The sequence below is a fragment of the Pseudomonas sp. SJZ079 genome (assembly GCF_007993865.1).
In the GTDB taxonomy this organism is placed as follows: Bacteria; Pseudomonadota; Gammaproteobacteria; order Pseudomonadales; family Pseudomonadaceae; genus Aquipseudomonas.
This window is the reverse complement of sequence record NZ_VIUH01000021.1, coordinates 1-57,671: the sequence shown is the minus strand read 5'-3', so window position 1 is coordinate 57,671 and position 57,671 is coordinate 1. Positions and strand designations below refer to the sequence as shown.

Below are 57,671 nucleotides of genomic sequence, written 5' to 3'. Positions count from 1 at the left end.
AACTCCAGCGAACCGTCGTCCAGATAGGGGCGGATGCCTTCTTCCGAGCTGGGCATCCAGGTGTCGAGGAAGACGTCGACGTTGCTGTCGCGCAGGGCCTGATAGGTCTCGGGCACCGACAGTTGCATGGTCTTGGTGCGGTAGCCCAGGTCGCTGAGGACCACGCGGGTGACGGCGTTGGTGACGACCAGGTCGGTCCAGCCGACGTCGGCCAAGCGCACGACATCGCAGCTGGCGGGGTCAGCGGCTTGGCTCAGCAGCGGGGTGCTCAAGGCTGCCGCCAGCAGCCAGTTCTTATTCTTATGCAGCTTCATGGGAGGCGCTTCCAGCAAAGGGGAAGGTTTCCCGGCCGCACTGGGCCGGGGCGTTGGCCGCGAGGCGAGGCAAGGCGAAACAGCTGTTGGCCAGCGCGCGGGCGTCTGGATCATGGCGCCAGAGCCGGGGTGCTGCCACTCGTCGGGTCGCTGACAGAACGCTGGTGTCGCATTTGGTGTCGGCAGTTGGCGAAAACTGCGAGGCCGAGCGCGGGCTGCGCGCGCGGCCCAGGCCTGCGCTGCACCCGCTGTGCACAGCCAGATGCCGCGCCGCCCGGCGTCAATCCAGGTCTGGGGCATGGCCGGCTGGCAGCTGCCTGGCGTCGACTGATGACGGATTTGGATACGAACGAGTCGGAGTGGGACGTAGCTGCTTCGGGGAAAACCCGATGATGGCGACATAACAATTACTCACCTGCGGAGGCCGGCATGGCTATCAGTGTGTTCGACCTGTTCAAGATCGGTATCGGGCCTTCCAGCTCGCACACCGTGGGCCCCATGCGTGCCGCCGCGCTGTTCACCGGCGCCCTGCGCGAGCGTCGTTTGCTCGAGCGCGTGCAGCGGGTGGAAGTGCGCCTGTACGGTTCGTTGTCGGCCACCGGCATCGGTCACGGCAGTGACACCGCGGTGATCATGGGCCTGATGGGCGACTGGCCGGATCAGATCGACCCGGCGAGCATCGCGCCGCGCATCGAAACATTGCGCAGCACTGGCACCCTGCAGCTGGATGGCCGTTTGCCGATTGCCTTCGACTGGCAGCGCGACATGTTGCTGCTCGAGGAAAATCTGCCCTATCACCCGAATGCCATGACCCTGACGGCCTACGCGGCCGACGGCGCCGAGTTGCATGCCGACACCTATTACTCGGTGGGCGGCGGTTTCGTGGTCGACGCCGAGCAGGCGGCGACCGGCCAGCTGGATCAGGATCACACCCAGCTGCCTTACGATTTTTCCAGCGCCGAGGAATTGCTGCGCCTATGCAAGGAGCATGGACTGCGCGTTTCCGAACTGATGATGGCCAACGAAAAGGCCTGGCGCAGCGAGGCGGAAATCCGCAGTGGTCTGATGCGCCTGTGGCAGGCCATGCGCGACTGTGTCGAGCAGGGCCTCAAGCATGAAGGCATCCTCCCCGGCGGGCTCAACGTCAAGCGTCGCGCCGCCAAGCTGCATCGCAGCCTGCAGGAAATGAGCAAGCCCAACGTGATCGGTTCGACCCTCAGCGGTATGGAATGGGTCAACCTGTTCGCCCTGGCGGTCAACGAAGAAAACGCCGCCGGTGGGCGCATGGTCACCGCACCGACCAACGGCGCGGCCGGCATCATTCCTGCGGTGCTGCACTACTACGTGCGTTTCAGCCCGGCGGTGACCGAGGCGAATGTGGTCGATTACCTGCTGGCGGCGGCGGCCGTCGGCATCCTCTGCAAGAAAAACGCCTCTATCTCCGGCGCCGAAGTGGGCTGTCAGGGCGAGGTCGGTTCGGCCTGCGCCATGGCTGCCGCCGGGCTGGCGGAGATTCTCGGGGCCACCCCCGAGCAGCTGGAGAACGCCGCCGAGATCGGCCTGGAGCACAATCTCGGGCTGACCTGCGATCCGGTGGGTGGCCTGGTGCAGGTGCCGTGCATCGAGCGCAATGCGATCGCCGCGGTGAAGGCGATCAACGCCGCGCAGTTGGCCTTGCGTGGCGACGGCGAGCATTTCATCTCGCTGGACCGGGTAATCCGCACCATGCGCGATACCGGTGCCGATATGCACGACAAGTACAAGGAAACCTCGCGCGGTGGCCTGGCGGTCAGCGCCATCGAGTGCTGATTCATCTTCGCCCCTGATGCGCGGCTTTGGTGCGTATTCAGGTGCGAGTGGCCAGTTTTGTGACTTGCTGGTCATTCTGGCCGCCGTTCGTCTGTTACCGCTGGCATTCAACTTGTGGCGCGGTGACAGTCAGGCTGATAGCCAGTGCTACCGAAATGCTCAAGGCCCAGGCATAACAGGGCCTTGATGGCGCAAACAGAACACTTCTGTCGCGCTCGCGAAGCCTTGTGGTGCATGGCTTGGATGACGGCCTATATTTTTAATTGAACGCTCAAGTAATTTAGGCATGACCTTTGCCTTGTGATCAGTGTTCATCTGGGTCAGTCGCGTACCAGAACCGTAAGACCAGAGCCTCACCAAGAAGGCTCACACCGTGCTTAGCGTGAGGGTTTCACTGATGTCGCAGTCCACCCAAGGGGCACAGCCCCCGATTCCTGCTCCCCGGTCCATTGGCTTTCTGCTGCTGGACAACTTCACCCTGATTTCCCTCGCGGCGGCGGTCGAGCCCCTGCGCATGGCCAATCAGCTCTCCGGCAAGGAACTGTATCGCTGGCACACCCTGACCCAGACTGGCCAGCCGGTGAAAGCCAGCGACGGTCTGCAGATCACCCCGGACGCCGGTCTGCACAATGCGCCGGTACTCGACGCGGTGATCGTCTGCGGTGGCGTCGACATCCAGCACAGCGTCACCCGTGAGCACCTGCACTGGTTGCAGGTTCAGGGCCGCCAAGGTCGTCAGCTCGGTGCGGTGTGCACCGGCAGCTGGGCGCTGGCCAAGGCTGGACTGCTCGATGGCTACGACTGCAGCGTGCACTGGGAGTGTCTGGCCTCGATGCAGGAAGCCTTCCCGCGTGCGGCCATCACCCCGCGCCTGTTCTCCATCGACCGTAACCGCAGCACCGCCTCGGGCGGCACCGCACCGCTGGACATGATGCTGCACCTGATCGGCCGCGAGCATGGCCGCGAACTGGCAGCGGCGATCTCGGAGATGTTCATCTACGAGCGCATCCGTAACGAGCAGGATCACCAGCGCGTGCCGCTCAAGCACATGCTCGGCACCAACCAGCCGAAGTTGCAGGAAATCGTCGCGCTGATGGAGGCCAACCTGGAGGAGCCGATCGACCTCGACGAGCTGGCCTGCTATGTCGACGTGTCGCGGCGTCAGCTCGAGCGCCTGTTCCAGAAGTACCTGCACTGTTCGCCGTCGCGCTATTACCTCAAGCTGCGCTTGATCCGTGCGCGCCAGTTGCTCAAGCAGACCTCGATGTCGATCATCGAATTGGCTTCGGTCTGTGGCTTCGTCTCCACACCGCACTTCTCCAAGTGCTACCGCGAATACTTCGGCATCCCGCCGCGCGATGAGCGTGCAGGGCAAAGCCTGAGCAACGTAGTGGCGCTGGTGCCGATGCCGGACGAGCTGCTGCAGCCAGCCTCGTCAACGGCCAAGGATGCCTTGAACCGCGCCCAGGGCGAGTCGACCTTCGCCAGCGTGCGGCTCTAGGCCTGGTTCAGCAGGCGCTAGAGCCAGTAGCGCCGCGCGAACTTTGATCAAGCTACACAGCAAAAAGGGCGCTTCGAGCGCCCTTTTTGCTGTGTGCGGTTTCGTCGGCGGGGTTAGGCGCCTACGCGGTGCTCGGAACAGTGCGCCGTCTGCGGCCCGACGATATGCGCCGCTAACCCAGCCTGCGCGGCTGTCGCAGCCTGGTCTCAGTGAGGGATCAGGGCCGGTAGCAGGGTGCGCGAAATCGCTTCGCGCACGGCCGGCAGCAGGGTGGCGTTGCCGCCCAGCAGTTCTTCCACCAGCTGCTTCAAGGCCGCCGCCCGTTCCGGGCTGAGGCCGCTGACCGCGTAGCTGCAGGCTTGCTCGGCACTGACCCCCGAAGGGATGCTCAGGCCTAGGGCCACCAGCCGCTCGCGTAAGTCTTCCTGGTCGATCAGGTCGGCATGCATCATGGTTATTTTCCCCTGTCAGGGCTGCGCTCAGCGCAGCACACCTTCATCCGTCAGCAGCTTGAGAATAGCCTCGGCACCGGCTTCTGGCGAGAGGTCCTTGAGCACCTGTCCGCCGCCGCCAGAGGCTTTCGCGGTGGCCGCTTTCATCCGCTCGGCGCCGGTCTTGGCCTTGATCACCTTGAGGCGTTTCGGTCGCGGTCGGGCAGGTTGCAACTGCGCTTCGCTGAACAGGGCGTCTGCCACCACGTCCACGGCTTGCACCTGCAACTGCCCGCGTCGGGCCGGGCCGAAGGCGCTCTGGCGAGCGGTCGGTGCGGCATTGTCGACGCTGGCGAGGAACGGCAGGCGCACCTGCAGGCGACGTCGTTGGCCACGGGGCAGCGCTTGCAGGACCTGGGCGACGCCGTCGGTCACGCTTTCCACTTCGGCCAGTCCAACCACCAGCGGCCAGCCCAGTTGCTCGGCCAGCAGGTAGGGCAGCATGCCCGAGCCTTCGCCGGTTTCTGCCTGGCTGCCGGTCAGCACCAGCTGGGCACCGGCTGCGCGCAGGTAGTCGCTGAGCGCGGGCAGGGCGTCGGCCTGTGGCGGTTGTTGGAGTACGGTCATTTCCGCCAGGCCCATGCCCAGGTAGGTGCGCAGGGCTTCTTCCTTGGGATCGCCGGCGTGCAGCACGCGCAGGCGCTCGCCAGCCAGGCGCAGGCCCAGTTCGACGGCGCGGGCATCCTGCTCGGCGCGACGGGCGCGGCCCGAGGTCGGGTGAGCGCCGACGGAAACCAGGGTGATGATGTTCAGCGTGTTATGCGGCATCGCGCGCACCTCCCTGACGGAATTCGGTGACCCGTTCGATCAGCGCCTGGAGGATCGCCGCCGAATCGCCGATCACCGAGAGATCGGCGCGTTTGATCATGTCGCAGCCGGGGTCCATGTTGATCGCCACCACCTTGTCGCAGGCGCCGATGCCTTGCAGGTGCTGAATGGCGCCGGAAATACCCACCGCCATATAGACCCGCGCGGTGACCCAGGTGCCGGTGGCGCCGACCTGACGGTCACGCGGCATGAAGCCATCGTCGACCGCGACCCGTGAGGCGCCTTCGGTGGCGCCGAGGGCTTCGGCGGCCTGGTGGAACTGGGTCCAATCCTGGACGCCGTTACCACCGGAGAGAATGAACTCGGCTTCCGCCATGGGGATCAGTGCCGGGTTGACGGCCACCGCGCCGAGGTTGTCGAGGCGCGGCAGGCTCTGCACGATGTTTTCCTGCAGCTCGAGCGCGCGCACTTCGTGGCGGGTATCGCCAACCGGATCGGCGCATTCGGCCGCGGCCAGAATCAGTCGCGGTGCGCGGCGGGCCAGGTCTTCGCGGCCGGCGCCGGCGCGGCCGATGCACTGGCCGTCGGCGACTTGCCAGATGCGCGTGGCCGGGCGTTCGCCGAGTTTGGCCGCCAGACGCCGGCCGAGTTCGCCGCCGCCGGTGCGGCTGTCCGGGATCAGCCAGTGGCGCGGAGCCAGCTGGCGTTCCACCGCGCTGAGGGCCAGGACGCGCTGTTCCGGGGCGTAGCCTTCGAAATCTTCGCCCTGGAGATGCAGCAGGCGGTCGACGCCGGCGGTGTCGAAGGCGTTCTCCTTGTGCTCACCGAAGACCACCGCGACCACCGCGCCCTCGCTGCCGGCCAACTTGTTGGCCAGACCGAGCAGGTCCTTGTCGTGGCTGCTGAGGCGGCCGCCGACCATGTCCGGTACCACCACGATGTGGAAGGCCGGCTGTTCGATGATATGCAGCGGCAGTTGCACCACGGCCGCGGCGGTCGTGCGTTTGCCGCTGCCGCCTTGCTGGGCGCCGCTGCGGTCGATGCGTTTGAGGCCGTTGGGGCCGATGAAACCGACCGCGTGCGGGTTCTTGCGGATCAGGCCGTTGGGCCCCATCCAGCTGGTCTGTGCCGTTTGCAGCGAGGCGTGCAGCGGGTGCAAGCGGTTACGGGCGATCCACTCGGCTCGCGGGTCGCGGCGGATAATATCGCTCATCAGTTAACCTCCAGGGCAGCAGCCGGCTGCTTGGGCGCGGCGGGCGCCTCGATCAGAACGTCGGCGACCAGCTCGGCGATGTCTTTGATCTGTGGCCGCGGTTCGACCACGCCTTCGAGCATCGCGGTGCACTGCGGGCAGCCTACGGCCACCAGTTCGGCACCGGTCTCCTTGATGTCGACCATGCGCATGTCGGGGATCCGCTGCTTGCCGGGAATGTCGGTGATCGGCGCGCCGCCGCCACCACCGCAGCAGCGCGAGCGGAAGCCGGAACGTTCCATCTCCTTGACCTCGATGCCGATAGCCTTGAGCACGTTGCGCGGGGCCTCGTACTCGCCGTTGTAGCGGCCGAGGTAGCAGGGGTCGTGGTAGGTGACGCTGCCGCCCTTGTGCTGACCCAGGTTGAGTTGCTGGCCGGCGATCAACTCTTCCATGTAGGTGCTGTGGTGCAGCACCTGATAGTTACCGCCGAGGGCGCCGTATTCGTTTTTCAGCACGTGGAAGCTGTGCGGATCGCAGCTGACGATCTTGTTGAAGCGGTACTGCGCCAGGCTGGCGATGTTGCGCTTGGCCAGGCTCTGGAAGGTCGCTTCGTCGCCCAGGCGGCGCGCCACGTCGCCGCTGTCGCGCTCTTCCAGGCCGAGTACGGCGAAGTCGACGTTGGCCGCCTTCAGCACTTTGACGAAGGCGCGCAGGGTGCGTTGGTTGCGCATGTCGAAGGCACCGTCGCCGACCCAGAACAACACGTCGGTCTGCTTCTTCTCGCTCATCAACGGCAGATTGAGGTCGGCGGCCCAGTTCAGGCGGCCGCCGGGGGCGAAGCCGCCGGGGTTGTCGGTGGCGATCAGGTTGTCGAGGACTTCGGCGCCCTTGTTCGGCGTGGCGCCTTTTTCCAGGGTCAGGTGACGGCGCATGTCGACGATGGCATCGACGTGCTCGATCATCATCGGGCACTCCTCGACGCAGGCGCGGCAGGTGGTGCAGGACCACAGCGTGTCGGCCTCGACCAGGGCCTTGCCCTGCAGGTTGACGATCGGCTGGTGCGGGCCGCCGCCGTGCTCACCCAGGGGGATGCCTGGGTAGGGACTGCCGGCGAAGTTGGCGTCGGTGCCACCGGCCAGGCCGATGACCATGTCCTGGATCAGCTTCTTCGGGTTCAGCGGCTGGCCGGCGGCGAAGGCCGGGCACACCGCCTCGCACTTGCCGCACTGCACGCAGGCGTCGAAGCCGAGCAATTGGTTCCAAGTGAAGTCGGTGGGTTTTTCCACGCCCAGCGAGGCGTTCGGGTCATCCAGGTTCAGCGCCTTGAGGCCGGTCGAGCGACCGCCACCGAAGCGTTCGCTGCGGCGGTGCCAAGCCAGGTGCAGGGCACCGGCGAAGGCGTGCTTCATCGGGCCGCCCCAGGTCATGCCGAAGAACAGCTCGGACACGCCCCAGGCCACGCCGACACTGAGAATCAGGGCGAGGAACCAGCCGCCGAAATCGTGCGGCAGAATCCCGGCCACCGGCAGGGTGGCGATGAAGAAGCTCACCGAGAACATCAGCAGGCTTTTCGGCAGGCGATTCCACGGGCCTTTCGACAGCCGTGCCGGCGGATTGCGCCGCCGCTTGGCGACGAACAGCGCGCCGACGAACATCAGCACGGTGGCGCCCAGCAGGGCGAAGCCGAGGATGCGGTTGTGCAGGCCGAAACCGTGCACGATGACCGCCAGAACGGCGGCCAGGACGAAGCCGCCGGCGGTGGCCACGTGGGTCCTGGACATGTACTTGTCGCGCTCGACCACGTGGTGCAGGTCGACCAGATAGCGGCGTGGCATGGCCAGCAGACCGCCGAGCCAGTCAACCTTGGCCGGCTTGCCGCGCCGCCACATCAGGAAGCGCTTGCCGGCACCGAGCACGGCGAGCGCCAGTGCGGCGAACAGCAGAATAGGAAGAATGGTGTTCAACATTGTGGAGCTCCCAAAGACACTCGGGTCTTGCAGGCGGAAATACCTGGATGCCTTGCCGATTGCCGTGGGAGCGGGCGTGCCCGCGAAGCAGGCGACTCGGTTACTCAGTCGCTCCGTCTCGCCCCTTTCGCGGGCAAGCCCGCTCCCACAGTGTTAGCCACAAGCCGTTAGAAATCCTTGCACAGACGCAGCGCGTCATAGATCGCCGCATGGGTGTTGCGCTGAGCCACGCAGTCGCCGATGCGGAACAGCAGATAGCCGTCGCCGGGCTCGGACAGGCAAGGCTGCGGCTTGATCGCGAACAGCGCTTCGACGTCGATCTGGCCCTTGTTGCGCGAACCTTCCTTGAGTGCGTAGTACAGCGTTTCGTCCGGACGTACGCCGTTCTCCACCACCACCTGGTCGACCACGCGCTCTTCCTGGGCGCCGGTGTATTCGTTCTCCAGCACCGCCACCAGCTTGTCGCCCTCGCGGTAGACCTTTTCCAGCATCATGTCGCTGGTCATGATCACGCCCTTCGGGTACATGCTGCGGTAGGCCGTCGGGAACGAGGTGCCGCCCATGCCTACACCCGGCTTGATGTCGTCGGTGACGATCTCGACCTGACTGCCCTTGTCGGCGATGAAGTCTGCGACCGACATGCCGGTGAATTCACAGATGGTGTCGTATACCAGCACGTTCTTGCCCGGTGCGACCTTGCCGTCGAGGACGTCCCAGCTGCTCACCACCAGGCCTTCGGCCGCGCCCCAGTGCTCGTTCTGCTCGAGGAACGGATGACCGCCGTTGGCCAGCACCACCACATCCGGACGCAGGTCCATGATGCTCGCGTGATCGGCACCGGTGCCCAGGCGCAGGTCGATTTTCAGGCGCGCCAGTTCCAGCTGGTACCAGCGGGTGATGCCGGCGATCTGGTCACGTTGCGGCGCCTTGGAGGCGGTGGTGATCTGCCCGCCAAGCTGATCCTTCTTCTCGAACAGGGTGACGTCGTGGCCACGTTCGGCCGCGACGCGCGCCGCTTCCATGCCGGCTGGACCACCACCGACCACTACCACCTTGCGCTTGACGCCGGTGGTCTTCTCGATGATGTGCGGCAACCCCATGTATTCACGCGAGGTCGCGGCGTTCTGGATGCACAGTACGTCCAGGCCCTGGTACTGGCGGTCGATGCAGTAGTTGGCACCGACGCACTGCTTGATCTGGTCGACCTGGCCCATCTTGACCTTGGCGATCAGGTGCGGGTCGGCGATGAACGCGCGGGTCATGCCGACCATGTCGACGTAACCGCCCTCGAGGATGCGGGTGGCCTGGTTCGGGTCCTTGATGTTCTGCGCGTGCAGCACCGGTACCTTGACCACTTCCTTGATGCCGGCCGCCAGGTGCAGGAACGGCTCGGGCGGGAAGCTCATGTTGGGGATGACGTTGGCCAGGGTGTTGTGGGTATCGGCGCCGGAGCCGACCACGCCGATAAAATCGAGCAAGCCGGTGTCGTCGTAATACTTGGCGATCTGCTTCATGTCCTCGTGGGACAAGCCGTCCGGGTGGAACTCGTCGCCGGAGATACGCAGGCCCACGCAGAAGTCGTCGCCGACTTCCTTGCGCACGGCCTTGAGCACTTCCAGGCCGAACTTCATGCGGCCCTCGAAGGTGCCGCCCCATTCGTCGGTGCGCTTGTTGACCCGCGGGCTCCAGAACTGGTCGATCATGTGCTGGTGCACGGCCGACAGTTCGACGCCGTCCAGGCCGCCGGCCTTGGCCCGGGCCGCCGCCTTGGCGAAGTCACCGATGATGCGCCACATCTCTTCCGGTTCGATGGTCTTGCAGGTCGCGCGGTGTACCGGTTCACGGATGCCGGACGGCGACATCAGGGTCGGCCAGTCGAAACCATCCCAGCGCGAGCGACGGCCCATGTGGGTAATCTGGATCATGATCTTGGCGCCATGCTTGTGCATGGCGTCGGCGAGGTTCTGGAAGTGCGGGATGATGCGGTCGGTGGACAGGTTCACCGAGCTCCACCAGCCATGTGGGCTGTCGATGGAGACCACCGAGGAGCCGCCGCAGATGGCCAGGCCGACGCCGCCCTTGGCCTTCTCTTCGTAGTACTTGACGTAACGCTCGGTGGTCATGCCGCCATCGGTGGCCATGACCTCGGCGTGGGCGGTGGACACGATACGGTTACGGATGGTCAGTTTGCCGATCTGGATCGGCTGGAACATTGCTTCGAAGGCCATGATGCGTTCCTCGACTTAGAGCGGCTTGACGACGAAAAGACCGTGGTCGTGGCCTTCTTGCGAAGCGCCGTAGACCTGTTCGGCACGGGTGCGGATGCTGCTGCCCTGGGCCTGCAGAATCTGGTCCATGGCGCCGGCGAACCAGCCGGTGAACATGTAGTCGACCATGCGCCCGCACTGGCCGTAGACGTAGACGAAGGCGGAGTGATCCAGGCGCACCTCGCAGGTGCCTTTGTCGAGGTCGATCGACTGGATCTTGAACAGGCCCCAGCCGCGCTGCGACAGGCGCTTCATGTAGTGCTCGAACACCGCTACGCCGCTAAGGCCGTGGCACTCGGCTTCTTTCTCGCACCAGTGCCAGGCGGACTTGTAGCCGGCCTTGTAGAGGATTTCGGCATAGGCGTCGGCGCCCAGCACTTCCTCGATGCCGATATGGTTGTTGACGAAGAAATGCCGCGGTACGTAGAGCATCGGCAGGGCGTCGGTGGTCCAGACGCCGGTTTCGCTGTCGACTTCGATGGGCATTTCAGGGGCGTGGGTGGCCATATATTCAGACTCCAGAATCTTGTTTGATTCGTGGGAGGGGCTTTAGCCGCGCTGCTCTCAAGAGCGCTGCCCCTTCGGGGCAAGTCGCGGCTAAAGCCCCTCCCACATTCGTTCGTGCCATGTGTAGGGGTTTATTCGCCCCAGACGTCTTTCAATACGCGTACCCAGTTCTCGCCCATGACCTTGCGCACTGTGCGCTCGGGCATGCCGCGCTTGAGCAGGGTCTCGGTCAGGTTGGGGAACTCGCCGACGGTGCGGATACCCAGCGGGTTGACGATCTTGCCGAAGCTGGTCAGGCGGCGGGCGTAGCCCTTGTCGTGGGTCAGGTACTCGAAGAAGTCCTGGCCGTGGCCCTGGGTGAAGTCGGTGCCGATGCCGATGGCGTCTTCACCGACCAGGTTCATCACGTACTCGATGGCTTCGGCGTAGTCGTCGATGGTCGAGTCGATGCCCTTGGCGAGGAAGGGCGCGAACATGGTCACACCGACGAAACCGCCGTGGTCGGCGATGAACTTCAGTTCCGCGTCGGACTTGTTGCGCGGGTGTTCTTTCAGGCCGGAGGGCAGGCAGTGCGAGTAGCACACCGGCTTCTGAGATTCGAGGATGACTTCCTCGCTGGTCTTGCTGCCGACGTGGGACAGGTCGCACATGATGCCGACGCGGTTCATCTCGGCGACGATCTCGCGGCCGAAGCCAGACAGGCCGCCGTCACGCTCGTAACAGCCGGTGCCGACCAGGTTCTGGGTGTTGTAGCACATCTGCACGATACCGACGCCGAGCTGCTTGAACACCTCGACGTAGCCGATCTGGTCCTCGAACGCGTGGGCGTTCTGGAAACCGTAGAGGATGCCGGTCTTGCCCTGGGCCTTGGCCGCATGGATGTCGGCGGTGGTGCGCACCGGCATCACCAGATCGCTGTTGTCGCGAATCAGTTTGTTGCTGGCGGTGATGCTGTTGACCGTCGCCTGGAAACCTTCCCACACCGAGACCGTGCAGTTGGCCGCGGTCAGGCCGCCTTTGCGCATGTCTTCGAACAGTTCACGGTTCCACTTGGCGATAATCAGACCATCGATGACGATGCTGTCGGCGTGCAATTCGGCTGGGCTCATCAGGCTGTCCCCTTTGTATACGACTACGAGTCGGAAGCTATACGCGCCGAACCCGCTGCCGGCGCTATTGGGGGCAGCATATCCCCGAGGGGGTTGCCGCTATCGTGCAAAAGCGACTGGGGTATTGCCGAAAGCGTCAAGCCGAGGTCGCGAATGGGTAAGCCACCGGAAACCCGCCAGGCGGGCTGCCGGGTTGCAGGTCGCTTTGCTGCGATTCGAGCCCGCCAGCCCTGCCGAGTGCGCGGGTGCAGGGTGAGGTTGGTGAAGGGCATGTCCATCGCGAGGGCGTCCAGGCGCTGGCGTGGACCCGATAACCGGTGGCTGTCCTCCCGTAGCTCGGATGCAAGCCGGGAAGCGCCTGCAGCTGCACATCCGTTCCCCGGATTGCATCCGGGCTACAAGGCCGCTGGGTTACCCCGCGGGCCAATGGTCCAGCTTGCCAGCGCTGTGGTTCGGCTTAACCCTTGGTCGACAGGCAAAAAAATGCCCCTTGCCAGGGCCGTTGACCTGGAAAGAGGCGAGTGTGCCCAGAGGGCATAGTGTGATGAGGTTGGCCTGTGCCTGATTAAGCGGGCACAGGTCATAAACGGTCAGCGGGGCGAGGCGCGGGAAGGCCTCGCCTGGCCGCCTGGATTAATCCACCGCGACTTCGCGCAGGTAGGGCGCCGGCGCCGCGCCGAGGTGCTTCAGCATGCTGGCGCTGTACCAGTCGATAAAGTTGACCACGCCGAACTCGTAGGTCTTCGAGTAGGGGCCCGGCTGATAGGCGGTGGAGTTGATGCCGCGCTGGTTCTCTTCGCCCAGGCGACGGTCCTGGTCGTTGGTCGCATCCCACACCTGGCGCAGGCGCTCAACGTCGTAGTCGACGCCTTCGACCGCATCCTTGTGCACCAGCCACTTGGTAACGACGATGGTTTCCTGGGCGCTGATCGGCCACACGGTGAAGTTGATCAGGTGATCGCCCATGCAGTGGTTCCATGAATGCGGCAGGTGCAGGATGCGCATCGAGCCGAGTTCCGGGTTCTTGATCCGGCCCATGAGTTTCTTGCTGCCCGGCTTGCCGTCCATGGTCATGGATTCGGTGCCCTTGAGCAGTGGCATGCGCACGATGCGGTTACGCAGGCCGAAGCTGGCGTGGGCGTAGGGGATCTTCTCGGCTTCCCACTTGGCAGCGGATTCGGCGACGTGGTCCTTGAACGCCTGGTCGGCGCGCGGGTCGGTGACGTCGTCCCACTCCAGCAGGCTCTTCAGCAGTTCCGGGTGGGCACCGTTGCAGTGGTAGCACTCGCGGTTGTTCTCCAGCACCAGCTTCCAGTTGGCCTGCTCGCGCATGGTGCTCTGCACCGCCACCTTGGTGTTCTCCATGTCGTAGGGCTCCATGTAGTGAGCCAGGGTGGCGAGGAACTCGTCGATCGCCGGCGGGTTCTCCGCCAGGCTGATGAAGACGAAGCCGCCGGCGGTCTTGCAGTGCACCGGCTTGAGGCCGTATTCCTTCATGTCGAAGTCGGCGCCCATCTCGGTGCCGGCGAACAGCAGGCGGCCGTCCAGTTCATAGGTCCACTGGTGGTAGTGGCAGACCAGCTTGGCCACTTTACCCTTGTCGCTGGTGCACAGGCGCGAACCGCGGTGGCGGCAGACGTTGTGGAAGGCATGCACCACGCCCTCGGCGCCGCGGATGATGATGATCGGGTTGTCGCCGATCTGCAGGGTCAAATAGTTGCCCTTGGTCGGGATCTCGCAGGTCATGCCGGCGATCAACCATTCCTTGTGGAAGATTTCCTGCATGTCGATCTGGAACAGGCGTTCGTCGTTATAGAACGGCTGTGGCAGCGAGAAAGTGCGCTCGCGGGTCTGCAGCATCTCGGCGGTGGCCTTGCGTGCGGGCTCTAGTGGATCGCCCAGGCTCAGGGTGGAAGTGACGTCCATCGGTAACTCCTCAATGGCGGCTCGCGGTGCGAACGCCGCAAAAAGTGGCTGTTTCGGTTGCTACGCAAGGCGGTTTGACTGACCGCTCGTATGTCGCCTGCCGACTGGCGATTGCTACATTGAAGCGATGGTCGGGCGCGTTGGTAATTCTGTTTCGGCTGATGGAGAGTGTGGCGGCGAGCGCGCTGCTAATCTTATCTATGGGCGACATGCCTGAATCCGTTCCCGACGCGGTAAGTCGCGGGGTCTGTGGCAGGTCGCGATAAGTATGTGGATGTCGCTGGCAGGTAAGTGGTTGTATTTGCCGTTGCGCAAAATTCGCAGCACTAGGCCGGCACTTGGCCGCCGCGCATGAGAGCCCCGACCATGTCGAACGAATTCCTCAATCCCATCACCACGCAGACCTGGAGCAATGGCCGCCACTTGGTGCGCTGCGTCAAGGTCATCCAGGAAACCTGGGATGTGCGTACCTTCTGTTTCATGGCCGAGCAACCGGTGCTGTACTTCTTCAAACCGGGGCAGTTCGTCACCCTGGAATTGGAGATCGACGGCCAGCCGGTCATGCGCTCCTACACCATCTCTAGCTCGCCCGCGGTGCCCTACAGCTTCTCGGTGACGATCAAGCGGGTGCCGGGCGGCAAGGTCTCCAACTGGTTGCACGAAAATCTCAAGGAAGGCGACGAGGTGCCGGTGCACGGCCCGGTCGGGCTGTTCAACGCCATCGACTTTCCGGCGGACAAGGTGCTCTACCTCAGCGGCGGCGTGGGCATTACCCCGGTGATGTCCATGGCCCGTTGGTTCTACGACACCAATGCCAACGTCGACATGATCTTCGTGCACAGCGCACGTTCGCCGAAGGACGTGATCTACCACCGCGAGCTGGAAAACATGGCGGCGCGGATCAACAACTTCAGCCTGCACATCATCTGCGAGAAGCACGGCTTGGGCGAGGCCTGGGCCGGTTACCGGGGTTATCTCAACCAGGCCATGATGCACATGATGGCGCCGGACTTTATGGAGCGGGAGATCTTCTGCTGCGGGCCCACGCCCTACATGAATGCGGTCAAGCGCCTGCTCGAAGCCAATGGCTTCGACATGTCGCGTTATCACGAGGAGTCCTTCGGCGCGACGCCGGCGGATATCCGCGAGGAGGCCAAGGAATTGGCCGCCGAAGCCGCTGACGCCGATCCGGTGCCGCTGGCCGACCAGCATCAGGTGGAGTTCATCGCCACCGGCAAGAGCATTCGCATCGATCCGGGCGAGACCGTGCATGCGGCCGCCGCCAAGCTCGGTCTGCACATTCCCAAGGCCTGCGGCATGGGCATCTGCGGCACCTGCAAGGTGATGAAAACCTCCGGTGAGGTGGACATGGACCACAACGGCGGGATCACCGACGAGGACGTCGCCGAAGGCTTTATCCTCTCCTGCTGCAGTGTGCCCAAGGGCGACGTGGTCATCGACTACTGATCGCCAGTTTTCCGCGTAGGCGGGGGCGCTGCTCGCTCCTGCCGCGCTCACCCGCCTGCATTTCGTCAGTCGCCGGCCTACCGCTGCTCCAGCGGCCCGGTGCACCGCGTAAAGCGCTCTATGCTTGTCTGTAGTAGGTCGTCGAGCGCTCGCCGCTCTTAGTCGTGTCTTCCTGTGAGCGAGTTGCCTGCGACCGGGCCGGTATCAGGGGCGCACGCTGCTGTCGCCTCCCCTGAGTCGGCCGCAGCAGGCGCAGGCCTTCGCGATCCTCATGCCGACCGCCCCCGCGCCCATCAGCCCATGATGCGGAGCCCTCACCATGAAACTCTATTACGCCCCAGGAGCCTGCTCGCTCGCCGTGCATATCGTGCTGCACGAGACGGGATTGCCGTTCACCCTCGAACGCGTCGACCTCAGCAAGCATGAGACCGAGCAGACCATCGACTTCTATCGAATCAATCCCAAGGGCGCGGTGCCCGTGCTGGAACTGGACGACGGCACGCGGCTGACCGAGGGCCCCGTCATCTGCCAATACCTCTGCGACCTGGCGGGTCGCGCGGATCTCATGCCAGAGGCCGGCGACATGACGCGTTACCGGGTGATGGAGTGGCAGAACTACATCACCTCTGAACTGCACAAGACCGCCGGCGCCTTGTTCAACCCGGCGCTGGAGGCCGAGGCCAAGGCGCAGTTTTCCACTGCCGTGCAGAAGAAGTTCACCTGGGTCTCGCAGCAGCTGCGCGGCAAGTCGTACCTGACCGGCGAGGTCTTCACCGCCGCGGACGCCTATTTGTTCGTGATCGCCAGTTGGGCGCCGTATCTGAAGCTCGACTTGAGCGGCTGTAGCGAGCTGCAAGCGTTCATGCAACGGGTCGGCGAGCGTCCGGCGGTGCAGGCCGCGCTGAATGCCGAGGGCCTGCTGGGCTAGTGGCCCGCTGGTGTGATGTAGCAGAAATATCCATCAGGTGCCCCGGCTGGGTGAGACGCGTGCGCGGTGGTCCGCCGAAGCTGCCGGATGGGGCGCGAGGTAATCCCGCGGTGCGGGCACGAGTGGCGACGCCGCGCTGGGTTACGCGTCGCTTGGCAACGTGTGTCGCCGGCACCTCGACGACCTGCGCCGCAAACCCAGGCTACCAGGCGGCTGCGCTTGCCTGCTAACCACGACCTTGTTTCACGCCAATCCGCGAAGAGTCTTTATTTTGCGACAGCGCACTGGCTGTATCGACGCCAGTCGGGGCGGGCGTTCGACCAGTTGCAACGCAGGACTCTGCCTCGCGTGGTCAGGAAAGTGTCACGGTGTTTGCCGCGCTTGCGGGTCACGGGCTCTTGTTGTGGTGCGGCGGCGCGTCAACCCCGGCGCGTCTCGGGCACCAGGCGCCCGACTGCTTGGCGTGCAGCTGCAAGGCCTGGAACACCGCTGGCAGCGGCTGGCGATAGTGAGTGGGGTCGCCCGCCGTCGGCAGCTGTTCGTCCAGTGTCTGCGCTTGACGCAGCAGGTCGGTGAGTTCGGGATGGTTCGTGGGCATGGCTGACCCTCGCAGCAATCGGCTAGTCAGGGTTAGACCCTGTGATGGGCGACGCCTGAGTACCGCTTGTCTGGAAGTTTCAGTGTATCGGTGGCAGGCGCCGCCACAGTGCCTGGAAGGCCTGGTGCAGGGCAGCACAAAGCAGAACGGGCACCCCTGGGGGTGCCCGTTCATAGCGGGTCTAGACGAGGCCCGCGCATCCGCACCCGGACATCAGCTGGTGCTGCTCGGCGCCGCCGTTCTGAGGGTTGGCGCGTGGGTGGCTACGGCTGCGGCGTCTTCGTCAACCACCGGTATTTCGTTGCCTTCCACATCGAAGAGCTTGCCATCGACGAAGTGATCGCCATCACTCAAGGCGGCAATATCCTGATGGCGCAGGGTGCGCTCGGTGCCGGCGACGAACACCGACTGTTGATCCGAATTGCCCAGGGTGAAGTGGTTGAAAATCAGGTTCAGCAGGATCGCCATGATCGCCGCCGAGCTGATGCCGGAGTGGAAGATCGTGGCGAACCAGCTAGGGAAGTGATCGTAGAACGCCGGCGCGGCAATCGGCAGCATACCGAAGCCGATGGAGGTGGCGACGATGATCAGGTTCATGTTGTTGCGGTAATCGACCTTGGCCAGGCTGCGAATGCCACTGGCCGCGACCGTGCCGAACAGCACGATGCCGGCGCCACCGAGTACCGAGGTCGGTACGGCGGCGATGACGCGGCCCATCACCGGCAGCAGTCCCAGGGTGACCAGAATCAGTCCGCCGGTCGCCACCACGTAGCGGCTCTTCACCCCGGTTACCGCGACCAGGCCGACGTTCTGGGCGAAGGCGCTCTGGGTGAAGGAGCCGAAGATTGGCGCGAGCATGCTGGAGAGCATGTCGGCGCGCAGGCCATTGCCGAGGCGGCGTGAGTCCACCTTGGTACCAATGATGTCGCCAACCGCGAGGATGTCCGCGGAGGTTTCCACCAGGGTCACCATGATCACGATCAGCATCGAGATGATCGCGGCGATTTCGAAGGTCGGCATGCCGAAGTGCAAGGGGGTGGGGAAGGCCATCAGCGGGCCATCGCCGACCTTGGAGAAGTCGGCCATGCCGAGGCTGAAGGCGACCAGGGTGCCGATCACCATCGCCAGCAGAATGGACAGCCGGGAAATCGCCGCGCTGCCCAGTTTGCTCAGCAGCAAGACCACCGCCAGGGTGAACGCCGCCAGACCGATATTGGCCATGCTGCCGAAATCCTCGGCGCGGCTGTTGCCGCCCATCGCCCAGCGTGCGGCGACCGGCATCAGGGTCAGGCCGATGGTGGTGATCACGATCCCGGTCACCAGCGGCGGGAAGAATTTGATGATCTTGGAGAATATCGGCGTAATCAGAAAGCCGATAAACGCCGCGCTGATCACGGCGCCGAGCACCGCCGGCATCCCGCCGCCGCCGGCGCTACTGACGATGGCGACCATGGTGGAAACGCCCGCGAAGGAAACCCCCTGCACCAGCGGTAACTGACAACCGAAGAATGGCAGGCCGAGGGTCTGCAGCAATGTCGCCAGGCCGCCGACGAACAACGAGGCGGCGATCAGCAGGCCGATATCGGCCGGGGAGAGGCCGGCCGCCTGGCCGACGATCAGCGGCACGGCGATGATGCCGCCGTACATGGTCAGTACGTGTTGCAAGCCGTAGGCGATATTGGCGGTTACGCCGAGATTCTCATCTTCGGGCCGTGCTCGCGAAGAGGATTTAGCAGAGTTGATGGTCATCGTGGTTCTCGCTGTTGTTTTTGTACACCGTGCGTCCAGCCATAAAATAATTCGTCGCTCGTGCTTTTGTATACATGTTTGTTGTTTATTGTGATCTTTATGCTTGCCGGTCTGCCGCAAAATGTGCCTTTAGGCGCGCGGGGATGGGCTGACCACTAGTCAGCCGATCAGCCCGTGATCGGCGCAAGATCAGCCAAGGTCACTTAGGAAGGTGGCTGGCGCACAGCCTTATCCATCCGCCTACCGTCCTCGCATAGACAGGCAGACAAACCGCCGAACTCGTCGCCAGGGCTAGCCCGTCGTTTCACGCGACGGCGGGACAGCGCCGCTCTCTGCTCCTGCCCTGGAGCGGGCCTTGGATGCCCGGGCGGCTCGTTGATGCCCATAACAGGCCGGAGACTGCTGCGGCTGAGGCGCCTGTATCGCATCTGCTGTGCTCTTGCTGCCGGTTATCGAGAGCAGCAGGGCGATCCGCGTGGGACGCGTCATATTGCAGAGTAGTGCGTCCAGAGCGCCGTCTGTCTGGCCGTGGTTAGCACGTCGTGCTTGCGCTCGCTGTCCTGGCCTTTGGCCTGCTCGCAGTCACTTATTGGCTGCCGCTATTTGCCATCGGGGTGCTTAACGCCAATCGGTCTTTTGCTTGCCGGAGGCTGATCTACCCTTGAGCTCAGTGAAGGAACACACCCCGCGACACCTCAAGGAGGAACGCACCATGCACTCGCTCGCCCAAGCAATCCGCACTAACAGCACGTCCCTTGCCCTGGCCCAAACCAGCTACAAGCAGAATGTGGTTGAGGTCAACACGCTGATGACCAGTGTGTTGACCTCCAACCTGCCCACCCTCAACCAGACCCCACCCGATTGGCAGGCCTTCATCGCGGCCTACGAGCAGGCCAACGGCGATGCCCTGAACTGGGTCAATAACGTCATGGCGCGCCTGCTCAACGTGCCGCAGGAGGTGCTCAGTTACAACGCCGTAATCAGCCAGGTGCTGCAGGACGCCAAGACCCAGGCGCAGACCCTGATCAGCCAACCGTCCAACCAGGTGGCGCTGAAGGTTCTTAACCAGGATCTGAATACGCTGACCGGTCAGCTGGCGCTGGTCACCAGCTTCATCAGCGGCGCTATCAGCAGCCTGCAGACCAGTAGCGACACCCTGCCCGACATGGCCAAGCAGTTGCAGACCATCGCCACCAAGTCGACCCAGGATGCCAACGCCGACCAGCAGCAGATCGATGACCTCAACGCCCAGATCAGCCAGCTCAAGGCCGATATCAAGAGCCTCACCGCGGCCATCATCGGCCTTGGCATCGCCGACGGGGTGGCCATCACGCTCGGCGTTACCGCGACCATCGCCCTGTGGCCGGTGGGGGCGGTGGTGTGGTTCGTGCTCGGCCCGGCGGTGGCGGTGGCCAGTACCTACATCGCCCTCGACGCGGAGAAGATCAAGGCCGACCAGGCCAGCATCCAGGCCAAGCTGGGACAGATCACCGGCATCACCGCCGATGTCGCGACCCTGCACATACTGGCGAACAACTTCGCCGACCTGGCCAACCAGAGCGAAACGATCCAGACCAGCCTGCAGGCTATCCTCGCCGAATGGCAGACCCTGGAAAGCGAGGTGAACGCCGCGGTCACCGACATTCGCACGGCGCTCTCGGATGCCGGCGGGGCCAACTTCACGGCGGTACTCAATGACCTCGACGAGGCCATCGACGAGTGGAACAGCGCCTACGCCCAGGCCGGCTCGCTGCAGCTCGACCTGCAGGTGAATACCGCTGAGCTGGAGTACGGCATGTCTTCTTCCCAGGTGCAGGCCAGTCTGGCCAGTGGGCAGAACATTAGCCTTATCCAGTACTACAACAACCCCTCGGCCCAGGTCCGCAAAGTCGCCTGAGGCATCAACCAAGCCCCGTCCTCGGACGGGGCTTTTTCATGTCCGGGGTTTAGCTACCGCTGGCTACAGCCGGCATCGCGCTGACCCTTGCCTGATTGGCCTTCCAGCAACGCCCGAGCGGTTCTGCCCTGGCTGCCAAGGAACCTTGATGCACTGGCCGGTGGGTCGCTCAGCCCAGCTCAGAACAGGCCGAGCTGCCCGCCGATCAGGGTGCCGAAGTCGTCGTCCACGAACGGCAGGATGGCGTCCGCCACCGGCTGCAGTTGGCGGCTGATGTAGTGGTCGTAGTCGATCGGCGCATGCCGGGTTTCCAGCGGCTCAGGCCCGGCGACGGTGATCACGTAGCTGATCCAGCCGCCGTTCTGGTACTGCCGCGGACGGCCCAGTGAGTCGTTGTAGGCGTCGGCCGCACGCGCCGCGCGCACATGTGGCGGCACATTGCGCTGATAGTCATCCAGCTGCCGGCGCAGACGCTTGCGGTAGATCAGCAGCTCGTCGAACTCGCCCGCCAGAGTGCGGCGCACGTAGTCGCGGACAAAGTCCTGGTAGGGCTGCTGGTTGAAGATACGCAGGTAGAGCGCCTGCTGAAACTGCTGGGCCAACGGCGACCAGTCGCTGCGTACCGTTTCCAGCCCCTTGTAGACCATCGCCTCGCTGCCGTCCGCCTGCCTGACCAGCCCGGCGTAGCGCTTCTTGCTGCCTTCTTCGGCGCCGCGGATGGTCGGCATCAGGAAGCGTCGGTAGTGGGTCTCGAATTGCAGCTCCAGCGCGCTGTCCAGGCCAAACTCCTCGCGCAGGTGCTCGCGCCACCATTGGTTGATCCGCTGCACCAACGCCCGGCCGATGCGCGCGGCGTCTGCCTCGGCGTGCTCGCGGCCGAGCCAGACGAAGGTCGAGTCGGTGTCGCCGTAGATCACCGCATAGCCCTCGGCTTCGATCAGCTCGCGGGTACGGCGCATGATCTGGTGACCGCGCAGGGTGATGGACGAGGCCAGGCGCGGGTCGAAGAAGCGGCAGCCGCTGGAGCCGAGCACGCCGTAGAAGGCGTTCATGATGATCTTCAGCGCCTGCGACAGCGGCTGGTTGTGCTCGCGCTTGGCCGCTTCCCGGCCTTGCCAGACAGTGGCGACGATAGCCGGCAGGCAGTGCCGGGTGCGCGAGAAGCGGGCCCCGCGAAAACCCGCGACCGATGTGCTGTCGTCGGGCTGGCGCAGGCCCTCGACCAGCCCCACAGGATCGATCAGAAAGCTGCGGATAATCGACGGATACAGGCTCTTGTAGTCCAGCACCAGCACCGACTCGTACAGGCCAGGCCGCGATTGCATGACGAAGCCGCCGGGGCTGGCCTCGGGCGGCCGCTCGCCGAGATTCGGTGCGACAAAGCCCTGGCGATGCATCAGCGGAATATACAGGTGGCAGAAAGCCGCGACCGAGCCGCCGCTGCGGTCGGCGGGCTGGCCGGTGACGCTGGCGCGTTCCAGCAGGAAGGTCAGCAGCTCGGTCTTGGCGAAGATCCGCGTCACCAGCTCGCAGTCCTTGAGGTTGTAGCGCGCCAGCGCCGGCTTGTCCTCGGCGAACATGCGGTCGATTTCGTCCATGCGCTGGTAGGGTGTGGCGATCGACTTGCCTTCGCCGAGCAGGGTCTGCGCGACGTTCTCCAGGCTGAACGAGGGGAAGCTCCAGGTCGCCGAACGCAGCGCCTCGATGCCGTCGATGATCAGCCGCCCGGCGGCCTCGGCGAAGTAGTGGTTGTTACGGCTGCCGTGCTCGCGCCAGCCCATCTCGTCACCGCCACGACCCAGGCGCAAGGGCACCTGCAGGCGCTGGGCGTGCTCGCGCAACACGCGCAGGTCGAACTGCACCAGGTTCCAGCCGATGATCGCGTCAGGGTCATGCCGGGCCAGCCATTGGTTCAGCGCCTCCAGCAGCTGCGCGCGGCTCTCGCAGTAGTCGAGCTGGAAGTCGCGCGCCGCGTCCACGCCGTTGGCCGGGCCGAGCATGTAGACCTGACGCTGGCCACAGCCTTCCAGGGCGATGGAATACAGGTCGCCCTGGGCGTTGGTTTCGATGTCCAGGGAGGCCAGCTTCAGTTGCGGGCGATAGCCTGCCAGCGGTTTCATCTGCGCGTTGTGCAACATGCCGCCGTGGGGCGTGCCATCGAAGTGCACCGGCGCGGTGATGAAGCGCTCCATCAGGTAGCGTTCCGGCGGGCGGATATCGGCCTCGAACACCTCCACCCCGGCCTGGCGCAAGCGTTTTTCCAGGTTGATCAACTGGCGGTGCTGGCGGCAATACAGCCCGAGCACCGGCCGGTGCTGGAAGTCGCAGAGGTCAAGGTGACGCAGCTCGACGTCGCGCTCGCCGCGCAGCAGCGCTTCGGCCTGCACGCGCTGCACCGCCGGAATAAAGGCCACCGAAGGCTGATACGGCAGGCGGATATGCCGGGGACCGGCATCGGTTGCCAGCCAGAACTCGACCTCCGTGCCGGCGGGGCTATCGCGCCAATGCCGGGTCAGGACAAAACCCTGCTGTAAATCCACCGCTGCACCCTCAAGAAGCCGTTTCACCGGGTAATTCTACTGCCCGGCGGCGGGGCGGGTGAGGATGGCTGTCGAACTGGCCGTGTCTATTGGTTCGAGCCGGGTTTCGCAGTCGGTTGAAGTCTCCCCGCCCGGCGACATTCGCTTGGGCAGGTTTGGGGTGCGGGTAGCGGGTCGTGACTGGCTCGGATCGGCCATTAGTAGTCATTCCAGAAGTCGCCATATCTGGAGTAACAACCTGATGCGCCATGACTTATGATCATAAAATCTTCTTCTGCTCGTGAAAAAGGATAGGTCATGACGCTAACTGATGATGTTTCAAATGTGCTGAATGCGTGGGCTCCAAATCTAGGGGAAAGCTTTACTACGCTTGCCTACCTTGGATCAGCGTCCTCAACCAAATGGCTCGTCAAATCTCCTTTTTCGTCGCAGTTACGCCTACTCATTAATTCTGACAGCCATACGACGGCCGCAGAGATGTGGCACAAAGTACTCCGTGAGCAAAAAGAACTTCCAGCGCCGGTACTATTGCTAATACTTGAGCAGATGCGCCGAAACCCTGTAGGTATGAGGGCTTCGTTAAAAGCGGCCAACCTAGGATTTTCTAAGACATTGGCGAATGTTGCGTATCGTGCGGCTGGTGCGTTGTACGAAGACGCTAAATATAGCTTTGCAGGCCACGAGATTGATGTAGCCATTGCGAGATTCCGAGCAGCCCTTTCCGAATTTCGATTCTCCATCGAAAGCCAGTTACTTTCAGAGTCGACTAGGCGGATTGCTACCGGCAAGTACGCCACTGCAGTTGCGATGATTGGACGCTGGGTCAATGTATCGCCTGAGACGGTTTCAAGAGCTTTATCGTATTCCGAAGAGTCGATGACTCTCGGAAACCGGAAGCCCGAAACACTGACCTATCGACTTGAGCTCCTAGTTCAGCTATTCGATCTAACAGGAAAAGCTCAACTACTGCAGGACGCGCTCGAACTCCTAACGAATAATCCAAAAATCGCAGCGAGTTCTGAGCTCGCCGAGGTCGAGGCAAGATACCGTCTTGCACTGCTTGCAGAGCCGGGATCCATAAATGTCAAAAAGCATCTGGAAATCGCGACGGGTAAGCTTCAGCGTTCTAGACCCAAGGGTACTGTTGATGAGGCTCGCTGCAGTGTTCTCTCGACCCTAGTTGCTGAGGCCGAACAGGCATCACTAGCTATGCCCGCTAGATCAACGTCCATCCCGAGGGGACTACTCGCCTTAATGGCTACAAAGCCATCCGCCGAACTTTGGGGAACCATAAGGTGCGTGATCGACGGACTGGAACATCTCCGCAATGACCGAGAATCGGTACCTTCAGCAGTGCTGAGTACTCAACTCCTGCGCCAAATGGCCGACGGCCCAGATGACCTCCTCAACGCGAATGACCTCTCTCAGTACGTAGAGATCACAGGTTGGTTGTCTGAAAAAGCCTCATATAACAGGCACCTTCAATGGGAGGCAGGAGCAGCGGCGCTGTCGGCTGCAAAACGAACTGGGAATCTGGGGCTGGCGCATAAGGCGTTAGAGGTATTTAACGCGCTTACTGCTACCCATCCTACTTGGCCGCTTCCACTCATAGGCATTGCACGAGTTCGAGAATACCTTGCGGGGCTCTCTGTCGAAGAGGATCTTTCTGCTACTGAAAGCTGGCGTGATGCGGCAACACTAGCGTTAAATTCTCCCATTTACGCACGCTCTAACCTAGGTGGACGTAACGAAGTCTTTGCTGTTGCAGATGCAAGGGGATTTCTTTCTGAGACGTTTGTCTTTAAACGGACGACGAAAGAGAAAGCCGTACACGAGGCATCGATGCTAAGCGCGCTGCGTCTTGAAATCACACAGCAGGGTGATGCGAACCTGTTCGAAGTGCCCCGTTCGCTCGCGATAGTCGAGGTTTTTTCTGACGATGATCGGCGATGGGTCCATGTCTCTCAACGAGCAGCTGGGCGATTGGTAAGTGAGTTATCTGCGGAAGAGGCTTCCAACGTCCTAGAACCGATCACTGATCTCCTTGCGGTTTTTCATCGCGTAGGGGGTAGCGCTCCGGCAGGGAAGTCGGCATGGCGCTCCCTGAAACAGTATCTAAAAATGTGGTCGAGAACTCTCTTTCCTCCCCAACAGGCTGAACGCTTTGTGGATTCCTTGCACTCTATCTTTCCTGGGAAGCTCCCTTTGGTAAGGAAAAGAGACGGTCATGCATCCAACTGGCTTGTGGACCCAGCAGGGCGCATCGTAGCGATTGACCTTGAGTCTACCGACTTCGTTCCGATTGGATACGACGTCTCTCAACTCATCGAGGACAATGCTCTGATACCAGCAAGCCCCGACGGTTGGCGCAGCCGGATAGCAATCATGGAGCGATATCTAAGTCGCATGGAGACGCCGCTTAGCAAGTCTGCGTTGGTTGCGGCATACGGATGGTTCGCTATCACCCGCGCCTTGCGCTTAGGGACTGAAAGAGACGCTGGAAAGCATTTGCGGCGTCACGCGCGCGAACTCTGCGTACTGCTGACGGAGTTCGGTGATGATGCGACCCAGAGTTTGGCACGAGAGCTACTCCAAGCACTCTCGCGCATCGAACAAGCGAACACAGAAGATTCTGTACCTAGCCATGACCATCGACGGCTAAGCAAGGCAATGGCATACCAGCTCCGCCACGACGGGCCGAACAATGGGGTTGCTATCGATAAAACAGGATTTGCGTCGATGGATGACTTGGCGCGCGCTCTCAAAGTGGATTCGAGTCACTTGCTGGCTGTGGCGGAGCATCCCGGCGAGCCAAGATTCGAGGTACGAGATGATCGCATCAGAGCTCTTTACGGGCACACCCTAAACGTTGTCATCGAAGCTGGCATCAAAGTTGGAACTCCGACTGCTCTGTATCATGGTTCTAGCTGGTCTGTGCTAGACGCGATCATCAAAGACGGTGTGAACCCTATGCAGCGCCGGATGGTTCATTTGACTAATATCGCTGGGGAGGCTGTGGCTGTGGGGGCACGTAAAGGGGCTCCAATAGTCCTCGCCATTGATCAGCTCCACGATGCGGAACCTGTTGCTGAAGGCATATGGGTTGCACCTTGTATTCTTCCTAATCGCCTATCAATCGTGAACCCTTTCATTGAGGAAGGAGGCGCAGTTCGGTGAGTGGGGCAACCGGGGGCAGACCACTATATTGATGCTATCGAGCGTCAGCTCGGGGTCGACTCTGCCTGTCGTGACAGACTGCTTTTGGCCGACTGCTGCCTGTCGCCACCGGCAGCAACGGATCGGAACTGCCCTTTAAGAGCCCAAGGCGCTGTCCTCGAGTATCTGATTCGATATCTCGATCAAGGCATACATCTCGGTCACCTGGTAACGGCGCCTTCGCAGCGTGCGTGCCACCTACTCCTCAAAGCGTCCCGTGGCGTCACGATCATGCTGGTATCGTCGCGTGAGCGGAAACGGCGGCAACCAGGACTCGCGCCGGACGGTCCAGCTTTCGTAGGTTGGCATCAGTTGGTCGGGGGCATCCAGGGAACCCAGGTTCACTTCGATTTCGTCGGTGCTGCGGGCGAAAACCGACGAGCCGCAGCGGGGACAGAAAAACCGCCCGGCGTAGTCGCGTGTTTCGCCATCGACCGTCACGGCATCCTGAGGGAACACCGCGGACGCGTGAAAAAGGGCCCCATGATGCTTGCGGCAGTCGAGGCAGTGACAAAGACCGACCCGGTAGGGGCGTCCCGACGCCACAATTCGGACGTTGCCGCAAAGGCAACCGCCTGTGAATCGGTCCATGCTGCGTCTCCTCTACAATCAAGCAAGGTCGCCCGGCTAAGAGTTGCTGGAAAACGCGCCGCGGTTTTCCACCCTGCGCGAATTTGGGCGCTGTGCAGGGTAGACAATCTTTACTTGTCCACCCGCTTCTGCGACCGCCAGTTTGGGTCGGCAGTGCCCTTTAATCCGCAACAAGGGAGCTGCAAGGCAAGAGTAGCCGCGACCCGCTAGCGGGGTATCCCGAACCGGGTCGCGGCAGGACGGTAATAGGGCCGTTAGGCCCTATCCTCTGCGATCACGCCAGGTCGAAGCGATCGAGGTTCATCACTTTGTCCCAGGCCTTGACAAAGTCATGCACGAACCTCTGCTGGGCGTCGCTGCACGCATAGACTTCGGCGAGCGCGCGGAGCTGGGAGTTCGAACCGAAGACCAGATCGACCACCGTGCCCGTCCACTTAGGCGCATCCGTTGCCCGCTCACGCCCCTCCAATACCCCTTCGGAGGTCGCTGACTTCCGCCACTGCGTGCGCATGTCGAGAAGGTTGACGAAGAAATCGTTGCTCAGGGTTTCTGGACGCTTGGTCATAACACCGTGCTTGGATTGCCCGACGTTGGCATTCAGGGCGCGCATGCCGCCGATCAGCACGGTCATCTCGGGTGCGGTCAGGGTCAGCAGGTTCGCCCGATCCACCAGCAGCTCGGCTGCCGATCCCTCGTAACCCTTGCGCACGTAGTTGCGGAAGCCGTCTGCGAGCGGTTCCAGTGCGGCGACCGAATCCACGTCGGTCTGCGCCTGCGACGCGTCCATGCGCCCCGGCGAGAAGGGCACCTTCACCTCAACGCCGGCCTTCTTCGCCGCTGCCTCGACGGCGGCGCAGCCACCCAGCACGATCAGGTCAGCCAGCGAGACCTTCTTGCCGCCGGATTGAGAGCGGTTGAAGTCCTGCTGAATGGTTTCCAGTTTCGGTAAAACCGTCGACAGCATGGCCGGCTGGTTCACCTCCCAATCCTTCTGCGGCGCCAGACGAATGCGCGCACCGTTGGCTCCGCCGCGCTTGTCGCTGCCACGGAAGCTGGCTGCCGAGGCCCAGGCCGTGGTGACCAGCTGGGAGATGGACAGACCGCAGGCAAGCAGCTTGGTCTTCAGCGCTTCGATGTCCTGCGCATCGACCAGCGGATGGTCAACGGCGGGAATCGGGTCCTGCCAGATCAGCTCCTCGTTCGGCACCAGTGGGCCAAGGTAGCGGGCGAGCGGGCCCATGTCGCGGTGGGTCAGCTTGAACCAGGCGCGGGCGAAGGCGTCCGCGAACTCCGCTGGGTTCGCCATGAAGCGGCGCGAGATCTTCTCGTAAGCCGGGTCCATGCGCATGCCCATGTCGGCGGTGGACATCATCGGCGCGTGGCGCTTGCCCGGATCATGCGCATCCGGCACGGTGCCGGCGCCCGTCTCGCCCTTGGGCTTCCATTGGTGGGCGCCGGCGGGGCTCTTGGTCAGCTCCCAGTCGTAGCCGAACAGCGTCTCGAAGTAGCTGTTGTCCCACTGGATGGGCGTCGGCGTCCAGGCGCCTTCCAGGCCGCTGGTGATGGTATCGCCACCCTTGCCGCTGCCGAGGCTGTTCTTCCAGCCAAGGCCCTGTTCCTGGATGTCAGCACCCTCGGGCTCCGCACCGACGTGCGCCGGGTCGCCGGCGCCGTGGGTCTTGCCGAAGGTGTGGCCGCCAGCGGTCAGCGCGACGGTTTCCTCGTCGTTCATGGCCATGCGGGCGAAGGTTTCGCGGACGTCCCGCGCCGAGCCGAGCGGGTCCGGGTTGCCGTTCGGCCCTTCCGGGTTCACATAGATCAGCCCCATCTGTACCGCCGCCAGGGGATTCTGCAGGTCACGGTCGCCGCTGTAGCGTTGGTCGTCCAGCCACTTGCCTTCCGGCCCCCAGTAGATGTCTTCCTCGGGTTCCCAGATATCCGCGCGGCCACCGCCGAAACCGAAGGTCTTGAAGCCCATGGACTCCAGCGCCACGTTACCGGTGAGCACGATCAGATCGGCCCAGGACAGCTTGCGGCCGTACTTCTGCTTGATTGGCCAGAGCAGCCGGCGTGCCTTATCGAGATTGCCGTTATCCGGCCAGCTGTTGAGGGGGGCGAAGCGTTGCGCCCCCGTGCCTGCGCCACCGCGACCATCGGCGATACGGTAGGTCCCCGCGGCATGCCAGGCCATGCGAATGAAGAGCGGGCCATAGTGGCCATAGTCCGCCGGCCACCAGTCCTGCGAGTCGGTCATCAGGGCATGCAGGTCCTTGATCACGGCATCCAGGTCGAGGCTCTTGAACGCCTCGGCGTAATCGAACGCCTCGCCCATGGGATTGGACAGTGCAGAGTGTTGGTGCAGGATCTTCAGGTTGAGTTGGTTGGGCCACCAGCTCGCGTTGGTCGGGGCGCCACCCGTCACTGAGTTCTTACCGGCGCCTGAGAACGGGCACTTTGCTTCGGTTGACATGATCCTCTCCTTTTGACGTTTTTACCTGACCGCCCCAGCTTGGAGTCTGGGTGGCGACCGAGCAAATAGGTTTTCGGTATGGGGTTTATAGTAGCCGGGGAATGTGCAGCCCCTGAGCGGATAGCCGGTCAGCGAGGTAGCCTGGGTGAACCGTGGTGGAAAACGCTCCGCGGTTTTCCACCCTACGCGCTGAGCCGGCAGCAACAGGCGCAGGTCTTCGCGATCGTCATGCCGACCGCCCCCGCGCCCATCAACCCATGATGCGGAGCTCTCACCATGAAACTCTATTACGCTCCAGGGGCCTGCTCGCTCGCTGTGCATATCGTGCTGCACGAGACGGGATTGCCGTTCACTCTCGAACGCATCGATCTAAGCAAGCATGAGACCGAGCAGGCCACCGACTTCTACCAAATCAACCCCAAGGGTGCGGTGCCCGTACTGGAGCTGGCCGATGGCACGCGGATGACCGAGGGGCCAATCATCTGCCACTACCTCTGCGACTTGGCGGGTCGCCCGGACTTGATGCCTGAGGCCGGCGACATGGCGCGCTACCGGGTGATGGAGTGGCAGAACTACATCACCTCCGAACTGCACAAGACCGCCGGGGCCTTGTTCAATCCGGCACTGGAGGCCGAGGCCAGAAAGCAGTTCGCCAACGCCGCGGTGAAAAAGTTCGCCTTGGTCTCGCCGCAGTTACGTGGCAAGTCGTACCTGACCGGCGAGGCCTTCACCGCAGCGGACGCCTATCTGTTCGTGATCGTCAGTTGGGCGCCGTATCTGAAGCTCGACTTGAGCGGCTGTAGCGAGCTGCAAGCTTTCATGCAGCGGGTCGGCGAGCGTCCGGCGGTGCAGGCCGCGCTGAATGCCGAGGGCCTGCTGGGCTAGCGTCCAGCCCGTTGCATCGACGCCGTTTCGGTAATTCGCAGCGCAGCGCTCTGCCGCGCGTGACTTGGCAAAGGTCCAAGCTGCGTAGGCGCGGTGACGCCGAGCTGCCTCCAGTGGCCGCCGGCGTTTTCCCAGGCGAGTGCACGCGACGATTTGCGTCGCCGGCGGCTCGGCTAGCAGCAACTCGCCAAGTCAGCGGTCAACTATCCTGAATCGATGACCCACTAGGAGTGGGTCGGACTGAACGCTGCCCTACTGCGGAAAAACCGGATTCGCCCATGTTTGCTGCTCTTTCATGCTCTTTCTCGTTAAATAGCGCGCTATTCGCCGCGAAAGATCAGAAAAGCCGACTCAACCCGGGCGTTTCCTCGCTACGGACGGTCAAGTCCGGCAGGTTGCTAAGCCCGTAACGTTGCTTTTCGGTTTCGCTGCGGCCATTCAGGCGGTTGCGCTTCTGGCCTGCACTCTTGGCAATAACCTTCCCTGACACAGAGCGAGCAAGCGACAGCGTGCTGGGGATTGTTCAGCGCGGTAGCCTGGGTGAACAGCGGTGGAAAGCGCTCTGCGGTTTTCCACCCTACGCGCTGCTTCTTGTGTCGGCTGCAAATCACCAGGGCAGGCTGCCGCCTTCGGTGAAGAAGCCAGCGGTTGGTCCGTCGGGGCCGAGGGTGGCGTACTGCACCACCACGGCTGCGGCCTGCTCGACCGAGCGTTGGCCGGTGAACGCATTGAGGTCGGTGGCGGTGAATCCCGGATTGACCGAGTTGACGCGAAAGCCTTCGTCGCGCAACTCCTTGGCGAGCAGAACGGTGAAGGCGTTGAGCGCCGTTTTCGACGAGTTGTAAGCCAGCAGATTGACCTTGTCGTAAGGGAAGTCCGGGTAGCTGTGCAGCGCCAATGACCCGAGTTCGCTGGACAGGTTGACGATCGTCTTGCGCTCCCCGGCGCGCAGCAACGGCAGCAGTGCCTGGGTCACGGCCACCACCCCGAACAGGTTCACCTCGTAGGTGGCGCGCAACTCTTGGAGATCGCAGCCGCTGGGCGGCGCGTTACCGACACTCAGCCCCGCATTGTTCACCAGCACGTCCAGCTTTCCGCTGCGTTTCTGGATCAGCTCGACGGCGCGACTCAGAGAGGCGGGATCGGTGACGTCGAGTTGGATCGGAATGATCTCGCCCTGCAGCGTGGCCGCTGCGGATTCGCCGCGCGCCAAGTCGCGGCTGGCGAGATACACCAGATATCCGTGCTCGGCGAGACGGGCGACCACCGCTTTGCCGATGCCCTTGTTACCACCCGTTACCAGTGCAACCGGCTGTTGCGCGCCGCTGACGTGTGCAGTGTTCATGTCGACCTCGATTGTCATGTGTGTGGTCTAGAAGCCTGCCGGAGCTGACGCTGCCCTATTACAGGAACGCCAGCTCGCCCATTTTTGCCGCTCGTTCTCGTTAACTAGCGCGCTATTCGTCGCGAAAGATCCGCAAAACTGACTCAAGGCGGACGCTTCCTCGCTACGCATGGTCGAGTCCGGCAGGCTCCTGGGTATAATATGAAGGTTCCTTCAGTTTATGAATTCGCATTCCATGCAACCGCCGACCGCATCGCTCAAGCCCCGTAAGACGCCGATTCAGGCCCGTTCGCAGGAAACGCTCGAGGTTATTCACCAGGCCGCCATTCAGGTTTTGATGGCCGAGGGCCTGGCGCGCTGCAACACCACGCGGGTGGCAGCGCGTGCAGGCGTTTCGGTTGGCAGTCTTTATCAGTACTACCCAAATCGCGCTGCGCTGCTGGCGGCTGTGCTGGCGCAGCATCTGGAGCATGTCGCGCGAGCAGTCGAGTGCTGCTGCCTGGCGCTGCGCGAGAAGCCACTGGTGGAGATGGCTCAAGCCCTGGCCAATGCATTTCTGGACGCCAAGATGGAGTGCCCGGACGTTTCCAAGGCTCTCTACGCAGTGGCCGAAGAGCATGGCGGAGCGGCTCTGGTGGGGATGGCCAAACAGCGCATGCACGGCGCCGTGGCGAAGATGTTGAGCAGCGCCTGCGATGCCCGTTTCGAAAAGGTCGAGACTGTCGCACTTCTGCTCATGGCCGCCCTGGCGGGCCCCGTACGCGCACTGCTCGAACACGAGATCCCGGTTGAATCGATCGACGAGGTGCGCCGGCATCTGCTCTGCATCGCCCGTGCCTACTTAACCGAAGTGGCTATACGGGACGTGGTGCCGGGTTGAGCGCCGCCGCTGCCCGTACCGAATCATCTGACTTAGCGCGGTAGCTGGGTTGAACAGCGCTGGAAAATGCTTCGCGGTTTTCCAGCCCCCGCCTGCTTGATGGCTGTGTCGGCTGGGCAACCGGTACTCGCCCACCCGCCTCGGCGATTGACCACAATGGCTCGCCAGTGCCTTTCGCCTATGCCAGCGGAATACCGCGCGAAGTACCCGGCCCGGCACTGCTTCAATCCTCCTCCTGCACCGCCTTGTAAGCCCCGGCCAGGCGCTGCTGCACCTCCGCAGGTACGGCGCTGTAATGGCTGTGCTGCAGGCTGAAGCCGCCCTGGCCGGCGGTGATCGATTTGAGTCGGCCGCCGTAGTCGTCCAGCTCGGCCATGGGCACCTGGCCATGGATCAGCACCATGCCCTGGGCCAGCGACTCGCTGCCGAGCACCTGGCCGCGGCGGCCGGTGAGGTCGCTGGTGATGTCGCCGAGTTTGCCTTCGGGGGTGCTGATGTCGATGTTGGCAATCGGCTCCAGGACGATAGCGCCGGCCGCCTGCAGGGCGTCGAGCATGGCCTTGCGCCCGGCGGCCTGGAAGGCGATGTCCTTGGAGTCGACCGAGTGGCTCTTGCCGTCATACACCGTGACCTGCAGGTCTTCGACCGGAAAGCCGGCCAGCGGGCCGCGTTGCAGCACCGAACGCACGCCTTTCTCCACCGAAGGGATGAACTGCGAGGGGATCACCCCGCCTTTTACCGTGTCGACAAAGCTGAAGCCGCTGCCACGCGGCAGGGGTTCGACCCGCAGGAACACCTCGCCGAACTGGCCGGCACCGCCACTCTGCTTCTTGTGCCGGCAGTGGCCCTCGGCCGTGCGGGTGATGGTCTCGCGGTAGGGTATGCGCGGGGGCTGGGTCTGTACCTCGAGCTTGTAGCTGCTGGTCAGGCGGTCGAGCAGGTAGCGCAGGTGCAGTTCGCCCATGCCGCGCAGCACGGTCTCCTGGGTGTCGGCCTGGTAATCGAGCTTGACGCAGGGGTCTTCGGCCAGCAGGCGGTGCAGCACCTCGGCGATGCGCTGCTCGTCGCCGCGGCGCTTGGCCTCGATGGCCAGGCCCTGCATCGGCTCGGGGAAGGCCAGCGGTTTGAGGTGGATCTGGTCCTCGTCATGCGAGTCGTGCAGCACCGCGTCGAACTCGATCTCCTCGACCTTGCTCACGGCGCCGAAATCGCCGGGGATCAGTTGGCTCACCTCGTCGTAGCGCTTGCCCTGTAGACGCAGCAGGTGGCCGACCTTGAACGGTTTCTTGGCATCGCCGACCAACAGCTGCATCTCGCGCTGCAGGGTGCCCTGGTGTACGCGGAAGATGCCGAGCTTGCCGACGAAGGGGTCGATCATCACCTTGAACACATGGGCCAGCACATGTTGCTGCGGGTCGGGGATCGAGCGGAAGGGCTTGGCCGTCGCGCCTTCGCCCTTGAAGAACAGCGGCGGATTGCCCTCGCTCGGGTTGGGCGCCAGCCGCGCGAGAATATCCAGCAGTTCGCCGACCCCGGCGCCGCTGCGCGCCGAGACGAAGCACAGCGGAATCAGATGGCCCTCGCGCAACGCGCGTTCGAAGGGCGCGTGCAAGTGGCTGGGGTCGATCTCGCCTTGCTCCAGGTAGCGCGCCATCAGCACTTCGTCGACTTCGACCACCTGATCGATCAACGCCTGGTGCGCCTCGGCCACCGAGGCGAAGTCGCTGTCGCCGCTGGGCTTGAAGAAGCAGTCGACCACCCGGCTGGCGCCGTCGCTGGGCAGGTTGATCGGCAGCACCTGCTTGCCGAACGCCTCGCGCAGGTCGGCGAGCAGGGCGGGCAGGTCGACCCGTTCGGCGTCGATCTTGTTCACCACCAGCAGTCGGCACAGCCCACGTTCGCCGGCCAGGGCCATCATCCTTCGGGTGTTCAGCTCGATGCCGCTCTGCGCGTTGACCACCACCAGCGCGGTTTCCACCGCCGCCAGGGCGGCGATGGTCTGGCCGATGAAGTCCGGGTAGCCGGGGGTGTCGATCAGGTTGAGCTCGGCACCGGCGTGGCTGCAATGGGCCAGCGCCGAGGTCAGCGAGTGGCGGTATTCGCGCTCCAGCGGGTCGCAGTCGCAGACCGTGTCGCCACGCTCCAGCGAGCCCATGCTGGCGATGGCGCCGCTGCGTTGCAGCAGGGCTTCGATCAGCGTGGTCTTGCCGCTATCGGCCTGCCCGACCAGGGCAATCGTGCGTATGGCGTCGACCGTATAGTTGGCCATGGCATCCTCCCAACCCAGAGTGCTTTGAGTATAGGCAGGCAGAACTGGATGCTGCGCAACAGGCGTTGGCGCGCGGACTGGTTTGCAAGAGGTCATCGAGACGGGGCCGTCTCGATGACTGCGGGTTTACGCCCCGGCGCTGGTGGTGTTATTGCGCGGTTACCTGGGACACGTAGTGGGCCACAGCCTCTATCTGCTCGGCGCTGAGCAATGCCTCAAAAGCCGGCATCACCCCGACGCCGCCGCGTACCGCGGCCATGACTCGTTCCGGGGTCGGCTTGAGCTGATCCAGGTCGGGGCCAATGGCGCCACTGGCCCCGGCATCCTGCAGGCTGTGGCACAGGCTGCAGGAGGGTTGCGCCTGCTCGGTGAACACCTTGCGCCCCAGCTGGTAGCGGGTGTCATCGGTCGCCGCGTCAGCTGCTTGAACCGTGCCGAACAGGCTGCTCAGGGCTAGGCCCAGCGCCAGCCCCGAGGCTTTAGACAATCGACATGCTGACACCGTGATCCCTCCAACCGTTGTGGCCATAGCCACGTTCATTTGCCAGCCCCTCTTGCGGCTGGATGTTGCCCTCGACATCGGTCGCCCGACTCACCAGGCTGTAGTTGCCCGGCTTGAGGTCGACGAAGAGCACGAAGGGGCGCCAGGCATACTGGCCCAGGCTCGGGCCGACGAAGGCTGCCGCCTGCCAGCGCTTGCCGCCATCCAGCGAGACCTCGACGCCTTTCACCTCCTTGGCGCCGCCGAAGGCCACGCCCTGAATGCGCACGCGTCCGGCCTTGGCCTGCTCGAGTGGCTGGGTGATCCACGACTTGACGTTCATCTCCCACATCGACGGCTGATCCGGTGCGCCGCCCTGGCCAACCGGGCGGATGCGGTAGCCCGAGGCCTGGATAGCGGCGTCGGTCTGTTCGGCGGTGAAGGCCACCTGTTTGACGTATTTGACGTTATTCACCCCGTAGTAACCCGGTATCACCAGGCGCAGCGGGCCACCATGGGCCAGCGGCAGCGGTTCGCCGTTCAGCTCCCAGGCAAGGATGGCCTGGTCCAGAGCGCCCAGGGGCACCGAACGTTCGACCATCAGGCTCTTCGGGTCGAGGCCGGCCGGCAGTTCTTCGCCGCCGGTGCTGGTCATGTACGCCAGGCCGTCGACTATGCCGCCAAGGGCCTCGACCACGGCTTTGACCGGTACGCCGCTCCAGAATACGCAGCCGGCCGCGCCGGTCTCCCATTGGGTGCCACTGGCTTCATGCGCGAAGAGTGCCCGGCCGTTACCTGAGCACTGCAACACGCTGGCTCTTGAGTTCGCCGAGGCTGATGTTGCGTGGGTTTTTCACGCCCTGGAAGGCGACCGTCCAGGCATCGCGATCGGCAACGATGGACGGCGGTGGTGGCGGTAGATTGTTGCGGATGAACAGCTGCTCGTTGGACGTCACGATGCTGGTGCCGATGGCGTCGCGTTTGGTTTCCAGGGTGTTGGCGCTGTGCACGATCAGCGCCTCGGGGTCTTCCAGTTGACATAGTCCGGCAGGGCCATCTCGGCGACCAGGCTCAGCGGGCTGAGGCCGAGCAGGCTGCTCGAGGCGAGCGCCACGGTGCTGCCCAGCAGTACCTGACGGCGCCGCGGATCAAAGTTATCGCTCATGCTATTTCTCCCTTAGTAAGCGAGTGGCGCGGCACGGGATCGACTCCTGCTTCGCGCAAACTTAGGTCGTGAAGGCTGCGACGAACAGCTGCGCAACCCAGGCGAGCGGGCACAACACCGCTTCCCGCCGGTGCTCCCGAGGTACGGCTTTGCACTATCCAGGCGCGTTGCACCGTGTGAATAGAGCCAACACCGCTCGGCGTACGGCTCCAGAGAGCGTTAAGTGCAGTCGCTCAGGGGTTGAGCGCTTCGCGCAGCCACTGGCCGTCTGCATCTTTGTGGTAGCGGGTCCGCTCGCGCATGCGCTGCCAGCCGGTTGGCCAGAACTCGATGCGGTCGGGCTGAATGCGGAAGGCGCACCAATCGGGATTCCTCGGCACCGGTTCGAAGCCCAGGTCGTGCTCGAACTGGCGCGCCTCCCGGCGCAGTACCGGCTTCTTCGGGGCGGGCGCGCCTTGCTCGGATGCCCAGGCGGCCAGCTGCGCCACGCGGGCGCGCTTGTGCCAGTAGAAGTCGGAGGTTTCGCTGGACTGCAGAACCGCATCGCCTTCGATGATCGCCTGCTCCTGCAGCACCGGCCAGAACAGGCACAGCGCCGCACGAGGGTTGTCGATCAACTGACGACCCTTGCCGCTGTGCCGGTTGGCGAAGAACAGCAGGCCTTCAGCTTCTACGGCGACGATATAGACCGTGCGCACGGAGGGGCGGGCCTGGCTGTCCGCCGTGGCGAGTGCCGCCGCATGGGGTTCGGGCATGGCCCGCGCGCCGGCTTCGTCGATCAGCCGTTGCAGCTGTTCCAGTGCCTGTTGGTAAAGCGCTTCGCTGCTCTTCATGTTCGGTGAGCCTCGCTAGACGGTCAGGGTGGCGCAACCTGAAGTTCTCCACGCTGGGGCGCTGCGTAACAGCCGGGCGCACAAGGCGCGGTCAGTGTTGCGCGGGTGCCGCTGGGCGGGTTGTGGGCTGTGCATCAAGCCAATGAAAGTACTTGAGGTACTGCTGAATCTGCGTGTCGCTGAGGTTCTGGTTGGGCATTGGCAGGTTGCCGTACTCTTTCAGCATAGCTTTGGCTGGCGCGTCGTCTGCGAGCATTTTTTCCGGCTCCTCGAGCCAGCGCGTGAGCCATAGATCGCTATGGCGGCTGGTCACGTCGGCGAGGTCGGGGCCGAGTTTGCGCCCGCCGCCGATCGAGTGGCAGGCCAGGCATTTGCTCTCGAAATCGAGCTTGCCGGCCACGGCATCCGGCTCGCTCGGGGTGGCCGAGGCGGGCAGGTTGTGGTGTTCGAGGTCTTTGCTGTCGAAGTTGGCTTCGCTGGAGATGAGTCCGATGGCGCCCTGGGACGCGTTGGCGAAGTGGTGGTCGACCATGATGTAGGAGCCGGCCTCGGGAATGATGAACTCCACGGTGGCGCTGTTGGATGAACCGAGCAGTACCGTTTGCGCGCCGCGCAACTGATTGTCCGGGTTACCCTCGAGCCAGACCCGGTCGAAGATGGTGCCGACCACGTGAAAGCTGGAGGTCTTGCTCGGGCCGACGTTGAGTACATGCAGGCGCACCCGCTCGCCGGGTTTGGCAGGCAGCGGTCGGGCCACCATGCCGTTATGCGTGCCGTTGAACACCGTATGGTTCGGTTGCGCGGCACGCAGCCGCTCGCCGTCGAGCACGTACAGCGGCGCGCCATCGACCTTGCGCTGGGCCGGGTCGGGCTTGAGGTAGAACTCGCTCTGCACGATCACGTACTCGCGGTCAGCCTGGGTGGGATAGCCGGCACGCGGCTCGACGATCAATGCGCCGTACATGCCCGAGGCGATGTGTTCGAGGATCATCGGCGTGCCGCAGTGGTACATGAAGATGCCCGGGTAGTTGAGGCTGAACTCGAACTCGATGGTCTGCCCCGGGGCGATCGAGCGGTACTTATCCTGCGGCGAGACCATGGCGGCGTGGAAGTCCATCGAGTGCATCATCGGCGCGGCGGTGATCTGCGCGGCGGGCACCGGCTCGTCGCTGCGGTTGGTCATGCTGAACTTGATCCGGTCGCCGACCCGCGCGCGGATGGTCGGGCCGGGCACCTGGTCGCCGAAAGTCCAGGCACTGAAGTGCACCCCGGGGGCGATCTCGATGACTTTGTGCGTGGCGTCGAGGCGCACGGTCTTCACCGCTGCCGGGTCCAGCGGATGCAGCACCGGGCCGAAGCTGAGCGCATCACCCAGGGCAAAAGGTCCGCTATGGCGTTCGCCACCGACAGTTGCCGGGGCGGGCGCGAGATCCATCAGGCGGGTGTCGTAAGGATCGGCGGGGGCTGGCGCGCTGAGGGCGCTGGGCGCCCAACTGCTGACGAACAGTGCGGCTGCGAGTGAACAGACGAGCCTTGGAACGGACTGTGTGGCGGACATGAGTCACCTCCTTCGCTCGGGCGAGCAAGGGGTGCGCGCCCCACGGGATTGAGCTTCACGTTAGGCGCTTGGCGGCTTCGGGGTATTGATCTGAATCAACAGCGGTTGCGCAGGCTCTGGCAGGTGCAAGGGCAGGGGGCATGGCAGGAGCCGGCGTTCGCCTGAGCGGCGAACCTCGGCCGGTACTGCGAGTACGACTGGGCTTGGCACACCGGCGTTGTGCTCGAGCGCCCAGAGCCGACGTGGCGGGCGCTCGTATGTCGGCAGGCTGAGGTCAGCTGGCGTGCATCACCTGGCGAATATCCGCCGCCAGCTCCCTGACCCGCTCTTCCTGGGTATCCCAGGAGCACATGAAGCGCGCGCCGCCGGCGCCGATGAAGGTGTAGAAGCGCCAGCCCTTGTTGCGCAGGGCTTCCAGGGCCGGTTCGGACATCTGCAGGAACACCCCGTTGGCCTCGACCGGGAACATCAGGCTGATGCCTGGCACGTCGTTGACCAGCTCGGCGAGCAACTGGGCGCAGCGGTTGGCGTGGTTGGCGTAGAACAGCCAGGCGTCGTTCTGCAGCAGGCCGACCCAGGGCGCGGACAGGTAGCGCATTTTCGAGGCCAGCTGGCCGGCCTGCTTGCAGCGGTAGTCGAAGTCCTCGGCCAGGGCCTTGTTGAAGAACAGGATCGCCTCGCCCACCGCCATGCCGTTCTTGGTGCCGCCGAAGCACAGCACGTCGACCCCGGCCTTCCAGGTCAGTTCGGCCGGCGTGCAGTCGAGGAAGGCGCAGGCGTTGGAGAAGCGCGCGCCGTCCATGTGCAGGTTGAGGCCCAGTTCGCGGCAGGTCTCGCTGATCGCGCGGATTTCCTCGGGGCGGTAGGCGGTGCCGACTTCGGTGGCCTGGGTGAGGGTGACCACCCGCGCTTTCGGGAAGTGAATGTCCTGGCGTTTGCCGGCGATCTCGCGGATCGCCGTCGGGGTCAGTTTGCCGTTCTCGGTCTTGGCCAGCAGCAGCTTGGAGCCGTTGGAGAAGAACTCCGGGGCGCCGCACTCGTCGGTCTCGACGTGGGCGGTCTCCGAGCAGATCACACTGTGGTAGCTCTGGCACAGCGCGGCCAGGGCCAGGGAGTTGGCCGCGGTGCCGTTGAAGGCGAAGAACACCTCGCAATCGGTCTCGAACAACTGGCGAAAGTGGTCGGCGGCGCGCGCGGTCCACTGGTCTTCGCCGTAGGCGCGGTCGTGGCCGTGATTGGCCTCGGCCATGGCGGCCCAGGCTTCCGGGCAGATGCCGGAGTAGTTGTCGCTGGCGAATTGTTGGGTCTGGTCGGTCATCTCGAAGTCCTTCTGGCCGTGCGCCTGGTGGCCCGGAGCTGGGCAGGCGTATAGGGCGATTACTTTACGACAGGATTGACGACGAATTTCCGTCCGAGGCGAGATCTTTTCGCTGATCGTTCATACGCGCATTGCTCACGGCTGGGGCACGAGGCCGAATGGGGCGGGGCCAGCGAGCAGAACCAATGGGCTGCGGTGGCCGGGTACATTTCCGGGTCGGCGTTAGACAGTTTTGGCCGCGCGCTTCGGCAGACAATCATCCTCGCAAAGCGCCCAACGTCTTCGTCGGGTGAACCAACTGTCTAGTGCGCGCTGGCCCGCTCAGGTCTCGGCGCCAAGCCCTGACCGAGGAGAGGCAAGCATGTCTGCTTTCGAGGCCCTGCAGCCGCCAGCCGAGCATGTACTGGAGTCGATTGGCTTGCTGCTGGTCGACCATTTCAGCCTGATCGCTCTGGCGGCGGTCACCGAGCCCCTGCGCCTGGCCAACCAGCTTTCGGGGCGCACCCTCTATCGCTGGCAGACCCTGACCCTGGGCGGTCGCCCGGTGCGCGCCAGCAATGGCCTGCTGGTGACCCCGGATGGCGCCGCCCAGGGGGCGTTCGCGCTGGATGCGCTGCTGCTCTGCGGCGGCGAGGGTGGTCAGTATCGTTGCGATCCGGAGCAGAGCCGTTGGCTACAGAGCCAGGCAAACCAGGGCGTTCATCTGGGTGCACTGGGCTCCGGCAGCTGGCTGCTGGCGCAAGCCGGTTTGCTCGACGGCTACGCTTGCAGCGTGAGCTGGGAATACCGGGTGGACCTGCGCGAGGCGTTCCCCGGGGTCGCCAGCAGCCCGGAGGCTTACGTGCTCGACCGCGGCCGTTATACCGCCGTCGGCGGTACCGCGGGTTTGCAGATGATGTTGCAGCTGATCGGCCGCACCCATGGCCCGCAGTTGCTCGCGGCGATCCGTGACACCCTGGGTTATCAGGGGCTGCACGTCGAAGCGGCGCCGCAGTTGCCGTTGCATCAGGCACTGGGCTGCACGCAGCCGAAGTTGCAGGAGGCGCTGGTGCTGATGGAGAACAACCTGGAGGAACCGCTGGAGCTCGACGTCCTGGCCAGTTTCATCGAGTTGTCGCGGCGTCAGCTGGAGCGCCTGTTTCGCGAGTACCTGTGCTGCTCGCCGTCGCGTTACTACCTGAAACTGCGTCTGATCCGCGCCCGCCAGCTGCTCAAGCAGACCGCGCTGCCGGTCGTCGACGTGGCTGCCGGCTGCGGCTTTCGCTCGTCGCCGAACTTTTCCAAATGCTACCGCGAGTATTTCGGCATCGCGCCGCGTAGTGAGCGCTTGAACAGGCCGCGTCTGTGCCTGGCCGCGCTGCACTGATCCCAGCGTCAACAGCCCAGACACCACCTTCAGGCCCGACCGTGTGGCAGCACGGCTCGGGCCTCTTTTTGTCGCTGATTCCGAGGGTGTTCAGGCTGGTTTGGCGGCTGTTGCAGGGGGAGCGGATATGACCAACTTTAGGTCGGAATCGTACAAAAATTGAGCGTCGGCATCTGGTGCAATGGATTCCAACGACCCACCAAGCCGGTGTGTCGAGTCACTGGAAAACAACAAGGGTTCCCGCCATGCAAATGCCCCAGACGCTCCGGATCCAAAACGGCCAGAAAGTAAAATCGACCTTCTCGGCGCAGGAATACGCCACTCGCCAGGCCAAGCTGCGCGCCCACATGGCGGCAGAAAACATCGACGCGGCGATCTTCACCTCCTATCACAACGTCAACTATTACACCGACTTCGTCTACTGCGCCTTCGGTCGTCCCTATGCCGCGGTAGTGACCCAGGACGCGGTCGTGACCATCACTGCCAATATCGACGGTGGCCAGCCGTGGCGCCGTACTGTCGGCACCGACAACATCGTTTACTCCGACTGGCAGCGCGATAACTTCTTTGTCGCCATCCAGCAGGCTGTGCCTAAAGCCGGGCGTATCGGTATCGAGTTCGACCATCTGAACCTGCAAAACCGCGACAAACTGGCCGCGCGTTATCCGTCCGCCGAACTGGTCGACGTCGCCGCTCCTTGCATGAAGATGCGCCTGGTCAAGTCCGCCGAAGAGCATACGATCATCCGTCACGGCGCGCGTATCGCCGACATCGGCGGTGCAGCGGTGGTTGAAGCCCTGCGTGATCAGGTACCTGAGTACGAAGTAGCGCTGCACGCCACTCAGGCGATGGTCCGCGAAATCGCGCGCACCTTCCCCGAAGGCGAGCTGATGGACACCTGGACCTGGTTCCAGTCCGGCATCAACACCGACGGCGCGCACAACCCTGTGACCAGCCGCAAGGTGAACAAGGGCGACATCCTCAGCCTGAACTGCTTCCCGATGATCGCCGGTTACTACACCGCGCTGGAACGCACCCTGTTCCTCGACCATTGCTCCGACGAGCACCTGCGTCTGTGGCAGGTCAACGTCGAAGTGCATGAAGCCGGTCTCAAGCTGATCAAGCCGGGCATGCGTTGCAGCGATATCGCCCACGAGCTGAACGAGATCTTCCTGCAGCACGACCTGCTGCAATACCGCACCTTCGGCTACGGCCACTCGTTCGGCACCCTGAGCCACTACTACGGTCGCGAGGCCGGCCTGGAACTGCGCGAGGACATCGACACAGTGCTCGAGCCGGGCATGGTGGTGTCCATCGAGCCGATGATCATGCTGCCGGAAGGGCGTCCGGGCGCGGGCGGTTACCGCGAACACGACATCCTGATCGTCAACGAGCAGGGTGCGGAGAACATCACCAAGTTCCCGTACGGCCCAGAGCACAACATCATCCGCAAGTAATCCCAGCCGCTGCCGTGCCCTCCACGCAGGGTGCGGCACTCCACCGTTGCTCACTTCAGGCCGTTTGGCCAGGAGGCAGTCAGGTGAAAACGTTCAAGCAGCTTTCCCAGTGGATAGCTTCCCCACCAGTCGGGGTGCTGTGCCTGCCCGTACCGGGCATGGTGCACCGCCGCGCGACAAACATTCCCAGCCCGCTACATGGCGCGGCGATTTTCTCTTCTGCGTCACTGGCAGCCAGCCGCGTTGCTCGGCTTGCGGCTGGTCGGTTTAGCGCTGATGCGCCGGTGCCGAACGCCGTGGTCGCCGTTCAGGCTGTGCCCAGCCGCTCAGCCCGGGCGATGCGCGGGTTGACCCACATAGTGGAGGGCCATCACCGCGGAATGCCCTGAACCGATGCAACCGCTGCGTGGGCTGACTGCCGAGGTAGCGGGGTAGCTGACGGTTTCTCGGGGATATCGCCCCAAGCCGTTCGCTGCCGAGATAGCGCTTATTAAAACTACAATTACAACAAGAGGCTTTGATTATGAACTCCTGGGTACTCACCACCTTCATCGCGCTAAACATCGCCATGCTCCTGATCGCGGCCGGAACCTATCTGTGCCGTTCCGCCAAAGAAAACGCCGGACAGACGGAGTAAGCGCCATGGACTTCTATGAATGGTTCAACTGGGGTCTGCTGATCGTCACTTTTGCGGTCATGATCGGGATCGGCTTTCTCTCCTCACGCAAAGTCAAAGACAGCGACGAGGGTGGCTTTTTGCTCGCCGGGCGCAGTCTCGGCGCCTTCGTCGGAGCCAGCACCATCGTCGCCACCGGCTTCAGTGGCTGGGGCTTCATGGGCTCACCGGCGGTGGCTTACGAGTTCGGCGCCATCGAGTTGCTGGGCAACTTCTTCTTCGCCCCGGCGATGATGATCGCGGTGCTGTTCTTCGCCAATCACATGCAGAAACGCGCGCTGACCATGGGCAGCAACACCATCCCCGAGTACATCGGCCAGATTCATGGCGGTGGTAACGGCGGGCGTCTGTTGCAGGGTGTGGCGGCGGTGATGACCATCATCCTGCTGATGGTGTTCCTGGTCAGCCAGATCAAGGCGGTCGGCATCCTCGGCGCCTCCTGGTTGAACATCGAGATGACCAGCAGCGCCTGGTTGATGATCTCGGTGATCATCCTCTACACCATGCTCGGCGGCCTGGCCGCAGTGGCCTGGACCGACACCGTGATGGTCTGCGGCATGGCATTGGCGGCGATCGTGATCATGATCCAGATGTTCACCAGCGTCGATCTGGGCCTCTGGCACACCACCCTCAACAGCATCGACCCGAACCTGCTCAACCCGGCCACCGCGGCGCCCTATGGCAACAGCAAGGCTTCGGTATTCCTGGTGCTGCCTTATGCCTTCCTGTTCGCCGCAGTGCTGCCATACATGGCGATTCGCTTCCTGGCCTTCAAGCCCAAGGTGAAGATGCACAAGGTCGGTGTGTATGTGGCGATTCTCGGCGCGTTGCTCAGCCTGATCCCGATCGTCGGCCTGTACATGCGCGCCTTCGGCCCGCAATTGGCCGACCCGGACAATGCCATGCCGATGTACCTGCAGACCTTCATGCATCCGGCGCTGCAGGGCCTGATCACCCTGTTTATCATCTTTGCCATGAAGTCCACCGCCAACTCGATGCTACACACCGTGGCCTCGGCGACCTCGCATGACCTGCGCCTGGCACTGAACAAGCACGCCAAAGTGGACTCGGCGCATGCGCTGACCATCAACCGCGTGGCCGTGGTGGCGCTGGGCCTGTTGGGCCTGCTGATGATGATGTATGCGCCGCCGTTCATGCTCTCCTGGCTGGGCATTCTCGGCTCCGGCACCCTGCTGGCGGCGATGATCGGTCCGGTGTTCATCTCGACCTTCTGGCAGGGCAACGTGACCGGCGCCCTGGTGGCGATGCTGGTCGGCTTCTTCACCAGCGGTGGTCTGCTGCTGACCACCGATGTCGGCTGGGTCGAAGGGCCGCTGATTGGCTGTCTGGCTTCGTCCTTCTGCTATGTGACGGTGTCTGTGTTCACCCGCGTTCGAGTACCAGCGGTGCAGCGCGGCTAATCAGTCTGCGCGGATAAACAGAGCCACGGACTCGAGGGAGTCCGTGGCTCTTTGCTGTGCGAATGGCCGTCCGCGCGCAACGCCGGACGGAAACGGGTTTAGCGTCATCGGGAATTCAAACGCGATGAAAATAAGTAATAAAGTTGGAATGGTGGCCGCCCTGGTTCTGGTCATCAGCAGTGGTCTGCTGTCACTGCTGCAAATCGGCCAGATTCGCGAGACATTGCGCGAGCAGGCGCAGGCGAGCATTGCCGAGTCGAGCCAGGCGCTGGCTCGGCAGATCGAAAATTGGTTGAACGGTAAGTTGCAGTTGATCGACCTGGCTGCGCAGCAGGTAGACCGCAACTTCGGCGACGAACAGATTCAGCAATTGTTCGCCGACCCTGTTCTGGGAGCGCAGTTTCTCTCGATGTTCGGCGGTCTGGAGGCTACGGGCGGCCAGGCCATCACCAACGACCCCACGTGGCACCCCGCGGCCGATTGGGATGCCCGCCAGCGGCCTTGGTATCCTCAGGCCAAGGCGGCATCCCATGCCGTGTTGACCGAGCCCTACGCGGTGGCCAGCAGCGGCGACATCCTGATCTCTGCGGTGGCGAAGTTCAGTGATCGGGGCCAGTTCAAGGGCGCCTTCGGCGGTGACATCAGCCTCAAGAGCATCGCCGAGTCGATCAATACCTTTAGCTTCAATGGTGCCGGCTATGCATTCCTGCTCGCGGGCAACGGTCAGATCATCTCGCACCCCAACGGCGAACTGAACGGTAAAGCCCTGGGTGACCTGTTCGGTGGTCAGAGCCCGGCCCTGGTGCCGGCGCTCAGCGCGGTTCGGGCAGATGGCCAGGACCTGCTGGTGTCCTTTATCCCGTTGAGCAACCTTGGTGGCATGAGCTGGTATATCGGCGTGGTACTCGATGAAGCCAAGGTCATGGCTGAAGCGAACGCCCTCAGTTGGCGTGCGGCGGCTGGTACCGCCATCGGCGTGATGCTGACGCTGCTGGTGCTCGGTGTACTGATGCGGCGCCTGTTGCGGCCGCTGTTGCAGCTGAGGACTTCGCTGCGCGAGGTCAACGGTGGTCAGGGTGATCTGACCCAGCGCCTGCCGATCCAGGGCAACGATGAAATCGCCCAGGTCGGCGAGGAGTTCAACCGCTTTCTGCACAGCCTGCAGGCATTGATTGGCGAGGTGATGAGCAGCTCCCTGCAGGTTCGCGCCAGCAGCCGCGATACCTCCAGCGAAGCCAGTCAAACCGCCAGCCGCCTGCAGCAGCAATTGCAGGAGCTGGATCAACTGGCCACCGCCATGCAGGAGATGGCCAGTACCGCGGAGGACGTCGCGTGCAATGCCCAGGCCGCGGCCCAGGCGGCCAGCGCCGCCAGTGAGGCCACCGAGACTGGCGTCAACCTGGTCTCGCAGTCCAGTGCGGCGATCAAACGCCTGGCCGCTGACATGGACGACACCAGCCAGGCGGTCAACGAACTGGCCAGGCTCAGTGCCAATATCGAGTCGATCCTCGCGGTGATCACCAGCATCGCCGAGCAGACCAATCTGCTCGCGCTCAACGCCGCTATCGAGGCGGCCCGCGCCGGTGAGTCCGGGCGGGGGTTTGCCGTGGTGGCCGATGAGGTGCGTTCGCTGGCCTCGCGCACCCAACATTCCACCCAGGAAATCCGTCAGATGATCGACCAGTTGCAGAACGGGGTGAAACAGGTCGAGTCGCGCATGCAGCAGAACCGCGACAGCGCCAGCCAGACAGCCGACGACGCCAGCGCCGCCAACGACATGCTGGCGCGCATCCGCGAGTCGATCGGCCGGATCAACGAGATGAACCTGCAGATCGCGACTGCCGCCGAACAGCAAAGCGCCACCAGCGAAGAGATCAACCGCAACACCACCAACATCCGCGATATCAGCGATGCCGTGGCCGGCGGTGCCGAGCAGCAGGTACGTCAGTGCGCGGCGATGGTCGAGCAGGTGGGGCGGCAGGATCGTTTGTTGGGGCAGTTCAAGGTGTGAGCCTGAGCCAGATGGCTTGGCTCGCCGCCCCATCTGGCTTCGAAGCACGCCGGCATGGGGAGCCTGTGCCTCGGTGCAACGTCGCCGCGCAGGCTCCGTTCGGCTTTAGCTGAGCGCGCTCTGCTGGCGCTCGCCGCGTGGCGAGTGGCCGAAAAAGCGGCTGTAGCACTTGGAAAAATGCGCCGGCGAGGCGAAGCCGCAGGACAGGGCGATGTCGCGCACCTGCGAGTCGCTGCGCAGCAGCAGTTCGCGCGCCCGGTTCAGGCGCAGCTCCAGGTAGTACTGGCTGGGCGTGCGCTGCAGGTATTTGTGGAACAGCCGTTCGAGCTGACGCACGGTGACCTCGTTGAGCTGGGCGATTTCCTCCAGCTCCAGCGGCTCTTCCAGATTGGCCTCCATCAGGCCGACGACCTGGCTCAACTTAGGCTGCGAGTGCCCGAGCTTCTGCCGCAGTGGCACGCGTTGCTGTTCGCGGGCGCCGCGCATGCGGTCGCAGAGCAGCAGCTCGGCGGCGCGGGTGGCGATCTCCACGCCATTCGGTTCACGGGCGATCAGTTGCAGGGTCATGTCCATCGACGCCGTACCGCCGGAGCAGGTGTAGCGGTCGCGATCCAGCTCGAACAGCTGGTTGGAGATGATGATTCCCGGAAACTTGTCTTTCAGTTGCTCGATGTCTTCCCAGTGGATGGTGCAGCGGTAGCCCTTGAGCAGGTTGGCGCAGGCCAGCAGGTAACTGCCGGTGCAGATCCCGCCCAGGGGGATCTGCTCATGCGCCAGGTCGCGCAGCCAGTTGAGCATCACCCGGTCGTTTTTCGGGTTGATTGGGTTGGAGCCGACCACGAACAGCGCATCCAGCTTGGGCGCGTCGGCAATCGTGTGGTCGGGCAGCACGCGCATGCCGTTGCTGGCGCGCACCGGCTGTTCATCGGCGGCGATCACCAGGGTTTTATACAGCGTCTGCTTGGCCACCAGGTTGGCCATGCGCAGGCTTTCGACCGCCGAGGCGAAACCGATGGTGGTGAAGTCGGGAATCAGCAGGAAACCAAAGGTCTTCACCGGCGTTGCCTGAGGTGGGCTGTGCGGTTTGGCAACGGGAGCCGCCGGCGGGTGTGCAACTGCCATCTTGATCTTCCTCCACTGCTTCCGCTTGTCGCTTTTAGCGCGTATGGCGCGGACTAAGGCGCAAGGTAGTCGTGTTTCTAATAGTTGTTCTATCCGCTCGCGACGGGCGCGCGCTGAGCACCAGTCTACTCCCATGCAAAGCCCACGGCAGCGGGGCCTGCATCGTCTGCGGGGTTGCCAGGGTAGTGAGGCGGCGCGGAGAAAGGAAGGACGAGTGAATGGATAAGTCGTGGCGTGGATCTTTCCAGCGGGGTTAGGTTGGTTTGGGCATTTTAACGTCGTAAACAGGCATACGGCGGCTACGGGTATTTCGCACAATCGATTGCAACAGGCTCAGTCCGAGGGACCCGAGCCGGTAGCGTCATCCCTTCGCCGCAAACCGCAGTCAGCGACCCGCGGAGATGCCACCAGGCAACGAGGGGACGACCGGCCCGCCCAGCTCAGTTCGAGCCAGGGGCGGCCCCAAACAACACAGGCAACATCAGGTTGCCGCAGGAGATCAGCGATGTTCAGCAAACAAGACCAAATTAAAGGCTATGACGACGAACTGTTGGCGGCGATGGATGCCGAAGAAGCGCGTCAGGAGCATCACATCGAGCTGATCGCCTCGGAGAACTACACCAGCCAGCGGGTAATGGAAGCTCAGGGCAGCGGCCTGACCAACAAGTACGCCGAAGGCTATCCGGGCAAGCGTTATTACGGTGGTTGCGAGCACGTCGACGTGGTCGAGCAACTGGCCATCGATCGCGCCAAGCAACTGTTCGGCGCCGATTTCGCCAACGTGCAGCCGCACTCCGGCTCCTCGGCCAACAGCGCCGTATACCTGGCGCTGATCAACGCCGGCGACACCATCCTGGGTATGAGCCTGGCCCACGGCGGCCACCTGACCCACGGTTCCAAGGTCAGCTCGTCCGGCAAGCTGTACAACGCCGTGCAGTACGGCATCGACACCACCACCGGCTTGATCGATTACGACGAAGTCGAGCGCCTGGCCGTCGAGCACCAGCCGAAGATGATCGTCGCCGGTTTCTCCGCCTACTCCAAGACCCTGGATTTCCCGCGCTTCCGCGCCATCGCCGACAAGGTCGGGGCGCTGCTGTTCGTCGACATGGCCCACGTCGCCGGCCTGGTTGCCGCTGGCCTGTACCCCAACCCGCTGCCTTACGCCGACGTGGTCACCACCACCACCCACAAGACCCTGCGCGGTCCGCGTGGCGGCCTGATCCTGGCCAAGAGCAATCCCGAGATCGAGAAGAAGCTCAACGCCGCGGTGTTCCCCGGCGCCCAGGGCGGCCCGCTGATGCACGTGATCGCCGCCAAGGCCGTGTGCTTCAAGGAAGCGCTGGAGCCAGGCTTCAAGGAGTACCAGGCGCAGGTGATCAAGAATGCCCAGGCCATGGCCAAGGTGTTCATCGATCGCGGCTTCGACGTGGTCTCCGGCGGTACCGATAACCACCTGTTCCTGGTCAGCCTGATCCGTCAGGGCCTGACTGGCAAAGACGCCGACGCCGCCCTCGGCCGCGCCGGTATCACGGTGAACAAGAACTCCGTACCCAACGACCCGCAGTCGCCGTTCGTCACCTCGGGCCTGCGCATCGGTACCCCGGCGATCACCACCCGCGGTTTCAAGGAGCAGCAGAGCATCGAGCTGGCTGGCTGGATCTGCGACATCCTCGATCACCTCGGCGATGCCGACGTCGAGGCGCAGGTCGCCACCCTGGCAGCCGGTCTGTGCGCGGATTATCCGGTTTACCGCTAAGGTCTTAGTCTTTCGTATCAGGAGTATCCACTGATGCAACGTTATTCCGGCTTCGGCCTGTTCAAGCACTCGCTCAGCCACAACGAAAACTGGCAGCGCATGTGGCGCAACCCCAAGCCGAAGCCGGTCTACGACGTGATCATCGTCGGCGGTGGCGGCCACGGTCTGGCCACGGCCTACTACCTGGCCAAAGAATTCGGCGTGAAGAACGTCGCGGTGGTCGAGAAGGGCTGGCTGGGCGGCGGTAATACCGCGCGCAACACCACCATCGTGCGTTCCAACTACCTGTGGGACGAGTCGGCGATGCTCTACGAGCACGCCATGAAGCTGTGGGAAGGCCTGTCGCAGGACATCAACTACAACGTGATGTTCTCCCAGCGCGGGGTGTTCAACCTCGGTCACACCCTGCAGGACATGCGCGACATCGAGCGCCGGGTGAGTGCCAACCGGCTCAACGGTATCGACGGCGAGGTGCTCAATGCCAAGCAGGTCGAGGAACTGATCCCGTTCATGGATTGCAGCAAGAACACCCGTTACCCGGTGATGGGCGCTTCCCTGCAGCGTCGCGGTGGCGTGGCCCGTCACGATGCCGTGGCCTGGGGCTATGCCCGCGCCGCCGACGCCCTGGGCGTCGACCTGATCCAGCAGACCGAAGTGACCGGCTTCCGCAAGGAAAACGGTGTGGTCATCGGCGTGGAAACCAACAAGGGCTTCATCGGCGGCAAGCGCGTCGGTGTGGTCACCGCCGGTAACTCCGGGCACATGGCCAAACTGGCCGGCTTCCGCATGCCGATCGAGTCGCACCCGCTGCAGGCGCTGGTGTCCGAGCCGATCAAGCCGATCATCGACAGCGTGATCATGTCCAACGCGGTACACGGCTATATCAGCCAGTCGGACAAGGGTGACCTGGTCATCGGTGCCGGTATCGACGGTTACGTCGGTTACGGTCAGCGCGGCTCCTACCCGACCATCGAGCACACCCTGCAGGCGATCGTCGAGCTGTTCCCGGTGCTCTCGCGCGTGCGCATGAACCGGCAGTGGGGCGGCATCGTCGACACCACGCCGGATGCTTGCCCGATCATCAGCAAGACCCCGGTGCAGAACCTGTTCTTCAACTGCGGTTGGGGTACCGGTGGTTTCAAGGCCACCCCGGGTTCCGGTCACGTGTTCGCCGCCAGCCTGGCCAAAGGCGAAATGCATGAACTGGCCAAACCCTTCGCCATGGACCGTTTCTACAACGGTGCCCTGATCGACGAGCACGGCGCCGCCGGCGTCGCCCACTAACAGGAGAAATCCGACATGCTGAACATCTTCTGTCCCCATTGTGGCGAGCTGCGCTCCGAAGAGGAATTCCACTCGGCCGGCCAGGCGCACATCCCGCGCCCGCTGGACCCGAATGCCTGCACCGATGCGGAGTGGGGCGAGTACCTGTTCTTCCGCGACAACCCGCGCGGTATTCACCACGAGCTGTGGATTCACGCGGCCGGTTGCCGGCAGTACTTCAATGCCACGCGCGACACCATCAGCTACGAAATTTTCGAAACCTACAAGATTGGCGAAAAGCCGAGCGTGACCGCTAAGCCGAACAGTGCGAAGCAGCCCAGCCGTGCGGCAGGAGAAAAGGCATGAGTCAGATCAATCGCCTGAGCAAGGGTGGCCGGATCAACCGCAACCAGCCTTTGACCTTCACCTTCAACGGTGAAAGCTTTCAGGGTTTCAGCGGCGACACCCTGGCCGCCGCGTTGCTGGCCAACGGCGTCGACGTCGTCGGCCGCAGCTTCAAGTACTCGCGGCCGCGCGGCATCGTTGCCGCCGGCGCCGAAGAACCGAACGCGGTGCTGCAGATCGGCGCCAGCGAAGCGACCCAGATCCCCAACGTGCGCGCCACCCAGCAGGCCCTGTACAGCGGCCTGGTGGCCAACAGCGTGAATGGCTGGCCGAGCGTCAACAATGACCTGATGGGCATTCTCGGCAAGGTCGGCGGCGGCATGATGGCGCCGGGCTTCTACTACAAGACCTTCATGTACCCGCAGAACCTCTGGCTGACCTACGAGAAGTACATCCGTAAGGCTGCTGGTCTGGGCCGCGCGCCGAAGGAAAACGATCCGGACAGCTACGACTACCTGAACCAGCACTGCGACGTGCTGGTGGTCGGTGGCGGTGCCGCCGGTCTGGCCGCCGCATTGGCTGCGGGCCGTAGCGGTGCGCGGGTGATCCTCGCCGATGAGCAGGAAGAGTTCGGCGGTCATCTGCTCGACAGCCGCGAAAGCCTCGACGGCAAGCCGGCCGCCGACTGGGTGGCCAAGGCCATCGGCGAACTGCAGAAGATGCCGGAAGTGACCCTGTTGCCGCGCTCGACCGTGCACGGTTATCACGACCACAACTTCCTCACCATCCACGAGCGTCGCACCGATCACCTCGGTGATGCTGCACCGATGGGCGAGGTGCGTCAGCGCCTGCACCGTGTACGCGCCAAGCGTGTGGTGCTGGCCGCCGGCGCCCACGAGCGTCCGCTGGTCTACGGCAACAACGACGTGCCCGGCAACATGCTGGCCGGCGCGGTGTCCACCTACGTACGCCGTTACGGCGTGGCCCCCGGCAAGCAGCTGGTGCTGTCGACCACCAACGATTACGCCTACCGCGTAGCGCTGGACTGTCTGGAAGCCGGGATCAAGGTGGTCGCCATCGCCGACGCCCGTTCCAATCCCAAGGGCGCCTGGGTCGAGGAAGCACGGGCCAAGGGCCTGCGCGTCCTGACCGGCAGTGCGGTGATCGAAGTACGTGGCAGCAAGCGCGTCAGCGCGGCGCGCGTCGCGGCGATCGATCCGCAGGCGCATAAAGTCACCAGCCCCGGCGAATGGCTGGAGTGCGACCTGGTCGCCAGCTCCGGCGGTTACAGCCCGGTGGTGCACCTGGCCTCGCACCTGGGCGGCAAGCCGACCTGGCGCGAAGACATCCTCGGTTTCGTGCCGGGTGAAGGTTTCCAGGCGCGCGTCTGCGCCGGTGCCATGAATGGCGTGTTCGCCCTCGGCGATGTACTGGCCGATGGCTTCGAAGCCGGCGTCAAGGCCGCCACCGAGGCGGGCTTCAAGCCGGTCGCGGGCGAGCTGCCGAAAGTCTTCGGCCGTCACGAAGAGCCGAGCATCGCGCTGTTCCAGGTGCCGCACGAGAAGCCGACCGCACGGGCGCCGAAGCAATTCGTCGACCAGCAGAACGACGTCACCGCGGCCGGTATCGAATTGGCCACCCGCGAGGGCTTCGAGTCGGTCGAGCACGTCAAGCGCTACACCGCGCTGGGCTTCGGTACCGATCAGGGCAAACTGGGCAACATCAACGGTCTGGCGATTGCCGCGCGTTCGATGGGCATCAGCATCCCGCAGATGGGCACCACCATGTTCCGTCCGAACTACACCCCGGTGACCTTCGGCGCCGTGGCCGGGCGCAACTGCGGTGCGTTGTTCGACCCGGTGCGCTACACCGCGCTGCACAGCTGGCACCTGAAAAATGGCGCCGAGTTCGAGGACGTCGGTCAGTGGAAGCGCCCCTGGTACTTCCCCAAGGCCGGTGAAGACATGCACGCCGCCGTCGGCCGCGAGTGCAAGGCGGTACGCGACAGCGTCGGCCTGCTCGATGCCTCGACCCTGGGCAAGATCGACATCCAGGGCCCGGATGCGCGCGAGTTCCTCAACCGCATTTACACCAACGCCTGGACCAAGCTGGACGTGGGCAAGGCCCGTTACGGCCTGATGTGCAAGGAAGACGGCATGGTCTTCGACGACGGCGTGACCGCCTGTCTGGCCGATAACCACTTCCTGATGACCACCACCACCGGCGGCGCCGCGCGCGTCATGCAGTGGATGGAAATCTATCACCAGACCGAATGGCCGGAACTCAAGGTGTACTTCACCTCGGTCACCGACCACTGGGCGACCATGACCCTGTCCGGCCCCAACAGCCGCAAGCTGCTGAGTGAGGTCACCGACATCGACCTGGACAAGGACGCCTTCCCGTTCATGACCTGGAAGGAAGGCAAGGTCGGCGGCGTGCCGGCGCGGGTGTTCCGCATCTCCTTCACCGGTGAGCTGTCGTACGAAGTCAACGTGCAGGCCGACTACGCCATGGGTGTGCTGGAAAAGATCGTCGCGGCAGGCAAGAAGTACAACCTGACCCCGTACGGCACCGAGACCATGCACGTGCTGCGGGCCGAGAAGGGCTTCATCATCGTCGGTCAGGAGACTGACGGTTCGGTGACCCCGGACGACCTCAACATGGGCTGGTGTGTCGGTCGCACCAAACCTTTCTCCTGGATCGGCTGGCGCGGGATGAACCGTGAAGACTGCGTCAAGGAAAACCGCAAGCAGCTGGTCGGCCTCAAGCCGGTCAACACCAGCGCGGTGCTGCCGGAAGGCGCACAGCTGGTGTTCGACGCCAAGCAGGCGATTCCGATGAGCATGGTCGGTCACGTGACCTCCAGCTACTACAGCACCAGCATGGGCTTCAGCTTTGCCCTGGCCCTGGTCAAGGGCGGCTTGAAGCGCATGGGCGAGAAGGTTTTCGCCCCGCTGGCAGACGGCACCCTGATCGAAGCCGAGATCGTCAGTTCGGTGTTCTTCGACCCGAAAGGCGAGCAGCAGAACGTCTGAGACCACGACCGCTCGCCAGGCCCCAGCAAGCTGGAGCCTGGCGAGCCACGAATTAGCGCTGACGTACCTACGACAGGCGGAACAACATGAGCACAGTAAACGTTTACAAGCAGCGCCCCGATGCGGCGCACGCCGAGTCCCCGCTGTTTCACGCCGGCCTGCATGAGCTGGTGGGCAAGGGCAAGAGCAGCGCGGGCGTCAGCCTGCGCGAGAGAAAACTGCTGGGTCACCTGACCCTGCGTGGCGATGGCCATGACGCCGCCTTTGCCGGCGCCGTGCACAAGGCCACTGGCCTGGAACTGCCGGGCGCGTTGGGCCTGGTGGTCAAGGGCGAGACCTCGCTGCAGTGGCTGGGCCCGGACGAGTGGCTGCTGATCGTGCCAAGCGGCGAAGAGTTCGCCGCCGAGAAGAGCCTGCGCGAAGCGCTGGCCGGTCAGCACCACCAGGTGGTCAACGTCAGCGGTGGGCAGACCATCCTCGAACTGACCGGGCCGAAAGTCCGCGAGATGCTGATGAAGTCGTCGACCTACGACGTGCATCCGCGCAACTTCCCCGTCGGCAAGGCGGTCGGCACTACCTTCGCCAAGACCCAGCTGGTGATCCGCCGCACCGGCGAAGAGACCTGGGAGCTGCTGGTGCGCCGCAGTTTCTCCGATTACATCTGGCTGTGGCTGCAGGATGCCAGCGCCGAATACGGCCTGGCGATCAAGGCCTGAGGCCACACCCTGTGGCAGCGGCTAAGGCCGCTGCCACAGTTGCCGGCAACGGCATAGACCACCGGGAGCTTCATCATGAGCCGCACCCCCGACACCTGGATTCTCACCGCCCACTGCCCGAGCGTGCTCGGCACCGTGGACGCGGTGACGCGCTTCCTGTTCGAGCAGAACTGCTACGTCACCGAGCATCACTCGTTCGATGATCGCCTGTCGGCGCGCTTCTTCATTCGCGTGGAGTTTCGCGTGGCCGAGGGTTTCGACGAGCAGGCCTTCCGCGCCGGTCTCGACGAACGCCTGTCGCCGTTCGACATGCGCACCGAGCTGACCCCGCCGGGCTACCGGGCCAAGGTGGTGCTGATGGTGTCCAAGGCCGACCATTGCCTGAACGACCTGCTCTATCGCCAGCGCATTGGCCATCTGGCCATGGACGTGGTGGCGGTGGTATCCAACCACCCGGACCTGGAGCCGTTGGCGAGCTGGCACAACATTCCCTATTACCATTTCCCCCTCGACCCCAACGACAAGCCGGCGCAAGAGCGCAAGGTGCTGCAGGTGATCGAGGACAGCGGCGCCGAACTGGTGGTGCTCGCCCGCTATATGCAGGTGCTGTCGCCCGAGCTGTGCCGCAAGCTGGACGGCCGGGCGATCAATATCCATCACTCGCTGCTACCCGGCTTCAAGGGTGCCAAGCCCTATCATCAGGCGTACCAGAAGGGCGTCAAGATGGTCGGCGCCACCGCCCACTACATCAACAACGATCTGGATGAGGGGCCGATCATCGCCCAGGGCGTGGAGTCGGTGGACCATGCCCATTATCCGGAAGACCTGATCGCCAAGGGCCGCGACATCGAGTGCCAGACCCTGGCCAAGGCGATCGGTTACCACCTCGAACGGCGGGTGTTCCTCAACGCCAATCGAACCGTGGTGCTGCACGCGTAGCACCAACCCGGTCGGTGAGGGCAGTAGCGCTCTGCCAATTGGCGCGCCTCGCCGGCTATAGCAACAGACGTATACAGCTCCAATGCAAGGCCGCGTGGCCGCTGGCTGCGCCTTTGTATTTCAACAACAAAGGAGAACAACGCATGTCTGGTAATCGTGGTGTCGTCTATCTCGGCGCAGGTAAGGTCGAGGTACAAAAAATTGACTATCCGAAAATGCAGGATCCGCGCGGCAAGAAGATCGAGCACGCGGTGATTCTGCGCGTGGTATCGACCAACATCTGTGGTTCGGACCAGCACATGGTGCGCGGCCGGACTACCGCACAAACCGGCCTGGTGCTGGGCCACGAGATCACCGGTGAAGTGATCGAGAAGGGTCGCGACGTCGAGAACCTGCAGATCGGCGATCTGGTCTCGGTGCCGTTCAACGTCGCCTGCGGCCGCTGCCGCAGCTGCAAGGAACAACACACCGGCGTCTGCCTGTCGGTCAACCCGGCCCGTCCCGGCGGCGCCTACGGCTACGTCGACATGGGCGACTGGACCGGTGGCCAGGCCGAGTACGCCATGGTGCCGTACGCCGACTTCAACCTGCTCAAGCTGCCGAATCGCGACAAGGCGATGGAGAAGATCCGCGACCTGACCTGCCTGTCCGACATCCTGCCGACCGGCTACCACGGTGCTGTCACCGCGGGCGTCGGTCCGGGCACCTCGGTGTACATCGCCGGTGCAGGTCCGGTCGGTCTGGCCGCTGCCGCCTCCGCGCGTCTGCTCGGCGCCGCCGTGGTCATCGTCGGTGACGTCAACCCGGTGCGCCTGGTGCATGCCAAGGCCCAGGGCTTCGAGATCGCCGACCTGTCGCTGGACATTCCGCTGCACGAACAGATTGCCGCCCTGCTGGGTGAGCCGGAAGTCGATTGCGCCATCGACGCGGTGGGCTTCGAAGCCCGCGGTCATGGTCACGAAGGCGTGCAGCACGAGGCTCCGGCCACCGTGCTCAACTCGCTGATGGGTGTGGTCCGGGTTGCCGGCAAGATCGGTATTCCCGGCCTGTACGTGACCGACGATCCAGGTGCGGTAGACGCGGCGGCGAAGAAGGGTGCACTGAGCATTCGCTTCGGCCTCGGCTGGGCCAAGTCGCACAGCTTCCACACCGGCCAGACCCCGGTGATGAAGTACAACCGCCAGCTGATGCAGGCAATCATGTGGGACCGCATCAACATCGCCGAAGTGGTGGGCGTACAGGTGATCAGCCTGGACGACGCGCCGAATGGCTACCACGAGTTCGACGCCGGCGTGCCGAAGAAATTCGTCATCGACCCGCACAAGCTGTTCAGCGCCGCTTGATGCACCTGATGCCTCCGCTGGCCTAATGCGGCGGAGGTAGCGTTACCCTCGATTGGGAGCCTTCGGGCTCCCTTTTTTATGGTTCATCGCGCTTTCCCGGGGAAGGCGGCCTTGATTTTCAGGAAGAAGTAGTCCGAGTCTCTGAAGCCATAGGCCATACGCTTGATCACCTTG

Annotated in this window: 43 protein-coding genes and 2 pseudogenes (1 of these 45 running past the window's edge); 20 read left to right on the top strand and 25 right to left on the bottom strand. The window is 63.6% G+C overall.

All coding sequences use genetic code 11. From position 1 onward, the window contains the following. Positions 1–314 carry the start of a choline ABC transporter substrate-binding protein gene (gene choX / locus FBY03_RS17545; RefSeq protein ID WP_147173649.1) on the bottom strand. It extends 631 nt beyond the left edge of the window, so only the first 314 of its 945 coding nucleotides appear in the window; the start codon lies at positions 312–314; its stop codon lies off the left edge, out of view. A gap of 429 nt (positions 315–743) precedes the next feature. Here choX and FBY03_RS17540 point away from each other — a divergent pair, with 429 nt between their 5' ends. Further along, complete coding sequence (locus tag FBY03_RS17540; protein WP_147173648.1) at positions 744–2,123, top strand: L-serine ammonia-lyase; 1,380 nt, start codon at positions 744–746, stop codon at positions 2,121–2,123. A gap of 397 nt (positions 2,124–2,520) precedes the next feature. Continuing rightward, on the top strand, positions 2,521–3,624 hold the full coding sequence (locus FBY03_RS17535; protein ID WP_147173647.1) for a GlxA family transcriptional regulator: 1,104 nt from the start codon (positions 2,521–2,523) through the stop codon (positions 3,622–3,624). A 206-nt stretch (positions 3,625–3,830) separates the two neighbouring features. Here FBY03_RS17535 and FBY03_RS17530 read toward each other — a convergent pair whose 3' ends face one another. The 8 genes from FBY03_RS17530 to gbcA all read right to left on the bottom strand — a co-directional run bounded on the left by FBY03_RS17530 (position 3,831) and on the right by gbcA (position 13,854). Beyond that, positions 3,831–4,076 (bottom strand): hypothetical protein, encoded by a 246-nt coding sequence (locus tag FBY03_RS17530; protein ID WP_147173646.1) that lies wholly within the window; start codon positions 4,074–4,076, stop codon positions 3,831–3,833. 27 nt (positions 4,077–4,103) lie between these two features. Further along, entirely contained in the window at positions 4,104–4,883 is a 780-nt protein-coding gene (locus FBY03_RS17525; RefSeq protein ID WP_147173645.1) for an electron transfer flavoprotein subunit beta, read from the bottom strand. Beyond that, entirely contained in the window at positions 4,873–6,096 is a 1,224-nt protein-coding gene (locus tag FBY03_RS17520) for an electron transfer flavoprotein subunit alpha/FixB family protein (RefSeq protein WP_147173644.1), read from the bottom strand. The genes FBY03_RS17525 and FBY03_RS17520 overlap by 11 nt, the downstream gene beginning before the upstream one ends. After that, positions 6,096–8,045 (bottom strand): dimethylglycine demethylation protein DgcB, encoded by a 1,950-nt coding sequence (dgcB, locus tag FBY03_RS17515; protein ID WP_147173643.1) that lies wholly within the window; start codon positions 8,043–8,045, stop codon positions 6,096–6,098. The genes FBY03_RS17520 and dgcB overlap by 1 nt, the downstream gene beginning before the upstream one ends. Before the next feature lie 167 nt (positions 8,046–8,212). Further along, complete coding sequence (dgcA, locus tag FBY03_RS17510) at positions 8,213–10,273, bottom strand: dimethylglycine demethylation protein DgcA (RefSeq protein WP_147173642.1); 2,061 nt, start codon at positions 10,271–10,273, stop codon at positions 8,213–8,215. 15 nt (positions 10,274–10,288) lie between these two features. Continuing rightward, positions 10,289–10,819, bottom strand: a complete 531-nt coding sequence (locus FBY03_RS17505) for a 4-vinyl reductase (RefSeq protein ID WP_147173641.1) — start codon at positions 10,817–10,819, stop codon at positions 10,289–10,291. A gap of 131 nt (positions 10,820–10,950) precedes the next feature. Continuing rightward, a complete protein-coding gene (locus FBY03_RS17500; protein WP_147173640.1) occupies positions 10,951–11,928 on the bottom strand; it encodes a dipeptidase in 978 nt (325 codons plus the stop codon). Positions 11,929–12,561: 633 nt separating this feature from the next. Beyond that, the gene (gene gbcA, locus FBY03_RS17495; protein WP_025163333.1) at positions 12,562–13,854 is read right to left on the bottom strand and encodes a glycine-betaine demethylase subunit GbcA; all 1,293 of its coding nucleotides are present in this window, start codon (positions 13,852–13,854) and stop codon (positions 12,562–12,564) included. 366 nt (positions 13,855–14,220) lie between these two features. Here gbcA and gbcB point away from each other — a divergent pair, with 366 nt between their 5' ends. Next, positions 14,221–15,321: a glycine-betaine demethylase subunit GbcB gene (gene gbcB, locus FBY03_RS17490; RefSeq protein WP_147173639.1), complete on the top strand. Its 1,101-nt coding sequence runs from the start codon at positions 14,221–14,223 to the stop codon at positions 15,319–15,321. Positions 15,322–15,640: 319 nt separating this feature from the next. After that, positions 15,641–16,249 (top strand): glutathione transferase GstA, encoded by a 609-nt coding sequence (gene gstA / locus FBY03_RS17485; RefSeq protein ID WP_147173638.1) that lies wholly within the window; start codon positions 15,641–15,643, stop codon positions 16,247–16,249. A 388-nt stretch (positions 16,250–16,637) separates the two neighbouring features. Here the strand turns inward: gstA (FBY03_RS17485) and FBY03_RS17480 are convergent, their stop codons facing one another. Together FBY03_RS17480 and FBY03_RS17475 are read right to left on the bottom strand one after the other, a co-directional pair. Next, a complete protein-coding gene (locus tag FBY03_RS17480) occupies positions 16,638–16,847 on the bottom strand; it encodes a hypothetical protein (protein WP_147173637.1) in 210 nt (69 codons plus the stop codon). Positions 16,848–17,060: 213 nt separating this feature from the next. Further along, complete coding sequence (locus FBY03_RS17475) at positions 17,061–18,596, bottom strand: nucleobase:cation symporter-2 family protein (RefSeq protein ID WP_147173636.1); 1,536 nt, start codon at positions 18,594–18,596, stop codon at positions 17,061–17,063. A 712-nt stretch (positions 18,597–19,308) separates the two neighbouring features. Here FBY03_RS17475 and FBY03_RS17470 point away from each other — a divergent pair. Then, a complete protein-coding gene (locus FBY03_RS17470) occupies positions 19,309–20,493 on the top strand; it encodes an enterotoxin (HBL) (protein WP_147173635.1) in 1,185 nt (394 codons plus the stop codon). Between the two features lie 179 nt (positions 20,494–20,672). Here FBY03_RS17470 and FBY03_RS17465 read toward each other — a convergent pair whose 3' ends face one another. Further along, on the bottom strand, positions 20,673–23,033 hold the full coding sequence (locus FBY03_RS17465) for a DNA polymerase II (RefSeq protein ID WP_147173676.1): 2,361 nt from the start codon (positions 23,031–23,033) through the stop codon (positions 20,673–20,675). A 297-nt stretch (positions 23,034–23,330) separates the two neighbouring features. Between FBY03_RS17465 and FBY03_RS17460 the strand changes: the two genes are divergently transcribed. Beyond that, positions 23,331–26,210, top strand: a complete 2,880-nt coding sequence (locus FBY03_RS17460; protein ID WP_147173634.1) for an RNA 2'-phosphotransferase — start codon at positions 23,331–23,333, stop codon at positions 26,208–26,210. Between the two features lie 237 nt (positions 26,211–26,447). On the opposite strand, the gene FBY03_RS17455 is transcribed toward FBY03_RS17460, so the two are convergent. Then, complete coding sequence (locus FBY03_RS17455) at positions 26,448–26,840, bottom strand: GFA family protein (protein ID WP_147173633.1); 393 nt, start codon at positions 26,838–26,840, stop codon at positions 26,448–26,450. Between the two features lie 274 nt (positions 26,841–27,114). Continuing rightward, complete coding sequence (katG, locus tag FBY03_RS17450) at positions 27,115–29,310, bottom strand: catalase/peroxidase HPI (RefSeq protein WP_147173632.1); 2,196 nt, start codon at positions 29,308–29,310, stop codon at positions 27,115–27,117. Positions 29,311–29,586: 276 nt separating this feature from the next. Between katG and gstA (FBY03_RS17445) the strand changes: the two genes are divergently transcribed. Beyond that, complete coding sequence (gene gstA / locus FBY03_RS17445; RefSeq protein ID WP_147173631.1) at positions 29,587–30,195, top strand: glutathione transferase GstA; 609 nt, start codon at positions 29,587–29,589, stop codon at positions 30,193–30,195. 607 nt (positions 30,196–30,802) lie between these two features. Here gstA (FBY03_RS17445) and FBY03_RS17440 read toward each other — a convergent pair. Continuing rightward, on the bottom strand, positions 30,803–31,540 hold the full coding sequence (locus FBY03_RS17440; RefSeq protein WP_147173630.1) for an SDR family NAD(P)-dependent oxidoreductase: 738 nt from the start codon (positions 31,538–31,540) through the stop codon (positions 30,803–30,805). A gap of 220 nt (positions 31,541–31,760) precedes the next feature. Here FBY03_RS17440 and FBY03_RS17435 point away from each other — a divergent pair, with 220 nt between their 5' ends. After that, positions 31,761–32,420: a TetR/AcrR family transcriptional regulator gene (locus tag FBY03_RS17435; RefSeq protein ID WP_218570796.1), complete on the top strand. Its 660-nt coding sequence runs from the start codon at positions 31,761–31,763 to the stop codon at positions 32,418–32,420. A 223-nt stretch (positions 32,421–32,643) separates the two neighbouring features. On the opposite strand, the gene fusA is transcribed toward FBY03_RS17435, so the two are convergent. The 8 genes from fusA to FBY03_RS17405 form a co-directional block, all read right to left on the bottom strand. Next, positions 32,644–34,689 (bottom strand): elongation factor G, encoded by a 2,046-nt coding sequence (fusA, locus tag FBY03_RS17430; protein ID WP_147173629.1) that lies wholly within the window; start codon positions 34,687–34,689, stop codon positions 32,644–32,646. Positions 34,690–34,837: 148 nt separating this feature from the next. Next, entirely contained in the window at positions 34,838–35,176 is a 339-nt protein-coding gene (locus tag FBY03_RS17425) for a cytochrome c (RefSeq protein ID WP_218570795.1), read from the bottom strand. Continuing rightward, complete coding sequence (locus FBY03_RS17420; RefSeq protein ID WP_218570794.1) at positions 35,169–35,981, bottom strand: molybdopterin-dependent oxidoreductase; 813 nt, start codon at positions 35,979–35,981, stop codon at positions 35,169–35,171. Before FBY03_RS17420 ends, FBY03_RS17425 begins: the two co-directional genes overlap by 8 nt. After that, entirely contained in the window at positions 35,962–36,180 is a 219-nt protein-coding gene (locus FBY03_RS23125) for a hypothetical protein (RefSeq protein WP_218570793.1), read from the bottom strand. Before FBY03_RS23125 ends, FBY03_RS17420 begins: the two co-directional genes overlap by 20 nt. A gap of 2 nt (positions 36,181–36,182) precedes the next feature. After that, positions 36,183–36,335: a hypothetical protein gene (locus tag FBY03_RS23120; protein WP_218570792.1), complete on the bottom strand. Its 153-nt coding sequence runs from the start codon at positions 36,333–36,335 to the stop codon at positions 36,183–36,185. 233 nt (positions 36,336–36,568) lie between these two features. Further along, positions 36,569–37,168, bottom strand: coding sequence for a pyridoxal 5'-phosphate synthase (locus FBY03_RS17415; RefSeq protein WP_147173627.1), 600 nt, complete (start codon positions 37,166–37,168; stop codon positions 36,569–36,571). Between the two features lie 91 nt (positions 37,169–37,259). After that, a complete protein-coding gene (locus FBY03_RS17410; protein WP_147173626.1) occupies positions 37,260–38,726 on the bottom strand; it encodes a multicopper oxidase domain-containing protein in 1,467 nt (488 codons plus the stop codon). Positions 38,727–39,000: 274 nt separating this feature from the next. Continuing rightward, on the bottom strand, positions 39,001–40,044 hold the full coding sequence (locus FBY03_RS17405) for a low specificity L-threonine aldolase (RefSeq protein WP_147173625.1): 1,044 nt from the start codon (positions 40,042–40,044) through the stop codon (positions 39,001–39,003). 361 nt (positions 40,045–40,405) lie between these two features. Between FBY03_RS17405 and FBY03_RS17400 the strand changes: the two genes are divergently transcribed. The 5 genes and pseudogenes from FBY03_RS17400 to FBY03_RS23545 all read left to right on the top strand — a co-directional run bounded on the left by FBY03_RS17400 (position 40,406) and on the right by FBY03_RS23545 (position 46,975). Then, positions 40,406–41,410: a GlxA family transcriptional regulator gene (locus FBY03_RS17400; RefSeq protein ID WP_147173624.1), complete on the top strand. Its 1,005-nt coding sequence runs from the start codon at positions 40,406–40,408 to the stop codon at positions 41,408–41,410. A 245-nt stretch (positions 41,411–41,655) separates the two neighbouring features. Next, entirely contained in the window at positions 41,656–42,867 is a 1,212-nt protein-coding gene (locus tag FBY03_RS17395) for a M24 family metallopeptidase (protein WP_147173623.1), read from the top strand. A 642-nt stretch (positions 42,868–43,509) separates the two neighbouring features. Further along, positions 43,510–44,964, top strand: coding sequence for a sodium:solute symporter (locus FBY03_RS17390; protein ID WP_147173622.1), 1,455 nt, complete (start codon positions 43,510–43,512; stop codon positions 44,962–44,964). 124 nt (positions 44,965–45,088) lie between these two features. Beyond that, positions 45,089–46,120, top strand: a pseudogene (locus FBY03_RS23550) (cache domain-containing protein); the annotation flags it as partial. A gap of 27 nt (positions 46,121–46,147) precedes the next feature. Next, a complete protein-coding gene (locus FBY03_RS23545) occupies positions 46,148–46,975 on the top strand; it encodes a methyl-accepting chemotaxis protein (RefSeq protein WP_371920789.1) in 828 nt (275 codons plus the stop codon). Positions 46,976–47,080: 105 nt separating this feature from the next. On the opposite strand, the gene FBY03_RS17380 is transcribed toward FBY03_RS23545, so the two are convergent. Further along, positions 47,081–48,097: a GlxA family transcriptional regulator gene (locus FBY03_RS17380; RefSeq protein WP_147173620.1), complete on the bottom strand. Its 1,017-nt coding sequence runs from the start codon at positions 48,095–48,097 to the stop codon at positions 47,081–47,083. Between the two features lie 505 nt (positions 48,098–48,602). On the opposite strand from FBY03_RS17380, the gene glyA reads away from it, so the two are divergent. The 7 genes from glyA to fdhA all read left to right on the top strand — a co-directional run bounded on the left by glyA (position 48,603) and on the right by fdhA (position 57,497). Beyond that, on the top strand, positions 48,603–49,856 hold the full coding sequence (gene glyA / locus FBY03_RS17375; RefSeq protein ID WP_147173619.1) for a serine hydroxymethyltransferase: 1,254 nt from the start codon (positions 48,603–48,605) through the stop codon (positions 49,854–49,856). Positions 49,857–49,889: 33 nt separating this feature from the next. After that, the gene (locus FBY03_RS17370) at positions 49,890–51,140 is read left to right on the top strand and encodes a sarcosine oxidase subunit beta family protein (RefSeq protein ID WP_147173618.1); all 1,251 of its coding nucleotides are present in this window, start codon (positions 49,890–49,892) and stop codon (positions 51,138–51,140) included. Between the two features lie 15 nt (positions 51,141–51,155). Next, positions 51,156–51,485, top strand: a complete 330-nt coding sequence (locus FBY03_RS17365; RefSeq protein WP_025163301.1) for a sarcosine oxidase subunit delta — start codon at positions 51,156–51,158, stop codon at positions 51,483–51,485. Beyond that, a complete protein-coding gene (locus FBY03_RS17360; RefSeq protein WP_147173617.1) occupies positions 51,482–54,499 on the top strand; it encodes a sarcosine oxidase subunit alpha in 3,018 nt (1,005 codons plus the stop codon). The genes FBY03_RS17365 and FBY03_RS17360 overlap by 4 nt, the downstream gene beginning before the upstream one ends. Before the next feature lie 86 nt (positions 54,500–54,585). Further along, positions 54,586–55,215: a sarcosine oxidase subunit gamma gene (locus tag FBY03_RS17355; RefSeq protein WP_147173616.1), complete on the top strand. Its 630-nt coding sequence runs from the start codon at positions 54,586–54,588 to the stop codon at positions 55,213–55,215. A gap of 75 nt (positions 55,216–55,290) precedes the next feature. Then, on the top strand, positions 55,291–56,154 hold the full coding sequence (gene purU, locus FBY03_RS17350) for a formyltetrahydrofolate deformylase (RefSeq protein ID WP_147173615.1): 864 nt from the start codon (positions 55,291–55,293) through the stop codon (positions 56,152–56,154). Positions 56,155–56,297: 143 nt separating this feature from the next. After that, positions 56,298–57,497, top strand: a complete 1,200-nt coding sequence (gene fdhA / locus FBY03_RS17345; protein WP_147173614.1) for a formaldehyde dehydrogenase, glutathione-independent — start codon at positions 56,298–56,300, stop codon at positions 57,495–57,497. An 83-nt stretch (positions 57,498–57,580) separates the two neighbouring features. On the opposite strand, the pseudogene FBY03_RS17340 reads toward fdhA, so the two are convergent. Beyond that, a pseudogene (locus tag FBY03_RS17340) lies at positions 57,581–57,671 on the bottom strand (ISL3 family transposase); the annotation flags it as partial.

Excerpts from the sequence above, each read along its gene's own strand:
- FBY03_RS17540 (WP_147173648.1), top strand. The coding sequence starts at position 744 with ATGGCTATCAGTGTGTTCGACCTGTTCAAGATCGGTATCGGGCCTTCC.
- FBY03_RS17535 (WP_147173647.1), top strand. The coding sequence starts at position 2,521 with ATGTCGCAGTCCACCCAAGGGGCACAGCCCCCGATTCCTGCTCCCCGG.
- FBY03_RS17530 (WP_147173646.1), bottom strand. The coding sequence starts at position 4,076 with ATGATGCATGCCGACCTGATCGACCAGGAAGACTTACGCGAGCGGCTG.
- FBY03_RS17525 (WP_147173645.1), bottom strand. The coding sequence starts at position 4,883 with ATGCCGCATAACACGCTGAACATCATCACCCTGGTTTCCGTCGGCGCT.
- FBY03_RS17520 (WP_147173644.1), bottom strand. The coding sequence starts at position 6,096 with ATGAGCGATATTATCCGCCGCGACCCGCGAGCCGAGTGGATCGCCCGT.
- dgcB (WP_147173643.1), bottom strand. The coding sequence starts at position 8,045 with ATGTTGAACACCATTCTTCCTATTCTGCTGTTCGCCGCACTGGCGCTC.
- dgcA (WP_147173642.1), bottom strand. The coding sequence starts at position 10,273 with ATGGCCTTCGAAGCAATGTTCCAGCCGATCCAGATCGGCAAACTGACC.
- FBY03_RS17505 (WP_147173641.1), bottom strand. The coding sequence starts at position 10,819 with ATGGCCACCCACGCCCCTGAAATGCCCATCGAAGTCGACAGCGAAACC.
- FBY03_RS17500 (WP_147173640.1), bottom strand. The coding sequence starts at position 11,928 with ATGAGCCCAGCCGAATTGCACGCCGACAGCATCGTCATCGATGGTCTG.
- gbcA (WP_025163333.1), bottom strand. The coding sequence starts at position 13,854 with ATGGACGTCACTTCCACCCTGAGCCTGGGCGATCCACTAGAGCCCGCA.
- gbcB (WP_147173639.1), top strand. The coding sequence starts at position 14,221 with ATGTCGAACGAATTCCTCAATCCCATCACCACGCAGACCTGGAGCAAT.
- gstA (WP_147173638.1), top strand. The coding sequence starts at position 15,641 with ATGAAACTCTATTACGCCCCAGGAGCCTGCTCGCTCGCCGTGCATATC.
- FBY03_RS17480 (WP_147173637.1), bottom strand. The coding sequence starts at position 16,847 with ATGCCCACGAACCATCCCGAACTCACCGACCTGCTGCGTCAAGCGCAG.
- FBY03_RS17475 (WP_147173636.1), bottom strand. The coding sequence starts at position 18,596 with ATGACCATCAACTCTGCTAAATCCTCTTCGCGAGCACGGCCCGAAGAT.
- FBY03_RS17470 (WP_147173635.1), top strand. The coding sequence starts at position 19,309 with ATGCACTCGCTCGCCCAAGCAATCCGCACTAACAGCACGTCCCTTGCC.
- FBY03_RS17460 (WP_147173634.1), top strand. The coding sequence starts at position 23,331 with ATGACGCTAACTGATGATGTTTCAAATGTGCTGAATGCGTGGGCTCCA.
- FBY03_RS17455 (WP_147173633.1), bottom strand. The coding sequence starts at position 26,840 with ATGGACCGATTCACAGGCGGTTGCCTTTGCGGCAACGTCCGAATTGTG.
- katG (WP_147173632.1), bottom strand. The coding sequence starts at position 29,310 with ATGTCAACCGAAGCAAAGTGCCCGTTCTCAGGCGCCGGTAAGAACTCA.
- gstA (WP_147173631.1), top strand. The coding sequence starts at position 29,587 with ATGAAACTCTATTACGCTCCAGGGGCCTGCTCGCTCGCTGTGCATATC.
- FBY03_RS17440 (WP_147173630.1), bottom strand. The coding sequence starts at position 31,540 with ATGAACACTGCACACGTCAGCGGCGCGCAACAGCCGGTTGCACTGGTA.
- FBY03_RS17435 (WP_218570796.1), top strand. The coding sequence starts at position 31,761 with ATGAATTCGCATTCCATGCAACCGCCGACCGCATCGCTCAAGCCCCGT.
- fusA (WP_147173629.1), bottom strand. The coding sequence starts at position 34,689 with ATGGCCAACTATACGGTCGACGCCATACGCACGATTGCCCTGGTCGGG.
- FBY03_RS23120 (WP_218570792.1), bottom strand. The coding sequence starts at position 36,335 with ATGAGCGATAACTTTGATCCGCGGCGCCGTCAGGTACTGCTGGGCAGC.
- FBY03_RS17415 (WP_147173627.1), bottom strand. The coding sequence starts at position 37,168 with ATGAAGAGCAGCGAAGCGCTTTACCAACAGGCACTGGAACAGCTGCAA.
- FBY03_RS17410 (WP_147173626.1), bottom strand. The coding sequence starts at position 38,726 with ATGTCCGCCACACAGTCCGTTCCAAGGCTCGTCTGTTCACTCGCAGCC.
- FBY03_RS17405 (WP_147173625.1), bottom strand. The coding sequence starts at position 40,044 with ATGACCGACCAGACCCAACAATTCGCCAGCGACAACTACTCCGGCATC.
- FBY03_RS17400 (WP_147173624.1), top strand. The coding sequence starts at position 40,406 with ATGTCTGCTTTCGAGGCCCTGCAGCCGCCAGCCGAGCATGTACTGGAG.
- FBY03_RS17395 (WP_147173623.1), top strand. The coding sequence starts at position 41,656 with ATGCAAATGCCCCAGACGCTCCGGATCCAAAACGGCCAGAAAGTAAAA.
- FBY03_RS17390 (WP_147173622.1), top strand. The coding sequence starts at position 43,510 with ATGGACTTCTATGAATGGTTCAACTGGGGTCTGCTGATCGTCACTTTT.
- FBY03_RS23545 (WP_371920789.1), top strand. The coding sequence starts at position 46,148 with ATGAGCAGCTCCCTGCAGGTTCGCGCCAGCAGCCGCGATACCTCCAGC.
- FBY03_RS17380 (WP_147173620.1), bottom strand. The coding sequence starts at position 48,097 with ATGGCAGTTGCACACCCGCCGGCGGCTCCCGTTGCCAAACCGCACAGC.
- glyA (WP_147173619.1), top strand. The coding sequence starts at position 48,603 with ATGTTCAGCAAACAAGACCAAATTAAAGGCTATGACGACGAACTGTTG.
- FBY03_RS17370 (WP_147173618.1), top strand. The coding sequence starts at position 49,890 with ATGCAACGTTATTCCGGCTTCGGCCTGTTCAAGCACTCGCTCAGCCAC.
- FBY03_RS17365 (WP_025163301.1), top strand. The coding sequence starts at position 51,156 with ATGCTGAACATCTTCTGTCCCCATTGTGGCGAGCTGCGCTCCGAAGAG.
- FBY03_RS17360 (WP_147173617.1), top strand. The coding sequence starts at position 51,482 with ATGAGTCAGATCAATCGCCTGAGCAAGGGTGGCCGGATCAACCGCAAC.
- FBY03_RS17355 (WP_147173616.1), top strand. The coding sequence starts at position 54,586 with ATGAGCACAGTAAACGTTTACAAGCAGCGCCCCGATGCGGCGCACGCC.
- purU (WP_147173615.1), top strand. The coding sequence starts at position 55,291 with ATGAGCCGCACCCCCGACACCTGGATTCTCACCGCCCACTGCCCGAGC.
- fdhA (WP_147173614.1), top strand. The coding sequence starts at position 56,298 with ATGTCTGGTAATCGTGGTGTCGTCTATCTCGGCGCAGGTAAGGTCGAG.